This window comes from Pandoraea terrae (genome assembly GCF_902459695.1).
GTDB classification, from domain to species: domain Bacteria; phylum Pseudomonadota; class Gammaproteobacteria; order Burkholderiales; family Burkholderiaceae; genus Pandoraea; species Pandoraea terrae.
In genome coordinates this window covers 1-57671 of sequence record NZ_CABPRZ010000008.1, presented here as the reverse complement: position 1 = coordinate 57671, position 57671 = coordinate 1, and the positions used below count along the sequence as shown (strand labels likewise).

Sequence of the window (57671 nt, the reverse complement as noted above, 5' to 3'; positions counted from 1 at the left end):
CGCAGTGGTAGCACTCACGGTTGTTCTCCATGACGAGCTTCCAGTTGCCGTTCTCGACAATCGTCATCTCGTGCGCGATCTTCGTGCGCTGCATGTCGTGCGCCGCGAAGCGCGGCGTCATGATTGTCTCGAGCTTCGAGAAATCCTCCGGCGCCTCGTCGGCCAGGCAAACGAAGATATGCGCGCCGACCACCTTGACATGCACAGGGATCAGGCTTCGGCATTTCGTATCGAATTCCTTGCCCATGTGCGTCGCATGGCGCAGACTGCCATCCAGATCGTATGTCCACTGGTGATACGGGCAGACCAGCATGCCGACAGTCGACTTGCCGGCCGGCTTCAAGCGCGCGCCGCGATGCCGGCAGACGTTCCGGTAAGCGCGGACATTCTCGTCGTCATCACGCAGAATCATGATGGACGACTTGCCGATATCGACCGTGTAGACGTCGCCAGGCTCAGGAACGTCGGCCGTCACTGCAACAAAAAGCCACAGCTTCTGGAAGAAAACGTCGACATCCGTCTCGAACACATCCTGCCGTCCGAAAAGCTCGGCGGGCATCCCATGCCCGGATTTTCGGCTGTCGAGCAGTTCGCGGTGGGTTTGGGGCAGCGTTGCTACCATTGAGTCTCTCCTTTTCTCATCTTTTGGGGGTGACACTGCCGTGTCACAACCCCAGTATTGGAGAGGCCCAAATACCCGTCAACGCGCTTTATTCTTGAGCTGGCATTACCTCACGTTATGCGACGCAGGTTGCCTTTAGGTGGGTAGCGCCGCATCGCGAAGCCAGTCAATCAGCACCCGCACCTCGCGCGTTATCTCGCGGCCGTTCGGAACAACGGCAAAGTATGCGTCGCGAACCTTGAGGGTTGCCTCAGTCAATCGCACGAGTCGCCCAGAACTCAGATGGTCCTCCAGCAAGCGCCGCCATCCCAATGCAACTCCCTGGCCGTGCATCGTAGCCTGAACCGCGTCCGTGTAGAGACCACAGCGCAACGCATACTTCAACTTCGGCGGGCGTACTCCGAGCGCACTGAACCATTCGTCCCAGGCCAACCATCCTTCAGACGTTGAGTCGTAGTCAATCAGCGCTGCCCGCGTCAAATCGGTAAGGGACTCCACACCAGGATTCGCGTCCCGCCACGCGGGCGAGCAAACAGGAAAAACCTCTTCGTCAAATAGCAATATCGAGGTTCCATCCCGCCATTTCCCGTCCCCATACCGAATGGCCACATCGACCTCGTTGAGCCGCAAATCCGATGTGAACATCTGAGTTGTCAGACGAAGATTAATTTCCGGGTGCTGTTGCCTTAAGGTTGACACCCGAGGAAGGACACGAAAATGCGAGAAGGCGGCGGTAGTTGCCAGAACCAGTTCTCTCTCGGCGATACCTTTTGACAGGTGGTCGAAGGCCCCGGCAATTCGTTGCATCGCTTCTGCAACCGCTTCATGAAGCGCTTCGCCCTCTCTTGTCAGTTTGATGGAGCGATATAGTCGTTGGAACAGCAATACGCCAAGCGATTCTTCCAACATTTTGACCTGCCGACTCACTGCCGCTTGGCTGACCCCTAGCTCGTGAGCAGCCAGAGTAAAGCTGCCTAGCCGTGCAACGGCTTCGAACTCTACAAGCGCTGTCAACGAAGGAATGATACGTCGATAACCCTTCGCCCCGTCGCTCAACGTTTTCATTTTGAGCCTGTGGTAGATGAAGATTGCCCCATCAAACAATAGCAAAAAAGGAAACGGGCAGGTAGCGGTCGGTCAAACCGCTACCTGCTTGCGCGTACAACTCCGCCATCCATCCGAGCAAGGCGACAGTCAAAGTTAACATATCGCCTGCCCGCTCAACACGTCGAGCTCAGAACTTGTGGCGAATCGCGGCGCGCAACACCACCTGATTGCGATTCGAGGACACATCGTTTGCCCCGGGGATGTAAGCAACGTCCAACACGGTACCGGTACTGTCTCCGCCAACACGTTGGTAGGCGCCCTGCACGTAGATGTCCGTCCGCTTCGACAAATTGTAGTCTGCCATCAGCCCAACCGTTTGATAGGTTGGATGCTGAGAGCCACTAGTCACATTAAAGTTGGCCCGCGTGTAGACGTACATGCCCCCCACATAAAACGCAGGAGTCAGTTGGTACTTCGCATTCAACTCGAAGTTGTGGAACCGCAGAGACGAAGCAGTCCCGGTAGACGGTGTGATTGCGCCAACATACTCCGTGCTGAGAGGCTGGGTGATCTCTGTACCGGTATAGGCAAAACCCAACGTGGTGGCACCAAACGTGTAGTTGGTACCCACGCCATAAATCCTCAGACGCGTACCAAGGAAATTGGCATCCCCAGCATTGTTGAGTGCCCCGCCAGCAGTCGAAGACGGGTTGTTAGTTAGCGCATAAGCTGCCGCAATCAGCAACCCACCGTTTGTATACTGACCACCAAAACTATAATGCCGATTGTTTGCAAAGTTGGTGCTGTTGCTAAAGCCATACACGCCACCAAACTGGAAGCCGCCGAAGGTCGGGCTCGTGTACTTCACCGAATTGTTTACCCTATACGAATAGTCAGTGTTGTCGTTATCGTATACATGGGAAAACAGATAGCCTGCCCAGTTCCCGTTCGCCGTGGTCTGAGAAACATAGTCCACGATTGCGTCGTACTGACGGCCGAGCGTGAGCGTACCAAGATCTCCATTCTGCAAGCCTACATATGCCTGCCGACCGAAGAACAATCCACCCTGGGCGAGGCGCCCATTGCTTGCATTGAAGCCGTTCTCGAGCTGGAAGAGCACCTTCGTCCCGCCCCCGAGGTCCTCAGCGCCTTTGAGCCCCCAGCGGCTACCTTGAGCGTAACCGCTTTGGAGTTCAACCATTCTATTGCCACGAACATTGTTCGCGTAATTAATACCCTCATCGATCACGCCGTAAAGCGTAACCGAACTCTGTGCAAGTGCCGGAACGGAAATCACAAAGAATATCGAACCAATCAATTTACTTTTCATTTAGTTCTCCTAAACTACGTTCAACTACTTCCTTTTATAGGCTCGCAACAACACTCCGATTTTTCCATTTGACTCAACCTACTTCAGTAGGCGCGAAGAAGTGCGAGTAACGACAAGTGCGATACACCCTTCTGTCGAATACGAACTATGATCGGAACCTGCGGCGTACACCACGATTTCGCCGGGCCCATAGCTTTCGTTATCACCGTCAGTGAACACGCCTTGGGTAACGAGGAGCAGCTCGGTTGATTCGTGAATGTGTTGAGGAGAGCGCGCACCAGGGTCCATGCGCATCCAGTAGCTCTGCCAAGCCCCGCTTTCATCATTCGCGACGGGAATCCACCAAAAACATGGCAACAACGAATCGCCAATCTTCATTGGATTCCAATCTCGCTCATCGATAGCGTATTGAACGCGACCGCACTGAGCACGTGCTCCATGCAGCAACGTGCCGACGTCAACTTTGTTCATGATGAAAGAGTCAGCTCCTCTTGCGAGGCGGAATATCAGCGGCGGAACAAACGAGTATTTATGCGAAGTCCTCTTCCAGGACCATCAACTGGGTATTTCCGCCCGCAGCGCTTGCGTTCACCGTTGTCACGCGCTCGCGCACAAGCTGGGTCCAGTCGTACATTCCATGGCTGTCCGGTGTACTCAGGGTGCGCCCGGTGGCAGCTACCGTTCTCTTGATCAGTTCCAGACTGGCATGGCCTGTCTCTGCAAGAGCCACATCAGGACTTACGCCAGCGAAATCTCCGCGAATAGCTCGCACTTCGTCCGTCGTATCGACGACGCGGCACATCCCGCCTAGCCGCGAAGCTACATCGCTCGCAAACGGCGATTTCAGCAATATCACCTCATTGCCGAAGGCTGTGGCCGCTATGGCCTGCGCGATAACTGCGTTAAGCGACTCGCCGGCACAAAGAACTTGGCCTCGCGGGACAAGCTCGACCGTATTCTCTTCACCCGTTAGCGCCGGCAAGCCAAGCGGTACGGTCCGCGTAATCAGCTCCGAAAATTTGCGCCGGATAGCCGCAATGGCCTCGACTGACGCTGAGCTCCGATTCGACGCGAGGGAGGCGAGCGCGTCCATCCGGGAGAGGCTCAGTTCTTTCGAGCGCTGCGCACCGTTCCGGCGAGACATGAATTTCCCGTGCTCCCCCTGGACTGGAAACTCATAGAACTTCTCGCTATTCAGTTGAGGCGAGGGAGCAAACGGTCCCTTCGGTGCCGAAAAAGTGTCCGGCGTGTTGCGCGTCAGCGCAAAAAGTGTGAGCGGCCCGCCCATCATCGGTCCCGTCCCAGACGCTCCAGCGCCGCCATAAGGCTGCATACCGATAAGCGCGTTGTGCATCGCTCGATTGATGCATACGCTGTTCGCGTGTGCCTGTGAGAGTAGTTTTCCGGCGGCCTCGTTGATGCGTGTATGCAGCCCGATTGCGCTGCAACCAATTGAGTTAAGTTTCTCCACGAGGGCATCCATCTCGCCAGTTTTCCAGCGAACGACATGCAAGACGGGACCCACGACGGTTGGGTCAAAATTGGAGAGAGCATCAAGCTCGCCGAGATCAACGATAGATGGCGAAACAAAGTTTCCTTTGCCGCAATCGCTGGATAGAGGTGCACGAATGACGTTGAATCCGTAACGTCTCATCTGCGCGAGGTAGGTTTCCACATCATCTCGTACCCGGGAGGTCGATACCGGACCGATGTCCGTCGCGGAGTCGAGCGGATTTCCGATTTTCCGCTCACTCAACATCCCTGCGAGCATGCGGAGTACGGTCTCGGAGGTCGAGTCTTGAAGGCACAGGATTCGCAATGACGAGGCAAGCTGGCCGGCGCTCCTGAAGGCCGAAACCATCGCATCGGAGATGACTTGCTCCGGCAGCGCCGAGCTATCCACTATCATTGCACCAACACTACTCGACATTGCAATGAACTTCGGTCGGTGTCGCGCCTCGGCAAGAGAGATGGCGATTGCCTTCCGAGTCGCCGCGGAACCCGAGAAAAGCACAGCCATGACACGACGGTCGGCGATGAGCGCACGACCGACACCCTCCCCCTGGCCGAGTATGAGTTGCACGACTCCATCAGGTATGCCAGCGCTCTGGAACAGTCGTACGGTTTCGTGCGCAATCAATGAAGCGCTTGACGACGGTTTGGCAATGACCACATTCCCCACAGCGATAGCTGCGGCCACCTGCCCCACGAAGGTCGATAGCGGAGACGTGGCTGGCGTCACGCTAACGACAACCCCCAGTGCTTCAACCGGCTCAAGCCGGCTGTCGCTTCTGAGCTGGTACGCGTAAAGCCGAGCGATGTTAACGGCCTTCCGCACCTCATCAGCAGCCTCGGTCAACGTGGCGCCGCTCTCCAGTACAAGCAGAGCGCCCAGACGAGTTGAGTTCTTCTCCAGTGCGTCGGCGGCTGCATCGAGATACGACGCACGGGCGCTATGGGATTGCAGACGCCATTGCGCAGCTGCCGGCATGGCAACGGACAGCGCCGAAGCGACTGCATCCATGCGGCACGAAGCGACGGTGCCGATGATCTCGGACGAATCGCTCGCGCTGTAGACGAGAGTGGTTGCGTCCGACTGCACGTCTTGAATACCACCAACGACTGGCCGCGCAACAACCTTGTTGGCGCGCAGTTGTGCCAAGCTGACGCCGAATTCGTTCGATTGATCAAAACTCAAGGCCTTGGCATTGGTTCGCCCAGGAAGAACGCCGGTCGGCATCACAATTCCGCCATGCGACCGGCCACCCGTGCGCGCCGCGCGCGCTACGGGGTCTTCCACGATATCGGCAATGCTGACCTCCTCGTCGACAATCTGGTTGACAAATGACGAATTGGCACCGTTCTCCAGCAGCCGGCGAACGAGGTATGCCAGCAAGGTTGCGTGAGGTCCAACTGGGGCATAGATTCGGCAAGCACGCCCGAGCTTCGACTTGCCGACCACCTGGTCGTATACGGTTTCCCCCATGCCGTGAAGACATTGAAACTCGTAGTCTTGGTTGCCGGCCAGGGTGTACGCCGCCGCAATCGAGTATGCGTTATGTGTCGCAAACTGCGGAAAGATCGCATCCGGCGCCGCGAGCAGCGCTTTCGCACAGGCGAGATAGCTCACATCTGAGTGCACCTTGCGCGTGAAGACCGGGTAACCCGTTGTTCCCGCGTCCTGAGCCAGCTTGATTTCCGTATCCCAGTACGCGCCTTTCACGAGGCGAATGTTGATACGGCGCCCCGTTGCACGTGCCAGCGCAATAATCCACTCAGCAACAGCTCGCCCGCGCTTTTGATAGGCTTGGAGCGAGATACCAATCCCGTTCCAGCCACGAAGACTCGGCTCATTGCACAACCGCTCAAGCATCTCGAGCGTCAAATCGAAGCGAGCGGACTCCTCCTGATCGAGGTGGAAACCAATTTGATAGTGTTTGGCCAGCTCCGCAAGTTGCAATAGGCGCGGATAGAGCTCCACGATGACCCGCTCGCGCTGGGCCAGTTCGTACCGAGGATGCAACCCTGAAATCTTGACTGACACGCCGGGACCATCTATCGGCCCCTTGCCCTTCGCATCGCACCCGATGGCCTCAATGGCGTGCTTGTACGAATTGAAATAGGCCTGCGCATCCTCATCGGTAAGGGCCGCCTCACCCAGCATGTCGTACGAATAGCAATAGCCACCCGACTCACGAGCCTTCGCCGCGCCAATCGCCTCTTCGATGGTCTGCCCCGTGACGAACTGTTTACCGAGCATGCGCATCGCGTATGCGACACCAGCGCGCACAACAGCTTCGCCGCCCTTTCTGAGCACGCTGGTGAGCGCTTCCGTCAACGCCGCTTCATCCGACTGCTTCAGGAGCTTGCCGGTAATCAACAATCCCCACGCAGTCGCATTGACGAATAGTGACGGTGACTTGCCGATATGGGCGCGCCAGTCAGCATCAACGATTTTGTCTCGAATCAACTGGTTGCGCGTTTCCGTGTCGGGAATTCGAAGCATCGCCTCGGCGAGGCACATCAGCGCAATGCCTTCTCGACTGTCGAGCGAGAACTCCTGCGTGAGCAAGTCGATCCCACCGGCATCGATGCGCGCGTCACGAACTCCTTGAGCGAGCTTCCCTGCGAGATCCTGCACTTTCGCAAGAGTGGGGCCGTCCATCTTCGCCTCCTGCATCAGCGCCTGGACGACGACCTCCTCGTCCAAACTGGAGGCGTTAACAATCTTCTGACGCAAGATACCCAGATCGGAAGTCAGGAATCGCATTACATTGGATTCGGGAAACATGTCGGTTGAGTCAATCATGGCTTCGGCAAAATAAACGGTTTCTTCCTGTGAATGGGCGTCTTACTTGGTGCCCGCACTTCCACGCAGTCGCTCGGTTCTGCGACGAAGCCACTCAAGCGTGATGAGAAGCAGCGTTGAAGTAATAACGAGTACGGTGGCGACAGCCAAAATGGTGGGGCTCAGTTGCTCGCGAATACCCGACCACATCTGCCGTGGAACCGTTCTTTGGTCCGGCCCGGTCAGGAACAGCGCCACGACGATTTCGTCAAACGACGTTGCAAAGGCGAATAGCGCGCCTGATACCACGCCCGGAGCAATGATGGGCAGCTTGACTTCAAAGAAAACCCGCATTGAGGATGCACCAAGGCTTCTGCCTGCTCGCGTCAACGCTTCGTTAAAGCCCGCCAGTGTTGCCGTCACGGTCACAACCACGAACGGAACACCGAGCGCTGCGTGTGACAACGTCAAACCAAGCAGACTGCTAGTCAATCCGAGCGGGCTGAACGCGAAATACACCCCAACCGCCGTGATGATCAGAGGCACAATCATCGGAGAAACGAGGATGCCGGTGATGAGCGACTTTCCCTTCAGCTTAGGGTTCATCAACCCAAGCGATGCCAGAACGCCCAGAGCAGTCGCCAGCGCAGTCGAAGCAACGCCCACAATCACTGTGTTCTGAAGTGCGAGCATCCAATCCGGGCTGTCGATGAACTCGCTGTACCAACGGAGACTGAGCCCCGGCATCGGATATGTGAAATACGGCTGCGAGTTGAACGACAGCGGCATCACAACCAGCACCGGGAGAATCAAAAACAGAAGCACCAGGAGTGAAATTCCGACATGGGCGTAGCGCCCCAGTCGCCCCCAGACCGTCACGTACGCAGGAAGATTGAACATTTCGCTTATCCCAGCTTCACACCGGCGCCGCCGGTCAGTCGAACGAACATGGCGTACACGAGCAATACGCCGGCCAACAGGATGGAAGCCAATGCACTAGCCAGGCCCCAGTTCAATGTCGAGTTCACATGGTTGGCGATGTAATAGCTGGCAAGCTGATCATCGGGGCCGCCGACAATCGCGGGCGTGATGTAGTAACCAACCGCGAGGATGAAAGTCAGCATGCCTGCTGCGCCCACCCCAGGCAGGGTTTGCGGAAAGTACGCTGAGAAGAAAGACCGAATCGGACCGGCGCCAAGCGAGCGAGATGCCTTCATGTAAATGTTCGGCACACCCTTCATGACGCTGTAAAGCGATAGGATCGCGTACGGCAAAAGAATGTGCGTCATGGCGACCAGCACGCCGAATCGGTTGTATATCAACGCGAGGCCGGCCTCAGTAATCCCCAAGTGAATAAGGAACGCGTTCAGGACCCCGTTGGACTGAAGTACAACCACCCAGGCGGTCGTACGCACCAGCGTCGACGTCCAGAACGGTAGAAGAACCATGATCATGAAAACGTTGCTGTGCCGCGCCGGGATGTTGGCGAGAAAGTAGGCAACCGGATAGCCGAAAAGAAGACACAGCAGGCTGACAGACATGCTGACCCACGCAGTCCGCACAAACACGTCGACGTACAGTCGTTCGCTTTCCGGTTGGCGAACAATGGATCCGTCACTGCTTCGCTTGAAATCAAACGCTTTCAGGTAATAAGCCAGCGTCCACGGTGAGGATGCGTATTTCAGTGTTGACCACGTCGACACGTCATCCCATTGGGGGTCGATAGCCGTCAGGCGTTGGTGCCACGTCCCCGTGTCGCTGTCCCCCAGCCGACGAGCGGTCTTCATGATCAGACCGCGCATGCCAGCTTCGTCATAGTTAAGCCGAGACGCTACCCTGCTCACGCCTTCGTTGCTCTTTGCCACAAGCAGATCCCGTCCGAACGCGTCGTACACATGTTCACCCGGAACTTTGCCTTTGGCTGGGTCCCACTCGCGAAGCAGTACCGCGGTGTGCGGCAACTCCTTCGAGATAGTGGGATCCTGAAGGCTCTTCATGAGCAGGCTTCCAATCGGGACAAGAAACGTGACGAGAAGGAACGCGAGCAGAGGAAAAACCAACAACATCGCCTTGATTCGTTCTGCACGTTCCGCGCTTCTGAGCTTTGCCTTCAAGCTCTTGAACTCGACGGTAGCGACTTGTTCGGTATTGTGCGTCGGCACCGGAAAATCAGTCGGAAGATTCATCATGGTTCCAGCGGAAACTCCGCGCTCTCCTCGTTAATACAAGGTCAGAATCCGTTACTTCTGGCCCAGCCACACAGCGAACTTCTGATTCAGATCGTCCGAATGATCCGCCCAGAACGCAGTATCAACGTCGACTGCGCCTTTCTGATTGGCGGGCGCGGTTGGCAGATAGGGAGCCACCTTGGCGTCAACCAGCGGAATCGACGACTTGCGCGCTGGCCCATAGGCAGTAAGCGGAGCAAGCTTGGCGAGAACGTCAGCTTGAGTTGCGTAGCGAACGAAGTCCCGTGCCGCCTTTAGATTCTTGGAACCTTTTACGACGGCGTAGCCTTCGATGTTCTTGAGCTGGCCGTCCCAGAGGAAACCGAACGGCTTCTTATCAGTGATCATCGCGCTATAGATTCGTCCGTTATAGGCGCTGCTCATCGTCACCTCTCCATCGGCGAGAAGCTGGGCGGGTTGTGCGCCCGTCTCCCACCAGACGATGGACGATTTGATGGTGTCAAGCTTCTTGAACGCGCGATTCAGCCCGGCTGGCGTCGCAAGCGTCTTGTAGACATCCGCCGGTGACACACCATCCGCGAGAAGTGCCCACTCGAGAGCACCCTCTGGTGATTTGCGGAGACCGCGCTTGCCCGGGAAATTCTTCAGGTCAAAGAAGTCGGCAATCTTCGAGGGCTCGTGGCCTTTGAACTTGTCCTTGTTGTAGGTGATGAGTGTCGACCAGGCGATGCTACCGGCCAGACAGTCCGAGAGCGCTCCCGCAACGAAATCGTTCTTGGCTGGCGTCCCGTCTTTTGCCGGCGCGAGGCTGGCGGGATTGATCTTTTCCAGCAAACCTTCGTCACATGCCCGGATGGAATCAGCCAACTGCATGTCGACGACATCCCATGTCACGTTATTCGTCTGCACTTGGCTACGGAGTTGCGCAATCCCGCCGTTGTACGTGTCGGTCTTGAGCTGAACGCCGGATTGTGCGGCGAACGGCTTCGCGGCAGTGGATTCCTGCGCGCTTTGCCATGCCCCTCCCCACGACGTAAATGTCACCTGGTCGGCCGAAGCCGCCGTGCTGATACAGCCGCTTGCAAGCAGGACGCCCCAAAAAACTTTCGGATTCATTTTTTTGACCTCATCAAAATAAACAAGCAGAAAATCAGTGAGCTTCCGCCCAACTGGGTTACAACAAGGCCCGGCACGCGTCGGCCATCCACCCAACGTCAACTGAATCGCCGATACGCAACTGACGTGCAGCTCCATCATTGGGCAGCTTCACAATGAAGTCGTTGCGTCCGCATATCTGCATCACTACGCGAAGGTGATCGCCGTAATAGATCAGGTCTTTCACGCCGCCATGAAATACGTTGTCGCAAGAGCGTGCTTGCTCCCCAACAACGATTCGTTCCGGCCTCAACGAGATGCTCGCGTGACCAGCGGCGTGAATAGCAGCACCAGCGCTCGCGCGAATGCTGTGACCCCCATCGATTCTTACCGTGCAACGCGTGTGGTCGAGCGCCGAGATCACCCCTTTGAGTTCGTTGCTCTCACCGATAAAGCGCGCCACGAACGCGTTTTCGGGCTTCTCGTAGAGTTCCGACGGCGACGCGAGCTGCTGGATGATGCCGTTGTTGAAAACGGCAATGCGGTCGGACATGGTCAGTGCTTCGCCCTGGTCGTGGGTCACGTACACGACCGTTAGCCCGCTCTGCTCGTGAATCTGCTTGATTTCATATTGCATCTGCTCTCGCAGTTGCTTGTCGAGCGCACCGAGCGGTTCGTCCATCAACACGAGAGCAGGTTCGAATACCAGAGCGCGTGCGACGGCAATACGCTGCTGCTGTCCGCCGGACAGTTGCGCCGGCATGCGATTGGCAAACTTCTCCATGTTCACCATGCGCAATGCCTTCGTCACCTTCTGCTCAATCTCGTGTTTGGAGACCTTGCGAACCTTCAACGGAAAGGCCAGATTCTCGGCAACCGATTTATGCGGGAACAGTGCGTAACTCTGAAAGACCATGCCGATATTCCGCCGCTCTGGCGGAATTCGGTTAATCGGCTTCCCTTGCAGGAGAATTTCGCCTTGCGTGGCAGTTTCGAAGCCGGCCAGCATCATCAGACAGGTCGTCTTTCCCGACCCGGACGGCCCGAGCATCGTGAGGAATTCTCCCTGCTCAATCTCAAGGTTGAGGTTCTTCACGACCAGCGTTTCGCCGTCGTAGGTCTTCTGGACGTTTTTGAATGAGACAATAGTCGACATCGTGTTCTCCTTGGGGAAGCCGAACCTGGCTATCAAGCGCCGAAACGCCAGTCGCGCGGCGGCAGGTACGTTTCCTTGACGACGCGCGGCGACGCCCAGCGCAGCAGGTTCAGATACGAACCGGCCTTGTCATTGGTGCCGCTGGCACGGCCACCGCCGAAAGGTTGCTGACCGATCATGGCGCCGGTAGGCTTGTCGTTCAGGTACAGGTTGCCCGCAGCGTTAATGAGTACGCTTTCGGCTTGGTGCAGTGCGAAGCGGTCGGTACTGAAAATCGAACCGGTCAGGGCATACGGGCTGGTCGCGTCAATCAGCGCGAGGGTCTCGTTCCACGCGTTGTCATCGTAGACATGGACAGACAGGACGGGGCCGAACAGCTCGTGCGTCATGAGGTCGTGTTTCGGGTCCGACACTTCCAGCACGGTCGGCTCGACAAAGTAACCAGGCTCCGACCAGGTATTGCCGCCGGACACGAGTTTCACGGCGCCGTCGTCCTTCGCGGCAGCCAGCACGCGGCTGAGCTTTTCATAGGACGCCTTGGAAATCACGGCGCCCATGAAGGTATTGGAGTCGGCGACATCGCCCACCTTGAGCTCATGGAGCCTGGCGCGCAGTTCCTGCGAGACTGCCGGCCACAGGCTGCGCGGGATATAGGCACGCGAGGCAGCGCTGCACTTCTGCCCTTGGTACTCGAAGGCCCCTCGAATCAATGCAATCGCGACTTCAGAGGCGTTAGCCGAAGCGTGTGCGAGCACGAAGTCTTTGCCGCCCGTCTCACCGACAAGGCGCGGAATCGTGCGGAATGCGTCAACCTTCGATGCAACGCCCTTCCATAGGGACTGGAACACCGCGGACGAGCCCGTGAAGTGAATGCCTGCAAGGTCTGCAGACGACAGCGCCACACGCGTTGTCAGCTCGGCCTCGCCAGGAACGAAGTTGATGACTCCCGGGGGCAGGCCAGCCTCTTCAAGCGCCTCATAAAAGATGTAGTTCGCCAGCGCAGACTTTTCGGAAGGCTTCCACAGCACCGTGTTACCCATGATCGCGGGGGCGGTCGTCAGGTTGCCGCCGATGGCAGTGAAGTTGAAGGGCGAAATGGCGTAGACGAACCCTTCGAGCGGTCGCCAATCTGCGCGGTTCACTGCGGTGGGCACCGACAGCGGCTGCTCAGCATAGACACGTTGCGCATTGAAGGCGTTAAAGCGCAGGAAGTCGATAAGTTCGCAGCCGCTGTCGGGCTCTGCCTGGTCGATCGTCTTGCTTTGGCCCAGCATGGTCGCCGCATTGATCTTCACGCGCAGTCGCGTCGCGATGATTTCCGCGGCACGATGCAGGATGGTGGCGCGACTTGCATGCGTCAGGTTCGCCCAGTCGCGCGCCACCGATTTCGAATTCGCGATGGCTTCTTGCACCTGGCTTTCAGTGGGTCGATGAATCCGAGCGAGCAGTCGTTGGTGGTCATGCGGAGCGCGCACTTCGACCGTGTTATCCGAGTAGTACTTCTTGCCGCCGATGACGGTCGGGATCTCGACGACTTCACGTTGTTCGAGGGCCTTCCTCAGGGAATCTGCTGCTTCCGTTCCGGGGCGGAAGCTCACTTCCGGCTCATTCGCAGGCATCGGAAATTGGGGACCAGAAATCACGCTCACTCCTTAACAAAACGTTTAAACAAAACCGTACGGCTTGATGTGCACCCGCATGTTTTTCCGCTTCTGGTGGGCTCCAGCCATTACCGTTCGCGCGGAATCTTCGCTGTCAAGACTAGTGGCAAACGAAAAGAACGCCTTATTGCTTCATCCCGCCTTATGCAAAGAATCAATGCGGTTATCGATGACGGGATCGATGCTTGCGCTTTGCTGACTAAGCTGCGAGCCGAGCTGGAAGCAGACGTACTTCCCGTTCCACCGGCGGCACCTACTGGTCACATGTTCAGCAAACTTGGCGAATATGCCAACGCATGCCAAAGCCACCATATATGCCCGCCCTCTTCCCACCCTACCAACCCAGCCACTCCTGAACATACGTTCAGCAAACAACAACGGAAGCAACTATACATGTAAATCTCACAACCTCAAATATCAGGTATTCCCCTAGCTATGCCGCACAAAATAGGGAAAAACCCGATATTTTCCTGCATCCCGATGGCGTGTGCATCAACCATACAGTGAACATATGTTCAATAAGGATGAGCCTGCGAGCGGTTTGCCACACATATGGATGCTGAACGAGCGTTTAGAACTCTCGAATCGGATGTACCATTAGGTCCGACGCCGCCTGCCTCTGGAGCGGCGAGTTACTTACCGATGAAATGAATAAAGCACCCCTGCAATCCCCCAGCGTTCGCACTACCTCTCACGAAGCCCGGCGAGAAGACGCCGGACAGGTTGAGGGCATGCCGCTAAAGCTCGTGGAAGCAACGCTGGAAGTTGTCGGGCAGGTCGGCCTTGAGAACCTGACAATTCGCAAGGTCAGCGAATATGCCGGCGTTTCGGTGGGCCTCGTGCACCACCACTTCGATAACAAGAACGATCTGGTCTACAGGACGTTCGTGTTTCTCATCCGGCGCGTCCGCGATCAGCTCACCGCAGGCCGGCGCGGCATTGCCGATCCCGTCGAACGCATGAAATTCACGGCGGATATGTGCTTCAGCGATGAAGTGATGAGCCCAGGTGCGGCCAATGTCTGGCCGCACATGTGGAGTTCGTCGGCCCACGACGCAGAGGTTCAGCGATTGTGCGCGGCATTCTCGAGGCGCCTGCGCTCAAACTTCACGCACGACTTGCGGGAAGCCGGCTGCAGCCGGGCGATGGCGCACGTATACGCCATTCAGGCCATGGCCCTGGTCCATGGCCTCTGGATCGAACACCGGGTTGCTGCATCCATCTCCATCGAAGACGTACTTGGCGTATTCCATGGCGTTATCGATGACGCCACGGGAGAAGTCTGGAAACGGAATTTGCGGCCCGGAGGAAAGAACTGACCCGTCACGCCAAGCGATTGCGCCGCTCGGCGCGTGCCGGTGCAGCCCAGCTGCAGGAATGATTCTGGCAGTGCAACTGCCAAGGCATGCCAGCCAAGGGGTGCATGCCATGGAGCTGGGGTTGCTGGGGCGCCCGTGCTGGAGTCAGCTATCACATTGATGCCGATCATGAGAGAGAGAGTAACAGAACGGTACCCGGACTGGGACCTCCTCGCCAGCTGGGTGGCGGTCGTCGAGGCGGGCTCGATATCCGATGCTGCTGAGCGGCTGAGTATCTCCCAGGCAGGCGTTTCGCAGCGCATCAAAGCCCTCGAAACGCTGCTCGATACGATGCTCCTCGATCGGGCAACGCGACCTGCCCGGCCAACGGCGGCAGGCCAGCGGCTATTCGAACACGCCACAGCTCTGCTGCAAGGCGCCGACCAGATGGTCGAGAGCGTAAGGAACGTTACCCGGGCAAAGCGTGTCGTGGTCCGGCTAGGCTGCGTGGACTCGTTTGCGGCAACCATCGGCCCCGTCATCATCAGGGCACTGTCTGGCAGCTCACATCAGATTCGACTCTGGTCCGGCATAACGCCAGCGCTCGATGCACAGCTGGAGGCGCGTCAGCTCGACGTCGCCGTGACAACCAGCGGCGTGGCTCAGGTGCCCGGCGTCCGTAAGCGCAAGTTGTTCACGGAGCCGTACTTCGTCGTAATTCCGAAGGATTTCGAAATCGACCGCTTCACGACCCTGGCGGACTTGAACCAGCACCTCCAGCTCATCCGGTACAGCGCGCGGTCAGTGATCGGCCAGCACGTAGACTCCTATCTGGCGGCGCACGGCGAAAATATCGAGCGCTCATGTGAGTTCGATGCAACCGACCCGATGCTCAGCCTCGTGGCGGCCGGACTCGGATTTGCCATTACCACGCCGTTATGCGTATGGCAGTCGCGCCACTACGTGCCGGAGATCAAAGTCGTACCTCTGTCATCTTTCTCACGGCATGGGCGTCCGCACGCGGGCCTGAGCCGTTCCTTCTACCTGTCATTTCGTGAGAATGAACTCGGCCATCTCCCAGCGGACTTGTATGACATGCTTCGCCGTGTATTCGAGCGGCAGGTCTCGCACGACATCGCTTCAGCGATGCAACTCAAGCCCGAAGACGTGTGCCTGCAGAGCGAAGCTTAGGCCAGGCCGATCCTAAGACCACCCCCGGTGTTGTATAAGCAGCGGTTATGCTGCTTAAAAATAGTGCTTGAACTACGCCGCCGTTTCGTGCCCTGCACCAAGAATTGACGCAGTGCGATAGCGGCTGCTCAGCCATGTCAGACGCTATGCTCCCCGGCGCTATGAGTTTGACGATACCGACGATCAGCCGAACACCGGGGAACAGTCACCGAGGCCGGCGTGTACCAAGAAACATGCCGAAACCGGCACTCATTATTCGCTTTCGTTTCTACTAAGAAACGCCTGCACTTATATTAGCCAGCACCGTCTCCAGCTGCACCAAACTCTCGGAACAACCTCTCAATGGAAGGTGCATCCGTGAATTCATATGACGTCGTGGTGATCGGCGCCGGTGTCATCGGCAGCTCCGTAGCGTTTCATCTGGCCAAGTTCGGCGCGAAGAGCGTCCTCGTGCTCGACCGGGGCAACATCGGTGCGGGGACGACGTCACAATCGTCCGGCATCCTGCGTACCCATTATTCGGTCAGGGAGAACGTGGAACTAGCCCGCCAGTCCTGGGCCGTGTTCAACGACTTCGCCAGATATCTCGGCGACGAAGAAGCATCCTGCGGGCTGGTGAAGTGTGGCTACATGATCGTCTCCCCGGAAGGCGACAAGCTCGAACCGCTGCGCGCCTCGCTGAAGCAGCAGCAGGACCAGGGCATTCCTCTCGAATTGCTGGACCGCAAGCAAGCGAAAGAACTGCTGCCCATCGCGCAGTTCGAAGACGCAGCCCTGATTGGCTATGAGCCCGAAGCCGGCTTTGCAGACGCTTACCTGGTGGCCACCAGCTTTGCTCGGGCCGCGCGCCGCGGCGGTGTCACCATCCGCGAGAATGCCGAAGTCCATAAAGTCTTGATCGAGAACGGCAAGGTTGTCGGCGTCTCGACCTCAATCGGCGACTTCGCCACCCCGATGGTCATCAGCACCCAGAACATCTGGACGCCGGAACTGGCCGGCTGGACCGGCCGCTCGCTACCGGTGGTGCCGGAACGCCATGCAGTACTGGCCCTGGAATGCAACGAAGCGAAGTACACCTACTCGATGCCGGTTTTCAAGGATCTCGGGTCGCCGGGCATGCTCTACTGCCGCAGCTATGGTGGCAGCCAGATGCTTGTCAGCGAAGGCATCGTGGGAGAGAAGCTGCAAACCGCCGAGATCGAGCAAGGCGACATCCCGATGGACTACATCGTCGAAGTCGGCGCGCAGGTGGCTGAGCGCTTCCCGAACTACGAAACGGCCGGCATCGCTTCTTCGTGGACTGGCGTCTACGATGTAACCCCCGACTGGAACCCCGTCCTTGGCAAGCTGTCCGGCATTGAAGGCCTGGTCGTCGGCTACGGCTTCTCCGGCCACGGGTTCAAGCTGTCCCCGACTGTCGGTCGCGTGCTCGCCCAGGAGGCACTCGGATTGCCGACCGACGTCTCCTTGCAGCCCTACGCCATCGAGCGTTTTGAAACGGGCGATCTGCTGACGGGCAAATACGGACTCGGCGCAGTTTCCTGATCAACGCAGCATGAGCCAGCTCGAAGTGAAACGGCTGAGCCTGGTGCCCGCGCAGCCATGGAAGAACGGCGGCGGTGTCACGCGGTTGCTGGCTGAGCGCGACTGTGACTGGCGCGTCAGCCTGGCAAACGTCGAAGCGAACGGGCCGTACTCCCGCTTTGACGGTATGACCCGGTTATCGCTCATCGTTGATGGAAAGGGTGTGGTCCTGCGTGGGGCAGAGCGGGTGCTCCCGCTCGAGTACCTGGTACCGACCATTTATGACGGTTCGATTGACTGGACTGCGTCGCTAATCGACGCCCCGGTGGTTGCGCTTAACATTATGGCGCGGACCGACAGGTATGTTCCGAGCGCCCAAATCCTCCACACCGAAGCGACACTGCCGCCGGGGTCAGCCGCTGTGATTCTCGCCGGCCACTCCAGATGCGTCGTATACGGGGACGACGGCACTGCCATCGCCATTCCGCCGGGCCAGTTCCTCGCCATTGCATCGGTAGTGAAACCGATGCGAGTCGTACGCGACGCCGGAAGCCCGATTGGGAACCACCCGCCCGTTGTGGCGTTGATTGAGTCAATCGAGAACAGAGCATCACGAAGCAACTTTGCTTGAGTACGTTGCAAATGAAAGTTATCGCAGCAGTCAAACGAGTCGTGGACTACAACGTCAAGGTTCGCGCCAAGTCCGACCGGACCGGTGTCGACATCGGTAATGCCAAGATGTCCATCAATCCGTTTGACGAAATTGCCGTTGAGGCCGCCGTGCCCATGAAGGAAGCCGGCGCCGGATCATAAGCTGCAATGAAGCTCAACATCACGATTTCTAATCCTGATAGCGCAAACCACAGTCAGGCGAAGAGAATATGTTGAGGGTATTGCGCCATGTTGCTAAGTAAGCATTTCGAGCCCGGTCGCCCCAAGTAGTCCGTAATTCCAATCGGCAAACACGTCCAGAAACCGCGAAAGCTGGCCAATACAGATGATGCCCCGAGACTTGCCTAATCACGCCGCAGCGGAAAATATCGAGGTTGACCGCCCGGGTCCGTTGTCAGAAGCTTCCCTACTGGGAGCTGCCCATTCGAGTCCGGCTGCGCCAGACGCAATCGTCAGCGCATCCGCCAGCGTCTATCCCGGCCTCATTGGACTCCTCGCGGCCTACGGGGTGCTCATTGTCGGTAACGGCCTCTTTACCACCGCTGTCCCCTTCCAGATTATGCGTTTCGATGCGTCGACAATGCTGGTCGGGGCGGTTCAGTCCAGCTATTACGGCGGATTTATCCTGGGGGCGTTCTTCACCAGAACACTCATCGAACGCATCGGACAGCATCGTGCATTTGTGGCGTTCGCTGCCATGGCAACTCTTCTGGTCATGGGCTTCTCGATGTCTGAATCCCCGTTCACCCTTTGTCTGTTCCGTCTTGGAACTGGATTCGCCTTAATGGGCATATACACCACGGTGGAAAGTTGGCTGAACGGCTCAGTACCTAACTCGATCCGGGGAAGCGTCTTCGGCTCCTACCAGGCCATCAATTTTTTGGCCGTTGGGGCTGGCCAGTTTCTGTTGAATATCGGCGCACCAGGTAGTCAAACACAAATTCTTCTCGTCGTCGCACTCTTTACGGCGGCGGTGTTGCCGATAACGATGATGCAGGGATGGCCATCAAGGGTTCCGGACAACCGCCTCGCCCCAACTGACGCTCACACCTGGATGGATAGCGTGCGCGACATGATGGATAAGGCGCCTATCGCCGTACCAGGCTGCATTCTCTCCGGACTTCTCTATAGCACGTTCTACTCCCTGATGCCGGTATATCTGGCTCGAATTGGCTTCTCTATTGCCCAACTTTCGCTGATAACGGGCGGCTCTCTCCTATGCGCGCTGCTCACCCAATGGCCTGTCGGGCGCCTATCGGACCGCATGCACCGTTGCCGACTCTCTGCGCGCCTCGCGGCATGCTCAGCTTGCGTGACTCTCCCGCTAGTCGTCATAGATGCGCCTTGGCTAGCTTCCGCGCTGACGTTCGTGTTTGTTGCCATGACCTTCACGCAGTACGGTCTGATTGCTTCTCATGTGAACGACCGCACCTCCGCGGAACATCGTGTCGCCATCAGCGCCACTTTAATCATCTTGTTCTCCATCGGCGGCCTCATTGGCCCAGCGCTCGTATCCGGGCTCATTGCAGCTTTCGGCCTGAAGGCATTGCATGCCTTTAATGTCGTCGCCTCGATGTTGCTAGCCTGTTTCGCCTGGCGTGAGAGCCGGCGTTTCGCGTAAAGCCAAGTTAGCCACGTTGCGTCGGCAAGATTCTGGCTCGGGTTCCGTGCCAGGTACGGGCCAGATGCCAGAAAAGCGAAGCACTGCTCAAGCGAATACCGAGCATACCTGAAGCGCAGCGCGAGGCACCGGCTGCGCCCCAATTCAGGGACAAAAGAAGGCGTTCTGAATTCGGTTATTAGCCTTCTTAATACTAATGCGACAAGTTGGCGCGATGAACTAGCATCTCCTCATACAAATGAGGAGACATCGTGAACGAGTTGCGGCTTGACGTTCGCTCTCTGCGCGTATTCGAGGCTGTCGCGAAGAGCGGCAGCGTATCCACGGCGGCAAGCAAGCTTGGCGTCACGCAGTCAGCCGTGTCGCAAGCCGTCATGCAGATCGAGGAGCTGCTCGGCACGAAGGTTCTCGACCGTGCACGCCGGCCAATGAAGCTGACGCCCGCCGGCATCGCACTGCGGCGGCACGCGCATAACGTCGTCGACGACATGGACCGCCTGCTTGCATTGGTTCGGGCGTCTGACCTTGTCAACCGGCATCTCAACTAGCCATTCCGAACTGAACGTATATGTCATTCCGTGATTCGTCCGTCGGCATGTATCCGACATACCAGCACCGCTCTGGATGGAACGCCATGTTGCCGGCGCGGCAACCGCGAACTTCGCCGAACGAGCGCCGTTTCGGCACCATCGTGATTGGCGGCGGCTACACTGGCCTTGCCGCGGCCCGTCGTATTGCCGAATTGCGACCAAATGAGCAAGTGCTTGTACTGGAAGCCGCTTCGGTCGGAGAAGGATCCTCCGGGCGCAATTCCGGCTTTATCATCAATGTGCCCCACAACACGAAGATGGGCGGCCATACCAGTCCAGCGGAGGTTGCTCGCAAGCAACTCCGCATGTACGACGCGGGCCTGCGCTGGCTCGAACAGGTGGTCCGGGAGCACGGTATCGAATGTGGCTGGAATCCAATCGGCAAATACCATGCAGCAGCCAGCGAGGCGGGTGTGGAGAACCTCCAGGCCACGCTAAACCAATATCGAGAATGGGGGGTGGCATACACAGAGTTCGACCGGTCTGCTCTTGAGCAAAAGCTTGGCACCAGCTATTACCGGTACGGCTATCACGCCCCGAACAATGTGTTCGTCCAGCCTGCCGCACTGATTCGTGGTCTCGCCGATTCCCTGCCCGCCAATGTCGTCCTGGCCGAGAACGAGCCGGTGATTTCGTTGAGCCATACCGCGCCCTTCAATGTCAAAACGGTCCACGCCGAGTACACCGCCGACCGCGTCGTACTCGCCAACAACGGCTTTGCGAAAGCGCTTGGCATACTGCGCGACCGGCTCATCACGATTTTCACCTACGCCGCTGTGACGCCGCGGCTGGCTGATACCGAACTCGCGAAGCTTGGCGATACTGACGAATGGGGCGTAATTCCCGCCAACCGGCTTGGAACAACATTGCGCCGCATCCAGGACGGTCGGTTCATGGTGCGCAGTGCGTATTCCTATGAACGCGAACAGTCGTCGAGCGACACACTGACTTTACTGACACAGAGCTATCAGCGCCGGTATCCCAATATGCGCTCCCATCAGTTCGAATACGTCTGGGGCGGAACCACCGCCCTGACACGCAATGGCGCCACGTTCTTTGGGCAGCTGAAGCCGGGACTGTTTGCTTCGTTGGGCTGCAATGGGGCCGGCGTCCTCAAGGGCAGTACCTACGGGAGGCTACTTGGAGAGATGGCCTTGAACGAACACTCCTCGTACCTCGCGGATGCGCTCAGCCTGGAAGGCCCAAGTTGGTTGCCCCCGGAGCCGTTCCGGCGCATCGGGGTCGTATCCGCCATCAAATACCAGGCTTCGCAAGCAGGCCCGGAGCGCTAAGTCTTCAACCACCACACCAAGAAATTGATATGTCTGAAATTCAACGTAGCCACGTAGGAAAGCGATTGTCCGAGGTCGCTGTGCACCAGGGCGTCCTGTACCTCGCCGGGCAAGTGCCAAGTGACGTTACCCAGGACATGACCGGCCAGACCCGTCAGGTGCTTGCATCGGTGGACGCGCTGCTCGCCGAGCATGGCTCCGAAAAATCGCGCATCTTGTCTTGCCAGATTTTCCTCACCGACATGTCCCAAGTTGCAGCGATGAACGAAGTCTGGGATGCATGGGTAACTCCGGGCCATACGCCGCCGCGAGCGACGGTAGGCGCTACGCTCGCGTCGCCCGAGAAGCTGATCGAGGTTGTCATCGTGGCAGCTGCCGGTTAAGCGAACCGAGCACATCCCGGCTTTGAGACACGAGACGCCGCCCATGCTTTCCGGCGGCATGAATCGAGACCATGCGAGAGACCAATACTGAAGCGGCGCGCAGGACAACATGGTGCGGGTTGCGCCACCGGGCTCTACGTCCCCTCTGGGGCCCCGACAGTTTTCTCGCCGATCTTGGACGATAGATATTTCAAACGAGATCTTTTACTGGATCAGTTATGACCTTCACCGTGCATTCCAGACGCTCAACTCCTCCTACTCAACCGGGACGCCGTCGAACCAGCCCTTCAGGGCGAGCAAGTTCTGGCCGCAGTTCGCGAAGCCTTCGTTCTGCACAGTCAGCGCGCTGGCCGAGTCTTCCCTGTTGTCCGTGAGAAGCTGCATACGGGGGGTGTATTTGGCATCAAGTCTGGTGACGTAGCCAGTCAAGACCTGCTTGGCTTCAAAGCGGCGGGATTTTGGCCGAGCAACCGGGCTCTAGGCGGGGAGCCTCATCAGGCGACCGTTGCGCTTTTTGACCCGCACACGGGGCGGCCGCTTTGCATCATGGACGGTAACGCGATTACCACCGCTAGAACCGGCGCCGCCGGCGGGCTTGGGCTGCAATTGCTCGCTCGTCCCAAGAGCTCCAGGATTTGCATTTTCGGTACTGGGGTGCAGGCAAGGGTCCAATTGCATTACGCACTTCGGATGCTCTCCGAGCCGTGCAAGGTGCAGTATGTGAGTATTGCCGGAAAGCCTGAGCCGGCATTCGAGGCCGCTTTCCAAGACAGGTGCTCCATCAATGTGGCACGTGACCGCAATGAGGCAGTCGCGGATAGCGATGTGGTCATCACTGCAACTCCCGGTGCTGGGCCGCTATTTGATGCTGAAGCCGTTCGCCCTGGGACTCACCTTACGTGCGTTGGGGCCGATACCGCTGGGAAGCGGGAGTTGCCGGAAGGCATTCTTGAGCGCGCTCGCATCTTTGTCGACGACCAAGAGCAGGCCCGGACGATTGGCGAGTGCCAATGGGCTCCGGACTTGCCGTGCACCGAAATCGGGGACCTGTTGGCCGGTACGGTCAGCATTAACCGGCCCCTAACCGACGTCACCGTGTTCGACATGACTGGGCTCGCTCTCCAAGACCTGACGGTTGCGCGATTCCTCTATAAGCAGGCTATCGAGAGTGGCGCAGGAACGCGCATCGCGTGGCCTTGGTAACCGATATATCCAACTGCTGAGTCTGAAATGACAACTTTCGAACTACCCACCTACGTCGACGTAGAGGCAGCTGCAAAGCGTATCGCCGGCGTTGCCCACCGTACCCCGGTGCAAACCTCTCGTACTCTTAACGAGATGATTGGGACGGAGGTGTTCCTCAAGTGTGAGAATTTTCAACGCATGGGGGCCTTCAAGTTTCGTGGCGCGTTTAATGCGCTTTCGAAGTTTTCGCCCGAGCAGCGCAAGGCCGGCGTAGTGGCGTTCTCCTCGGGCAACCATGCTCAGGGGATTGCGCTCTCCGCTAAGATTTTGGGCATTCCAGCAACGATTGTGATGCCGCATGATGCTCCCGCAGCGAAAGTGGCTGCGACGAAAGGGTATGGCGCCAACGTCGTCATCTATGACCGCTACACGGAAGACCGCGAGGCAATCGGGCGTCGACTTGCCGAAGAGCAAGGTCTCACGCTGATTCCGCCCTACGACCATCCTGATATCCTTGCCGGCCAAGGTACGGCAGCAAAAGAATTGTTCGAGGACGTTGGTCCGCTCGATTACCTCTTTGTGCCGTTGGGCGGTGGCGGCCTTCTGTCGGGCACGGCGCTGTCCACTCGTGCACTCGCGCCGCAGTGTGTGCTGTATGGTGTTGAGCCGGAGGCCGGCAACGACGGCCAACAGTCGTTCCGTAAGGGGGAAATAGTGCACATCGACACGCCCAAGACGATTGCCGACGGCGCTCAAACCCAGCATCTAGGCAATTACACGTTTGGCATCATCAAGCGCGATGTCAACGATATCCTCACGGCCCCCGACGCGGAACTGGTCAGCACGATGAAGTTTTACGCCACGCGTATGAAGATGATTGTTGAGCCGACGGGCTGCCTCGGCTTGGCCGCCGCGCTGAGCATGAAGGACGCTCTCAAGGGTAAGCGCGTTGGCATTATCATCAGCGGTGGGAACATCGACCTGGAACGATTCTGCGCCCTTGCCGCAGCGTAACCGCTCCCGCGCAGTCTTGGCAGGGTTCAGGACTGCGTGCAGGTCCAAGACATGGGCGCGCGCATTTGTGGGGGCAACCGAACAACGTGTCAAACGTATATGAGAAGCTTGTCGCCTTGCTTGATTGCGAGGGTGCAAAGTATCGTGTTATTGAGCATCCGGCCGAGGGGCGTTCTGACCTCGTAGCGGCCATCAGGGGAACTGCCCCAGGTCAGGGCGCCAAAGCCATGCTCTGCAGGGCTAAGGACGACGGTAGGTCGCTGGTGTTGGCCATCCTTCCCGGTGACAAAAAGCTGGACTTCAAAATGGTTGCCGAAGCCGGCGGACTAAAGAAAGCCACCCTTGCTTCCGCTGAGGAGGCTGAGCGAGAAACCGGATGCGTCATCGGTGCAATTCCTCCGTTTTCGTTCTCTCCAGACATTCGTCTGGTGGTTGACCCCGGGCTCGTCGAGAACTTTGATGAAATCGCCTTCAACGCGGGGCGTCTGGACCGGTCGATGGTGCTCAACTCGGCAGATTACGTACGCATTGCGCAACCGCTCGTCAAGCCGCTATGCGTTTAGACAAGGTCTCCGCGCTCTCTTTCGACCTGGATGACACGCTTTGGCCTTTTGGACCGTCGGTCGAGAGGGCGGAACTGGCGCTTCACGCCTGGCTGATAGCCAATGCACCCGGCACCGCCGGCGTCTTACCTACATGCCAAACACTTGGACGACTCCGGGACGACTACGAGCGTTCCCGTCCCGACTTGGTTAATAACTTTCGTGAGCTACGGCTAGGGTCCATCCGGCGAGCGCTCGAGATGGGCAATGAAGACGTCTCGCTCACCCAATCCGCCTACGAAGTTTTCTACTCTGCGCGCCAAAAAGTAGAGTTCTTCGAGGACGTGAGGCCAGCGTTGGAATGGCTCAGTGTCAGGTTCCCCCTTGTCGCTGTGACCAATGGCAATGCAGACCTGCAGCAAACGGGGGGGGGCAGAGTATTTCCGTGGGACGCTGAGAGCTAGTACGCTCGGCGTGGCTAAGCCAGAAGCGGAAATTTTCCATGCGGCTGCACGTGAAATCGGTGTTACTCCGGGCGAGATGCTCCATGTGGGGGACGATTTTCGCGTCGATGTTCTTGGTGCGTTGGGCGCGGGTATGCAAGCCGCCTGGCTGGTACGTGAGCCGCATCCTACGGAGATTCCGCTCGAGCATGCTGTTCATACGCCACACATTACAGTTCAGGACTTATCCGCTCTTTGTCTGGCTTTGGGCGGTCCAAAGACTCTAGCGTATCGAACCCTGCCAACCTAGGTGCTGTCTCCGCTCCTTCGGAGCGCTCGCTCCGTAAAGTTCGAGACAATCGGCACCAACACCGAGCCATCAATTCGAGACAATTGTTGCTCCACAAGGGTTTGCGAAAACGCCTAAGCCTTGACGCATGGCACCAAAGCTCAGGATTGTCTCAAACTATTAGACAGCACCAGTTGCCACTCGCATTGACCTGATCTCACTCCACCGTAACAGACTTCGCCAGATTACGCGGCTTGTCGACGTCGGTGCCACGCGCACAGGCGGTGTGATACGCGAGCAATTGCAGCGGCACCGTATGCAGGATCGGCGAGAGCTGGCCGTAATGTTCCGGCATCCGGATCACGTGCACGCCTTCGTCGTTCTGGATGTTCGAATCCGCATCTGCGAACACGTACAGCTGACCGCCACGCGCGCGCACTTCCTGCATATTCGACTTGAGCTTTTCGACGAGTGCGTCGTTCGGTGCGATCGTCACGACCGGCATCTCATCGGTCACCAGCGCGAGCGGGCCGTGCTTCAACTCGCCTGCCGGATACGCCTCGGCATGGATATACGAGATTTCCTTGAGCTTCAACGCCCCTTCCAGTGCGATCGGGTAATGCAGGCCACGCCCCAGGAACAGCGCATTCTCGCGGCGAGCAAAATCGTCGGCCCAGGCAATGATCTGCGGCTCCAGCGCCAGCACACTGTTGAGCGCCGCCGGCAAATGGCGCAACTGCTTCAGATGCTCCGCTTCCTGCGCCGCCGTCAAGCGCCCGCGCAGTTTCGCCAGCGTCAGCGTCAGCAGGAACAGCGCCGTCAGCTGCGTGGTGAACGCCTTCGTCGACGCCACGCCAATCTCCGTGCCCGCGCGCGTCAGGTAATGCAGCGCTGTCTCGCGCACCATCGCGCTCGTGCCGACGTTACAGATCGCCAGCGTGTGCGCCTGCCCCAGCGATTGGGCGTGCTGCAGCGCCGCCATCGTGTCGGCCGTTTCGCCCGACTGCGAGATGGTCACCACCAATGTCTTCGGATTCGGCACGCTGTCGCGATAACGGTACTCGCTCGCCACTTCGACCGACGTCGGAACCTGCGCCAGCGACTCCAGCCAATACTTCGCCGTCAGGCCCGAGTAATAGCTCGTGCCGCACGCGAGGATCAACACCGAATCGATCTGCTTGAAAACACCTTCGGCATTCTCCCCGAACAGCTCCGGCGTTATGCCCTCCACACCTTCCATCGTGTCGCCGATGGCGCGCGGCTGCTCGAAGATTTCCTTCTGCATGTAATGGCGATACGGACCCAGCTCCACCGCGCCGCTGTATGCGTGCACGGTACGCACTTCACGCGTCGCCGGCGCATCGTGACGATCGACGATCTGCACGCCGTTCAAGCGCAGCTCGACCACGTCGCCTTCTTCCAGGTAGATGAACTGGTCGGTGGTGCCCGCCAGCGCCAGTGCGTCCGACGCGAGAAAATTCTCGCCATTGCCCAGACCGACCACCAGCGGCGATCCTGCGCGCGCGCCGACCACCACATGCGGCTCCTGCTTGCGGAACACGGCAATCGCATACGCGCCGTGCAGGCGCTTCGTCGCCAGACGCACGGCCTTGAACAGATCGCCGGCCGCGGCGCCTTGCAGCAGCACGTGGATCAAGTGCGCAATGACTTCCGTATCCGTTTGCGAGACGAATTCGTACCCCTGGCCGCGCAGCTCTTCGCGCAGCGATTCGTGATTCTCGATGATGCCGTTATGCACCAGCGCGATTTCGTCGCGCGAGAAAATCGGGTGGGCATTGTGCGTGACCGGCGCGCCATGCGTCGCCCAGCGCGTATGCGCAACGGCGGTTTCGCCGGTCAGGCCGGATTCCGCGACTTGTGCCGCCAGATCGGCGACACGCGCCACGCTGCGAGCCCGTTGCGGCTTGCCGTCCTGAAGCACGGCCACGCCACACGAGTCATAGCCGCGATATTCGAGGCGACGCAAACCTTCCACCAAGACCGGTACCACGTCGCGTTTTGCTACTGCGCCGACAATGCCGCACATAATCGTTTCCCTTCCGCCAGCCGCGCCGGCATTGATATCTCGTGAACATACGACGCTCGCGATCCCGCGCGCGCCGCCAATGTCTGCTTACTTCTGCTTGCGCGGACGCACGTAGCCCGCCTTCGCCACCTGCGTCTTGTCATTGAGCACCAGCGCATCTTCCGGCGTGTCCTTCCAGACGGTGGTGCCTGCGGCGATCGTCGTGCCGCGGCGCACCCGGACCGGTGCCACCAACTGCGTATCGGAACCGATGAACACGTCGTCTTCGATCACGGTTCGATGCTTGTTGGCGCCGTCGTAATTGCACGTAATCGTACCCGCGCCGATATTGACGCGCGCGCCGACCGTGGAATCGCCGACATACGCCAGGTGATTCGCCTTCGATCCGCGCGCCAGCGTGGCGTTCTTCACTTCGACGAAATTGCCGATGTGCACGTCATCCGCCAGATCCGCACCCGGACGCAGCCGTGCATACGGCCCGACATGCGCCTGCGCCCCGACGACGGCGCCGTCAAGATGACTGAACGCTTCGATACGCGTTCCGTCGGCAATCGTGGTGTCGCGGATCACACAGTTCGGACCGATCGACACGCCGTTGCCCAACGTCACCTTGCCCTCGAACACGCAGTTCACGTCGATGCTCACGTCGGTGCCGGCGACGATCTCGCCGCGCACGTCGAACCGGTTCGCATCCGCCAGCGTCACACCCGCGTCCAGCAGCGCATACGCCGCATTGCGCTGATAAACGCGCTCGAGCTCGGACAACTGCGCCTTGCTGTTCACGCCGGTCGGCTCCCATTCGTGCGCCGGCTGGGCGGTCACGACCGGCACGCCATCGGCGACGGCGCATTCTACAACGTCCGTCAGATAATACTCGCCCTGTGCATTCTGGTTCTTGAGGCCGGACAACCAGCCTTTGAGCCTGCGCGTCGGCGCGACGATAATGCCCGTGTTGATCTCGCGAATGCCGCGCTGCGCTTCGTTCGCGTCTTTCTGCTCGACAATCCGCACGACATTGCCCGCAACGTCACGTTCAATGCGCCCGTACCCGGTGGGGTCCACCATCTCGACGGTCAGCACGCCGAGTTTGTCGCTGCCGGCCTGCGCGAGCAGGTCACGCAACGTGTCTGCGCGGGTCAAGGGCACGTCGCCGTAGAGCACCAACGTAGGCACATCGTCGTCGAGCTGGGCGGCGGCCTGCTGCACCGCGTGGCCGGTGCCCAGTTGCTGCGTCTGGTCGGCGAATACGATACCGTCACCCGCGACGGCAGTACGCACCTGATCGGCGCCATGCCCCACAACAACGATCAATTTGCCCGGCGCGAGCGAACGCGCCGTGGCAATCACGTGCGACAGCAGCGGCTTGCCGGCGAGCGGATGCAGCACTTTCGGGAGCGCCGAGCGCATCCGCTTGCCCATGCCGGCGGCGAGAATGACGATGTTCATCGTGAAATCGGTTCGATAGGGTCGTTAGGATTCAATTGCGCCGGCCGCCCGGCAACCGCTGCGGCATTCGCGCGACGCGGCGCGGCCGACATTTTACTCGTCGAACTGCGCGATCCGGATGATGGACGCGTCTTCGCCGGTTCCGCAGGGGTCTTCATCGAACGCGATGTCGCCTTGCGGATCGGGCGCGCCGGTCGCACGCAGGTTCTTGAAGTCGTGGATGTTCGCGTCCATCAGATGCGACGGGATCACATTGCCGAGCGCACTGAAGATCGACTTGATGCGGCCCGGGTGCTGTTTCTCCCACTGACGAATCAGGGCCTTCATCTCGGCGCGCTTCAAGTTCGGCTGGCTGCCGCACAGCGTGCACGGAATGATCGGGAACTGCTTGTACTGCGCATAACGCTCGAGATCGTGTTCCTTCACATACGCCAGCGGACGGATCACGACGTTCTTGCCGTCGTCGGACTGCAGCTTCGGGGGCATGCCCTTGAGCTTGCCGCCATAGAACAGATTCAGGAAAACTGTCTCGATGATGTCGTCGCGGTGATGGCCGAGCGCGATCTTCGTGGCGCCAAGCTCCCCTGCCACGCGGTACAGAATGCCGCGACGCAGGCGCGAGCACAGCGAGCAGGTTGTCTTGCCTTCCGGCACCAGCCGCTTGACGATCGAATACGTATCCTGGTTCTCGATATGAAACGGCACGCCGAGACTGCGCAGATAATCGGGAAGCACGTGCTCGGGGAAGCCCGGCTGCTTCTGATCGAGGTTGACCGCAATAATGTCGAAATCAATCGGCGCGCGCGCGCGTAGCTTGAGCAGGATGTCGAGCATGGCGTAGCTGTCCTTGCCGCCGGACATGCAGACCATGACGCGGTCGCCCGCCTCGATCATGTTGTAGTCGCCGATCGCCTGGCCCGTCAGGCGGAACAGGCGCTTCTCGAGTTTGTTGTTCTCGAAGGCCAGCTTCTGCGCCTTCTTCACGCTGTCGGCGGTGGTTGCGGGGGTGTCCGGCAACGTATCTAGCATGACGGCACTCATGTCAGGCATCCTTCATCATGAATACTTCAATGCCGACCGAATGGCAGTCCGGATAGACGTCCGGCTTCTCGGTCGACACGCCCACGGCACGCACGCGCGGATGCTCGAGCATCGCGCGCGCGACATCGTCGCAGAGCGTTTCCTGCAGGTGAATGTGCCCCTTGGCCACGCGCCTGGCGATCGTTTCGCGCATGAAGTCATAGTCGACGACTTCTTCGAGCTTGTCGGCAACCGGCGTGCTCAGATCGAGCGGCACGAATAGCTGGACGTTGATCAGCACACGCTGCTCGCCCTTCTTCTCGTGCTCGTGCACGCCAATGTTGATGAACACTTCGTAGTCGCGCAGGAACATGCGACGGCAGTCCATCAGGCGGGGGTGGGAAAGAGCGCTATGCATAATCTCAACTCTGGGTTGCTGTCAGTTTGCCGGCGGTCACCGGCGACCGGACGGTTCATTTCGATCCGGCCGAGGGTTCGGTCAGGAATTTTACGTCGCGCGGCGAGCCGACCAGGTGCTGGCCGCCGTCGACATACAGCACCGTGCCGGTCACGGCGGGTGCGTCGGTCAGGTACGCCACCGCCTGCGCGATGTCTTCAGGCGTCGACGAGGCGCCCAGCGGGGTGCCCGCATGCGCCGCCGAAAACCCTTCCGGCGTCTGGTCGACGGAGGCGAGCGTCACGCCCGGCGCCACGCCGACCACGCGAAGTTTCGGCGCGAACGCCTGCGCCAGCACCAGCGTGGCGGTGTCGAGCGCCGCCTTCGACAGCGTGTACGACAGATAGTCCGGATTCAGATTCGCGAGCTTCTGATCGAGAATATTCACCACGACACCGCGGCCCCCGGCCGGCAGCGACTGGAACAGCGCCTTCGCCATCACCAGTGGCGCGCCGAGGTTGACGCGCATATGGCGATCGAGCGCCGAATAGCTGCAATTCCCGGCATTATCGTACTCGAAGCGTGAGGCATTGTTGACGAGACACGCCGGCAGGCCGAGCACGGCGCCGCAACGGGCGATCAAGCCGGCTGCGGCGCCCTCGTCGGACAAATCCGCCTGCAGCACGACCGCCCGGCGCCCCAGCGCTTCGATAGCGGCAACGGTCTCGTTCGCTTGCGCCAGCGACGTCTCGCAATGCACGGCGACATCCCAGCCCCGCGCGGCAAGCTCGAGCGCGATGGCGCGGCCGATGCGGCGGGCGGCGCCGGTCACCAGGGCTACCCGGGGCGGCGCCGATGACGCGCCCGGCAACTTGGCCGGGCCGGAAGACGAAGCGAGACTCATACCGTATCCAATAAAGCACAAAGCGGTGGACCGAACGAACGCCCCGACTCCGTTACAATGCCGGGATGAATCTGGCCTCACCCAAACCCCATAGTTTACCTGTTCCCGAGCCGGTCGCGCTCGAACACTCGCGCCGACTGGCCGAACACATTGCCGCCGCAGTCGCGGACAGCGGCGGCTGGCTGCCGTTTGACCGCTATATGGAGCTGGCGCTGTATGCGCCGAAACTCGGCTATTACGCTGCCGGGGCGGCCAAATTTGGCCGCCTGGCGGCAGATGGCAGCGATTTCGTGACCGCGCCCGAGTTAAGCCCGTTGTTCGCCCGCACGCTCGCACGCCAGCTCGGCGACGTGTTCGAACTCGCCCAAAGCGCGCAAGTGCTCGAATTCGGCGCAGGATCGGGCCGTCTGGCGGCCGATCTGCTGCTGGCGCTCGAGGCGCACGGTACGCCATGCGAGCAGTATTGCATCATGGAACTGTCGGGAGAGCTGCGCGCGCGCCAGCGAGAAACGATCGCAACGGCCGCGCCGCATCTGGTCGGCCGGGTGACATGGCTCGACACGCTGCCGGATGCCTTCGCGGGCGCCATGATCGGCAACGAAGTGCTCGACGCGATGCCGGTGCGCCTTTTCGCGCGGCGCCAGGGCGTGTGGTGCGAGCGCGGCGTCACGATTGCCGACGGCCGCTTTGCCTGGGAGGAGCGCGCCCTCCACGGCCCCCTGCCGGAAGCCCTTGCGCCGCTGGACGCGCTACCCGCCGGTCAGGATTACGTTACCGAAACGCACGAAGCGGCGTCCGCATTCGTGCGCAGCGTTGCGCCGCTGCTCGCGCGCGGCGTGCTGCTGCTTGTCGATTACGGCTTTCCTGCGGGCGAGTATTACCATGCGCAACGCGGCCAGGGCACGCTGATGTGTCATTACCGTCATCAGGCGCACGACGACCCGTTCTATTACCCCGGCCTGCAGGATATCACCGCGCACGTGGAGTTTACGGGCATCGCGGCGGCGGGCGTGGACGCCGGGCTGGAACTGCTCGGATTCACCTCGCAAGCCCGTTTCCTGCTCAATAGCGGCGTGACATCCCTGCTGGGCGAGCTCGATCCGTCGGACCTGGCCACTTTCCTGCCAGCCACGGCGGCCGCGCAAAAGCTGCTTTCCGAGGCGGAAATGGGTGAATTGTTCAAGGTGATCGCGTTTGGCCGCGGCATTCCCGCGGAAGCCATGCTGACCGGATTCGCCGCCGGCGACCGCAGTCACACACTGTAGCCCGCCGACATGTTCCGCTGGGTCTTCACGGTCTTCATCGCGCTGATGGTGCTCTCCGCAGCCTCGCCGTGGCTGGCCAAGCTCGGCATCGGGCGCCTGCCCGGCGATCTGCGGCTACGGTTTCGCGGCAAGGAATACGTGTTTCCGTTCGCGTCGACGATCGTGCTGTCGCTCGCGCTCAATCTCCTGATACGTTTGTTGTAACGGCATCCTGGCCGTCGACACCCATGCGAGCTACGCTTCCGCACGCTCGGGGTTAACCTCGATTGGCGCATTTGTTTCAAAAAAATTACCATGAAACAAATGATTCAACACCAGACCCCATCAGGAACCGCCATGAAGACACCGCTGACCACTCGACTGCCCCGCGCGAAAGCGCTGCGCTGGACGCTTGCCGCCGCCCTGGCCGTTTGCGGTGCAGCCCAAGCCCAACCCGCCTCGGAGACGTTGCAGAAAATCGACAGCACCGGCGTGATCGCCATCGGCCACCGCGAGTCGTCGATCCCGTTTTCCTATTACGACAACCAGCAACACGTCATCGGTTATTCGCAGGACCTGTGCAACAAGGTCATCGACGCGGTCAAGGCGCACCTGAAAAAGCCGAACCTGGAAGTCCGCATGATTCCGGTCACGTCACAAAATCGTATTGCCCTTGTGCAAAACGGTACCGTCGATCTGGAATGCGGCGTCACGACCAACCTGAAAGCGCGTCAGCAACAGGTCGCGTTTTCGGATACCTTCTTCATCGCTGGCACGCGCTTGCTGACCGGCAAAGCGTCTGGCGTGAAAGACTTCGGCGATCTCGCCGGAAAATCGGTCGTGACCAACGCCGGCACGACTTCCGAGCGCATTCTGCGCAAGCTCAACGAAGACAAGAAGATGGGGATGAACGTCATCAGCGGGAAGGACTACGGCGAATCCTTCCTGATGCTCCAGGGCGGCCGTGTCCAGGCCTTCATGATGGATGACATCCTGCTTGCCGGTGCGCGCACGATGGCGAAGACGCCGAAAGACTGGGTCGTGACGGGCACGCCGCAGTCGTTCGAAGCCTACGGATTCATGATGCGCAAAGGGGACACCGAGTTCAAGAAGATTGTCGACGATACGCTCAGCGGTCTCATGAAGCGCGGCGAGATCAATGCGATCTACGCGAAGTGGTTCGAGACGCCGGTGCCCCCGAAGCACATCAACTTCGAGTTCCCGATGACCGAACAGTTGAAGAAGCTCTACGCGAATCCGAACGACACGGCGTTCGAGTAAAACGCAACTCGCGCACCTAGGGTTCGATGCCGAATTGGGCCGCGACCGCATCGATGCGCGCAGCTTGCACGGCTTCCTTGATCCGTGCCGGCTGCCCTGCGAACGCTTGGGCCACCGCCCCCGCATCGATCGATTGTGCCGCACGCAACGCCGCGGTCAATCGTTCGCGCTGCGGATACGGCGCATCGCCCAACCCGCCCCGGCCTCGCGCATCCGACTCGCACGCGTGCAGGATCTCGTCGAAACGCGACGGTTTGCGCAATGCGTCGCAGCGCTCGAGCAGCCGCACCAGCGCCGCCGCGCCAAAAGCGCCGCTGCCGTGAATGTTGCCATGCTCGCGCGCCACCACCTGCGCCAATTCGCGGCAGTCCACGGGCACGCGCAAACGATCACATAAGGGCTTGAGCAAATCGACGCTACGGCCTTCGTGCCCGATATGTCGCGGCAGAATCTCCTCGGGCGTCGTGCCCTTGCCGAGGTCATGGGTCAGCACCGCGAACCGCACCGGCAACGAGAATTCCTGCGCAGCCGCGTAATCGAGCGCCATCATCACGTGCACGCCCGTGTCGATTTCGGGATGGTAGTCGGCCCGCTGCGGCACGCCCCACAGACGCGCCACCTCAGGCAGCACCCGCTCCGCCGCGCCGGTCTCCATAAGAATGTCGAGCATGCGCGACGGCTTCGCCTCCATCAGCCCGCGCGACAACTCCTGCCACACACGCTCCGGCACCAGCGCATCCACCTCGCCATTGCCTGTCATCTTGCGCATCAGCGCCAGGGTGTCCGGCGCCACTGAGAAATCGCCGAAGCGCGCTGCGAATCGCGCGCAACGCAGGATGCGCACCGGGTCCTCGGCAAACGCTTCACCGACATGACGAAAAATCCGCGCCGCGACATCGTTCGCGCCGCCGTACGGGTCCACCAGGATGTCGGACAACTCGCCATCCGGCAAGACCTCGCGCGCCATCGCGTTCATGGTGAAGTCACGTCTGGCCAAGTCCTCTTCGAGCGTTACGTTGGGCGCGAAGTAGAAGTCGAAGCCGTGATAGCCGAGCGCGGTCTTGCGCTCGGTGCGTGCAAGCGCGTATTCCTCATGTGTCGTGGGATGCAGGAAAACGGGAAAATCACGGCCGACCGGCTTGAACCCCTGCGCGGTCATTTGCTCCGGCGTCGCGCCGACCACCACATAATCGCGATCCTTGACCGGCAAGCCGAGCAAACCGTCACGAACCGCACCGCCTACGACGTAGATCTTCATGAATGCACGTCGTAGGCCGCGATCGTTTGCGCTTCGGCACGGCCGGCCTCGACCCACTTCTGCACGGCGGGCACCGCACGAATGCGGTCGGCATAGGCTTGTGCAAGCGATGAAAGCGCCGGCTGATACGTCGCGAAACGCATGACGACCGGCGCATAGAACGCGTCGGCAATCGAGAACTCACCGAACAGAAAGGGCCCTTCGTAGCGGGCGAGACAGTCTTCCCAGATGGACTCGATACGGCGTACGTCGGCCAGCACTTCCGGTGTCGCCCCTGCGCCCGGCCACGACGCGCGCAGATTCATCCACATCTCATTACGCAAGCTGGAAAATCCGCTGTGCATTTCGGCACAAATGCTGCGCGCATGCGCGCGCGCCTTGAAATCGGCCGGCCACAGGGCGCGATCCGGAAATTTGTCAGCCAGGTACTCAACGATCGCGAGCGAGTCCCACACCGAGAGACCTTCGTCGATCAGGCACGGCACGCGCCCCGTCGGCGAGTAGCGCAGGATCTGCTGACGCGTGTCCGGCTGGCCCAGCCAGACCGGCTGTTCCGTGAACGGCAAACCGAAATGTTCGAGGACGAGCCACGGCCGCATTGACCAGGATGAGTAATTCTTGTTGGCAACGATCAACTGCATACCATTTCCTTCGGTTAAGGGGCTCAGGGCCCGTTGCATTGTCTATTGAAGGCGGATCAACGCCCGGCGTAAGTCCGGTAGCCGGCAAGGCGCCGCAGCCAGCCGGCGCCGGAAAGATAGTCGGCCGCAATCTCGAGCCCCTGCGGCTCGAGGTGCAGTTCCGGGGCGACCGGGCCATCGAGCACGCTGTCGACGGACATCGAATCGAGATTGTCACGCGTGATGACCGGTTCACCGGGCAGCCGCTCGAACAAGGCCGCCTGCATCCTCGCGGCGGCGTCGGACAACGGAATAATCGGCCGTTCACAACCGCACGCCGCCCCTGCGAAACGAACGAGCTCGGCCAGCGTGTAGACACGCGGACCGCCCAGGGCATACGCCCGGCCCACCGTCCGATCGTCGCCCAGCGCATTGACGAAGACCTGCGCCACGTCGCCCACATAGATCGGCTGAAAACGCGCGTCGGCCTTCGCAAGCGGCACGAACGGCAGGCGCCGCTGCAGCCGCGCGAACGTATTCAGGAAGTGATCGTCGGGGCCGAACACGACCGACGGCCGGAAGATGGTCACCGGGACGTTGGTGCTGCGCGCGGCGTTTTCGCCGTCGCCCTTCGAACGCAGATACATGCTGGGGCCCTGCGGATCGGCACCGAGCGCGCTCATATGCAGGAATCGGGCCACACCGGCCGCCGCGGCGGCTTCGGCGATGCGGCGCGGCAGCTCGACGTGCGCCCGCTTGAACGCATCGCCGTAGGGCGTGCCGGGATCACCATGCAGAATGCCGACGAGGTTGACGACGACATCGCACCCCGCCACCACGCCCGCAAGCGCCGACGGGTCATGCACGTTGCATTCGATCAGATCGACGCCGGGCAACACGCCCAATGCCTTCGCGGCTTCCGCGCGGCGCGTCGGCACGCGCACGACGTGACCGGCGGCCGCCAATTTGCTGACCAGATGCGCACCGATGAAACCTGAGCCGCCGATGACGCAAAGGATATAGGGCATGAGACGCCTCCTTGCGGAACGATCAAAGAGTACGTTGTGCGGCGGCGCGGATACTACGCCGCAGCGCTTACTGCGGCAGAATGACGCCGAGCCGTTCTTTCAGCGACTGCGGCCGGCCTGTGATCAGCGCAGCGTAGTACACGGTGTTCGACAGCACGTTCTCGACATAAGCGCGCGTCTCGTTGAACGGGATCGTTTCCGCAAAAATCGCGCCTTCGACCGGACGATCGAGCGTCGTGCGCCAATTGCGCGGCCGCCCCGGCCCCGCGTTGTAACCCGCCGAAGCCAGCACGGCAGAACCGTCGAATTGATTGTAGATCATCGACAGGTAGCTGGTGCCCAACCGGATGTTGGTATTGATGTCGTGCATCATCGAGGGGTCATAATCCATGCCGATCGTCTTCGCCACATGGCGCGCCGTGGCCGGCATGACCTGCATCAGGCCGCCCGCCCCTGCCGACGACCGGGCATCGATGATGAAACGCGACTCCTGGCGAATCAAGCCGTAGGCCCACGCTTCGTCGAGATCGACAGCCTTGGCATTGCGCTCGAGAATATCGCGGAACGGCATCAGGTAGCGCAGAGTGTAATCGTGCTCGGTCTTGGTTCGGTCGGCCGAGTTCACGGCACGGTCGAACAGCTCGATACGGTTCGCGTACTGCGCCGCCGCCAGCAACTGGCGATCCGTCATGCCGCGCAGTTCCCAATTCCACTCGCGGTTGCCTTCAAAGCGCAACCCCATCAGATAGAACTTCTGCGCGCGCAGGAAACCGGCATTGCTGCGCATGGCGTCGACTTCCGCCGGTGTCACGACCGTGCGCGGCGGCAGTGTGGTCTTGTTGCCAAGCTCCTCGTTCGCCAACTGGCCGTAGAAATTGCTCTGCGACGCAATCTTCCGGAACTGCGCACGTGCCGCATCCTGCTGTCCGGCTTCGCGCAGTGCGCGGCCGTACCAGTACACCCACACACCATCGTCGCGCAATGCCGGCGGCATCGCTTCGATGCCCTGACGCACCAGCGTCCAGTCTCCGCCACGCAATGCGGCACGGATCTTCCATTCCTGCGCAGTGTTCGACAGCGGCGCATTGCCCGCCTGACGATACCACTGCAGCGCGGCCGGATTCTGCGCCACCGCCCCGCGCATGCCGATCGCACCCCACCCGATGGCGCGCTCGTCCGCCGTAAGGCTGCCCGCCACGCTCGAGAACGTGGTGGACGCCAGCAGCGCATCGCTGCGCGCCATACGCACGATCGCGAGCAGCGCAAGTTGATGCGATGTGTCACTGCTATCAATACCGCGGCCAAGCAATTGCGCCGGGCGCGACGCCGCCATGTCGAGCAGTACGTCGTCCGGGCGCTGCTCGCCCAGTGCATCGGCAATCTGCTTGCCCAGCGACGTGTAATTCTCCTCGTAGGCCAGACGAATCTGCTGCCAGACGTCGTTGCGGCTCAACTGGCCGTTTTGCGCCAGTGCGCCGATCAGGTCAACGCAAGCCTCACCGTAATTCTTCGGCGCGTTCAGCAAGTCGCGTGCGGCATTGCCCACGTTCTCGCCACGCATCGCACGCGACATCAGGGCATAGCACTTGACCTGCGTGTCGTCGTCCAGCGCGAACTTGGGGTATTCGACATCGAACGTGCGCCAGTCGTGACGCTTGCCCAGCACCAGCAACCAGTCGTTGCGCAGGCGGTCGGCAATGGCCTGTCCATCATAAGCGGCGAGGAAGGCGCGGATTTCGTCGTCAGGCGTATCGATCAGCGCCTTGCCCGAACGATCGAACATGCGCGCCTTCAGCGGAAAGTAACGGACGTACGACGGGATCTCGTAGTCGCCCAGTTGCGCGGCCAGCGCGGCGGCGCGCGGGGCGTCGTTCACGCGGGCGGCTTCGCGCAATTGCATGAAGAGATCGTCGGACGCGCGGGGGACGGGCGCGGCCGCCGGTGCGCCGGCCGGTGCGGCAGCCGCCGGCGGTTGCGCAACGGCGGATGCCTGACCGGCCGTGCTCTTCGGACGGCCGGTGGCTTCGGTCGTGCTGCAGGCGACGAGGCCGGCTGCCGTCAGCAACACGGCAACGGCACGATATACTCGGGTCAGGCGTTCGGACATTATTCTTGCGCGTCAGGGAAAAAATTGGAATCAAGCATAGCACGGGACCCCGGCACCGAAATGTCCGATCCCACCCACAAAAGCCGTTTGCGCAAAGCATTACTCACGGCACGCAAGACATTGCCCGATCGTGACCGCCGCGATGCCCTGATCGGCCAACGACTGGCCGCGCTGCTGCGTGCGTGGCAGCCCGCGTGCGTCGGTCTGTACTGGCCCATCCAGGACGAATTCGACGCCCGTCCGGCCATCGCTGCATGGCTGGCCGGAGGTTGCAGCGACGCAGAGGCCCCCGCCGCCGCCCGGCGCGCCGCGCTGCCGGTCGTCGATCAGCCCGCGTCGCCGTTGGTGTTTCATCTTTGGCAGCCCGATACACCGATGGTCGAAGGCCATTACCGCATTCCGGTTCCCGACGGCACGCCTGTCGTCACGCCGGACCTGCTGCTGGTGCCATGCGTGGGTTTTACGCGCGCCGGATTTCGCCTCGGTTACGGCGGCGGCTTCTATGACCGCACGCTGGGGGCGCTCGCGCCGCGTCCGCGCACCGTCGGCCTTGCCTTCGACGTTCTGGAATCCCCTGCCCTCGCCGTGGAGCCGCACGACCTGCCGCTGGACCTTATCCTGACGGAAAGTGCGGTTCACGGACCCGCTGCGGCTTGCCTGCCGCCGTCGTTTTCCGTACCCTCGTAACAAGGGCGCGCGGCCAGCCGCCCGCTCAGGGATGCATTCGATGTCAACGCTCAAGATCCTGCCGCTCGGCGAAGGCGCACTGCTGTGCGAAGCCGGCGCGACCGCCACGCTGCTGACGCAACGGCGCGTCTGGCATGTGGCGTCGGTGGCGCGCGGGTGGCCGCACGTGCGCGACACGATTCCGGGGATGAATAACCTGACGGTGATCTACGATCCGCTGGCCGCCGACGCCGACACGCTCGCGGCCAAACTGCGCGAAGCCTGGCAAGCGCCGCCGCCTGCCGGCGAGACCGGACGCGACATCGAGATCCCGGTGGCCTACGGCGGCAAACACGGCCCCGATCTGGCAGAAGTGGCGCGGCACACACGCCTTGCACCGAAAACCGTCGTGCAGCGTCATGCGAAGGCCGAGTACATCGTCTATTTTCTTGGCTTTCAGCCCGGGTTCGCCTACCTGGGCGGGCTCGACCCGTCGCTGGCCACACCGCGCCGCGCCGAACCGCGCTTGTCGGTGCCCGCCGGCACGGTCGGTATCGGCGGCAGCCAGACCGGCATTTATCCGATGTCCTCGCCCGGCGGCTGGCAATTGATCGGCCACACGGCGATGACGCTGTTCGATCCCACGCAAGACCCACCCACCCTGCTCGCACCGGGTGACCGCATCCGCTTTTCCATCGCGAGCCTCGACCTGTGATCGATATCCTGCGCGCCGGCCTGCTCACTTCGGTTCAAGACCTGGGGCGTCCCGGCTATCGGACACTCGGTGTGTCCAGTGGCGGCGCCCTCGACCCGCTGGCGCTGATGGTCGCGAACCGGCTCGTGGGCAACGACGCCGGCGCGGCCGGCCTTGAAATCACCATGGCGCCGTGCGCCTTTCGTTTCGGCATGGACACCGTGATGGCGCTGACCGGCGCGGACTGCTACGCCGATCTCGACGGCAAGCCGGTGTGGTCCTGGTGGCGATTTCCGGTCTCGCGCGGGCAGACGCTGACACTGCGTCCGGCGCGCTTCGGGATGCGCACGTATCTGGCCGTCGCCGGCGGCATCGACGTGACGCCGCGGCTCGGCTCCCGCAGCACTGATCTGACGGCGCGCTTCGGGGGCCATCAGGGCCGCCCGCTGCACGACGGCGACCAGCTCCAGACCGGTGCGCCTGCCGTGCCATGGCAAGCCGATCTGCCGCCCTTGGGCGTTCGCCCCCCCGTGTGGGCGAGCGATCCCGGCGGTCATCGGATACGCGTGCTTCCCGGCCCCGACCACGATGACTTCACGGCGGCCGCGCACAAGACATTTTGGGAAACGCCCTGGAAAATCACGCCCAACAGCAACCGCATGGGCTACCGGCTGGCGGGCGCGGTGCTGGAGCGCAAAAAGAATCGCCATCACGACCTGCTGTCGCATGGCGTCCTGCCGGGCGTGATTCAGGTCCCGCCGTCGGGCCAGCCGATCATCCTGCTCGCCGATGCGCAGACGACCGGGGGCTACCCCAAGTTCGGCGTCGTGATCGCGGCCGACCTGTGGCGGCTAGGACAGGCAAGGCTCGGCGCCAACCTGCACTTTTCCGTATGCACGCTCGCGCAAGCGCGCGAAGCGCTACGCGAGCAGATGCGCTATCTTGAACAAATTGAACGGGCGCTTGCCTGGCACGACCGAGGCATTCTCGATGCCGTGCCACGCGCCGCAAAGTGAATATGCAAGTCGATCTCAACGTCGATCTCGGCGAAGGCTGCGCTTTCGATGAACCGCTGCTCGCCCAGGTCAGTTCCGCCAACATCGCCTGCGGCTGGCACGCCGGTGACGCACTCACCATGCACCGCGTGGTCGGCTGGGCGCTTGCCAACGGCGTCGCCATCGGCGCGCACCCGAGTTTTCCCGACCGCAACAACTTCGGCCGCAGCAAGATGACGCTGCCGCCGGAAGAAGTCTTCGCCGGCATGCTGTATCAAATCGGCGCGCTGGCCGCGATGGTGCGCGCGCAAGGCGGTTGGCTCACGCACGTGAAACCGCACGGGGCGCTCTATAATCAGGCGGCACGCGATGCACAGCTTGCCGAGACGATCGTGGCCGCGATCCGGGCATTCGATTCCGATCTGGCCGTCTATGGTCTGGCCGGCGGCGAACTGATCGCCGCGGCAAAGGCGGTAGGCATGCGCGCGGTGGAAGAGGTGTTCGCGGACCGTGGATATAACGCCGACGGATCGCTCGTCAAACGCGGCACCCCGGGCGCGCTGATCGAAAACGAGGAAACGGTGCTCGCCCAAACCCTCACGATGGTGCGCGAAGGGCGCGTGCGCGCGATCGACGGCACCTGGGTGCGAATCCACGCGCAAACCGTCTGCCTGCATGGCGACGGCCCGCACGCCCTCGAGTTCGCGCAACGCATTCGCGGCTATCTCACAGCCGAGGGCATTCGCATCTCGGCGCCGGTGTAACCGGCAGCCGTCGAGACGGCTGCCGATGCCGCTTACTGACCCAGCGTCGGCATCACCAGCGAAGGCGCGCCGGCAGCGCGGCCTTCCGACCAGCGGCGGGTCACCACCTTGGAGCGCGTATAGAAGCGCACCGACTCCGGTCCGTAAATATGCTGGTCGCCAAACAGCGAATTGCGCCAGCCGCCGAACGAGAAGTACGACACCGGCACCGGGATCGGCACGTTGATGCCCACCATGCCCACTTCGATTTCGTCCTCGAAGCGGCGCGCCGAAGCCCCCGACGTCGTAAAGACCGCCGTGCCATTTGCATACGGATTACGGTTGATGAGCGCGATCGCCGCTTCCAGCGTCGGCACACGCACGACCGCCAGCACCGGTCCGAAGATTTCGTTCCGGTAGATGGTCATTTCGGGTGTGACGTTGTCGAACAGGCACGGACCGATGAAGAAGCCGTTCTCGCGGCCCGCGACTTGCAGGCCGCGTCCGTCCACCACCAGCTTCGCGCCTTCGCCCTCGCCCGCATCCACGAACCCGCGCACCTTGTCGCAGTGCACACGTGAAATCAGCGGCCCCATCTGTGCGGCCGGATCTGTGCCATCGCCGACAGGCAGGCCGCGCGCCGCCTTGGCCAGACGCTCGACGAGTGTGTCGGCCACATCGCCCACGGCCACCGCCACCGAAATCGCCATGCAACGCTCCCCGGCGGAGCCGTACGCAGCGCCGATCAGTGCGTCGACGGTGAAGTCGAGATCCGCGTCCGGCATCACGACGCCGTGATTCTTCGCGCCGCCCAGTGCCTGCACGCGCTTGCCGTGCGCTGCGGCCGTCGTGTAGATGTACTGCGCGATCGGCGTCGAGCCGACGAACGACACCGCGCCGACATCAGGGTGCGTGAGGAGCGCGTCGACGGCGGTCTTGTCACCGTTGACCACGTTGAGCACGCCATCGGGCAGGCCCGCTTCCTTGGCCAGGCGCGCCAGCAGAAGCGCCGCCGAAGGCACCTTCTCCGACGGCTTGAGGACGAACGTATTACCGCAAGCGATGGCCATCGGGAACATCCACAACGGCACCATCGACGGGAAATTGAACGGCGTGATCCCGGCGCATACGCCTACGGGCTGGTGAATCGAATAGCTGTCGACGCCCGTGCCGACCTGCGGCGCGATTTCGCCCTTGAGCAATTGCGGAATGCCAATCGCGAACTCGACGACTTCGATGCCGCGCGTGACTTCGCCGCGCGCGTCGTCGAGCGTCTTGCCGTGTTCCTGGCTGATCAGTTTCACGATCGCTTCGCGCTGCGCTTCGAGCAGTTCGCGGTAACGCATCATGACGCGGGCGCGCTTGAGCGGCGGCGTCCCGCGCCATGCAGGAAATGCCGCCTTCGCCGCTGCGACGGCGCACGCGACGTCGTCGGTCGATGCGAGCGCCACGTGGCGAATGACTTCGCCGGTGGCGGGGTTGGTGACTTCGCCGAAGCGGTCGCTCGTGGCAGGGGCAGTCGCACCGCCAATCCAGTGTTCGATGCGTTCGATGTTGATGCGTTGGTTCATGTTGGTATCCGGGGTATCAGATTCAGGCAACTTCACGGATGGCTTCGGCAACGATGCCGAACAGTTCGTCGATTTGCGTCTCGTTTACGATCAGCGGCGGCGAGAACGCCAGGATGTCGCCCGTGTAACGCACCAGCGCACCCTTTTCGAAGCATTTGACGAAGATTTCGTGCGCACGCGCGCCCGGCTTGCCGTCGCGCGGTTTGAGCTCGATGCCGCCGACCAGTCCCAGATTGCGGATGTCGATCACGTTCGGCAGTTCGCGCAGACTGTGAATCGCCTTTTCGAAATGCGGCGCCAGTTTGGCGGCGCGCTCAAACAAGCCGTCATTCTTGTAAAGGTCGAGTGCAGCGCACGCCGCTGCGGCGGCCAGCGGGTGGCCAGAGTAGGTGTAGCCGTGGAAGAACTCGATCGCACCCGCATTGCCGGCGTCGACGATGGCATCGTGGATGCCGTTCTTCACGGCGACGGCGCCCATCGGCACGGCCGCGTTGTTCACGCCCTTGGCCATCGTCATCAAGTCGGGCGTGACGCCGAAGTACTGTGCTGCGAATGGCGCGCCGAGGCGGCCGAGTCCGGTGATCACTTCGTCGAAAATCAGCAGGATGCCGTGCTTGTCGCAAATCTGGCGCAGCTTCTGCAGGTAGCCCTGCGGCGGCACCAGTACGCCCGTCGAACCGGCAAGCGGCTCGACGATGACTGCGGCGATCGTCGACGCATCGTGCAACGTGACGAGACGCTCAAGCTCATCGGCCAGATGCGCGCCCCAGCTCGGCTGCCCGCGCGTGAACGCGGCTTCGGCGATGTTCAGCGTATGCGGCAAGTGGTCGACGGCCGGCAGCAGCGCGCCGGAATAGGCCTTGCGGTTCGGCGAAATGCCGCCCACCGAAATGCCGCCGAAACCCACGCCGTGATAGCCGCGCTCGCGCCCGATGAAACGCGTGCGCTGCCCCTCGCCGCGCGCGCGGTGATACGCCAGCGCGATCTTCAGTGCGGTATCGACCGATTCCGAGCCGGAGTTGGTGAAAAAGACGCGGTCGAGGCCTTCCGGCGTGATCTCGGCAATCTTCGCGGCGGCTTCGAAGGCTTTCGGATGACCCATCTGGAAAGTCGGCGCGAAGTCGAGTTCGCCGGCTTGCTGGCGAATCGCTTCGACGATCTCGGTGCGGCAGTGACCGGCGTTGACGCACCACAGTCCTGCCGTGCCGTCGAGAACGCGGCGCCCGTCGTGCGACGTGTAGTACATGCCCTCGGCCTTCACCAGGATACGCGGCGCGCTCTTGAACTGGCGGTTGGCGGTAAATGGCATCCAGAACGCCGTCATGTCGAGATTCAGCTCATGCATGTTCATCGGGGGTCTCCATCCGGTGGGTCAGGGGCCTGTTCACGCGAATGAGCACGTGGCGCAAGCAGGGATGTGACGATCCTACGGCGCCGAAACCGATACAGACATGTACACTCCAAGTAAAAATGTATATTCTGTATTGGTCGAACCTCCAAAGTGTATTGGCGACAGCCGTGTCGCCGGCAGCTGTCCGGTCACGCGGTTTCGCCGCCGCCCTGCCCTTCTTCTCCCCCCGTACGCGCCATGTCACACCCGTTGGAATTCACCCTGAACCGCGCCCAGCCCGAAGCGCTTGTCGACCAGATCGTGCGTGAGGTCGGCCGGGCGATGCAGCGGCAAACCCTGCACGCCGGCATGCGCATGCCGTCGATCCGTTCCCTGGCAAAAGCGCATCAGATCAGCACCTTCACGGTGGTCGAGGCGTATGACCGGCTGGTCGCGCAAGGTGTGCTGGTCGCGCGGCGCGGCGCGGGCTTTTTCGTCGCAGGCGCGCCGGACGGACACGCGGCGGCGGGTATGCCGGGATCTCCGGGGGGGCCCGCCGTGCCAAGCGCTGCCGCGAGCGAAGTCACTAACGCGTGGCTGCTGTCGGAAATCTTCGCCGACGACTCGATCGCCGTGAAAAGCGGCTGCGGCTGGCTGCCCGACAGCTGGCTCGACGAAGACGGCCTGCACGGAGCACTGCGGCAACTGGCCAAGGGCACCAGCGCCCGATTTGCGCATTACGGGCATCCGAACGGTTACGGACCGCTGCGGCAGTGGATCGCACGCCGGCTAGCCGAACTGGCCATCGATGCGCCGCCCGAGCGGATCGTGCTGACGCAAGGCGCGACGCAGGCGCTCGATCTCGTGGTGCGCACGCTCCTGCAGCCTGGCGACACGGTGCTCGTGGAAGCGCCGGCCTACTGCAATCTGCTGGCGATCCTTCGGCTGGCCGGCCTCAATGTGGTGGGCGTGCCGCGCACGGAAGCGGGTCTCGACCTGGCAGCGCTGGACCAAGCGGCTGCGGCGCATCGTCCGCGCGCCTTGTTTCTCAACCCGGCGCTGCACAATCCACTGGGCACATCGCTGTCGCCGGCGGGCGCCCACCGGATTCTGCAAGCCGCCGAGCAGCACGGCTTCTGGGTCGTGGAAGACGACATCTACCGGGAGCTGGCGCCTGCCGGCACGCCTTCACTCGCGGCCATGGACGGTCTGTCGCGCGTAATTTACATCTCGAGTTTCTCGAAGACGATCTCGCCGTCGGTGCGCGTGGGCTATCTGGCGTGCGGGCAGGAGTTGGTGCGCGAGATCGCCCGCAGCAAGATGGTCGCCGGGCTGACCTCGTCGGAGATCAATGAGCGAATCGTGCACGCCGTCCTGACGGAAGGCCGGCACCGCAAGCACATCGAGCGCCTGACGGACCGCCTCACGCGCGCGCGCGGGCGGTTGACGTCGCAATTGCAGTCGCACGGGCTGACGCTGCTGGCGCAACCGGAGGGCGGGATGTTCGTATGCGCGAGTTTGCCGGAGGGCGCAACGCCGGCGCGCGAGTTGGCCGAGCAGGCGCTCGCGCAGAGCATCATGCTCGCGCCGGGAGAGTTTTTTCTCGCCAACGCACAACCGTGCCGATGGTTCCGCTTCAACGTCGCCTACTCCGACGATCCGCGGTTGTTCCGTTTTCTTGAGGCGGCGGCGCGCGTCTGAGTTTGCGTGCGATGGCGACGGCGCGTTTGCCCTGGGGCCTATTGTCGCGTTGACTTCCGCAGGAGAGAGTTAAGCGGCGCGCTCGGCGGCGGGCGACGCCCGTTGAGCGATTTTCGGAATTTTCTGTGTTCCCCTACGGGCTAACATTGCGTAGCATTGGTGCCCGTGTGTTGACGACCGTTCATGTGACGGGCCCGTCCCGTCGCGTCTTCCCAGCGCCGTCCCAATCCCCCGATTAGAGCCACTTCGCCGCCGGTAGCCTATTGTCGCCCCGCTTCGTCAGGTTTTGACCTGACGTTGAGGGCACGTCATCGCGCCTGTGCGTTGGCGCTCGCGCTCGAAGATGCCCGTTCATGATGTCGTTTGCCTTCAACGCCGTATGCCGTAGCTTCTGCGCGTTCTTTACGTTGTGCTTGGCGCTTGCCGTACCGAGGTACTCCCGATGAACGCCAAACGCTTTCGTATCGTCTTCAATCGCCGGCGCGGGCAGTTAATGGCCGTCGCCGAAAACGTCAGATGTGCTGCGCGAACCGGTGCTGTATCAGGCACGGCAAGCACGCCGCCGTCGGGCATGGCATGGCGGCCCCGGGCGCGGCGCATCGGATGGGCGGCAATCGCCGCCATCGGCTGGGGCGCGTTGTGGGGCGTGCCCGTGCATGCGCAGATCGTGGCGGATCCCAACGCGGCGGGCAGTCAACATCCGATCGTGACGCACAGCGCCAATGGCGTCACCCAGGTCGATATCCAGACCCCGAACGGCGCGGGCGTGTCGCATAACCGCTATGTGCAGTTCGACGTGGACGGGCGCGGCGCGATCCTCAACAACGCCCGCGAGGCGGCGCAAACGGCGCTGGGCGGCTGGGTCGACGGCAATCCCGCGTTGGCGGGCGGCTCGGCTCGCGTGGTGCTGAACGAAGTGGTGGCGGGCGGGCCCAGCCAGCTGGGCGGATTCCTGGAAATCGCGGGTGACCGGGCGGAGCTGATCGTGGCCAACCCGGCAGGCATTGTCTGCGACGGTTGCGGCGTGATCAATGCGCACCGTGCCACGTTTGCCGCCGGCGTGCCGCAGATGTCCGGCGGCGAGGTCGCCGGCTTTCATGTCGGCGACGGTGCCGTGGCGATCGGGGCGCGCGGCATGAACACGCGCGACGTCGACTACACCGGGATCCTGGCGCGTGCGGCACGCGTGGCGGGCAAGGTGTGGGCCAAGGATATGCGCGTCGTCACCGGTGCGGGCGACTTCGATCGAACACTTGCCGCGCGCGCCAATGACGTTCTGCCGGCGGGGCAGGCGCCGGCGTTTGCCATCGACGTGGCGCAACTGGGCGGCATGTACGCGGGCAAGATCTATCTGCTCGCGACCGAGGCGGGCGTCGGCGTGCGCAACCATGGCGAAATCGGCGCCGGTGAGCACGGCCTCACGCTTTCCGCCGACGGCTGGGTGAGCAATCAGGGCAAACTGGTCTCGGATGCCGACGTGCAGTTGCAGGCCGCCTCGCTCGCCAATGCCGGAACGCTCTACGCCAGACGCAACCTGACGGCGGCCATCGCCGGGCAATGGGTCAACCACGGCACCGCCGCTGCCGGCGGCAATGCGTCCTGGCAAGCGGGCGCGGTGCGTCAATCGGCCAGCGGCACCCTGGCGGCCGGTGTTGACGCCGAGGGCATGACAGGACATGTGGGGCGCCTCTCCGTCGTGTCAGACGGCGCCTTGCAGGTCAGCGGCAAGTCGCTGGCAGGGCAGTCCATCGTGATGTCCGGCGCGCGCGTCGACCTGGACGGCGCGCAGATGCAGGCGCACGAGATCGACGTGCGTGCCCGCGCGGGCGACCTCTTGGCCAAGCAAGCTTCGCTGCACGCACAGGCGACCTTGCACCTGGGCACGCCAGCCCATCTGCTGACCGACAGCGCCACGATTTCCGCGTCACGCGTTCTGGTCGATGCGCATGACTGGTCCAACGTCGGCGGCGACGTCCGCCAGACGGGCGAGGACGATTCCCGCTTCGTCATCGACGGCACATTCGATAACCGCCGCGGCACGCTCGCGAGCAACGCCCGCGCACTGCGGCTTGCGGCCGGGCGGCTGCGCAACGACGACGGCCAGATCCAGCACGCCGGGCGCGGCACCTTCGTGCTCGAGACGCCCCAGCTCGACGGCATGCGCGGGGGCATCGCCAGCAACGGCTTCCTGCGGTTCTCGGTTGGCCGCGCGGTGATCGACGGTGGCCGCATCGTGGCGCGGGGGCTCGGCATCGATGCGGATGATTGGTCGCAGCGCGGCGCAAATGTCCGGCAAACGGGCCAAGCCGCGATGCGCGTGCGCGTGCGCGGCACGCTGGACAATCGGGGCGGCCACCTCGGCACGGGCGGTGCACTCGACGTACATGCAGACGACACGCTGGACAATCGCGACGGGGAAATGGTCGGCCACGATGGCGTGACGCTCGCCGCCGGTGCGTTGGACAATCGCGGCGGCAAACTGGGCTCGGCGGCGGGCGGTCTGGCTGTCGATGTCGTGGGCGCGGTGCTCAACGATGCCGGTGTGCTCGCATCCAGCGGGGCCTTGTCACTGTCGTCGGCGCACGTATCGAATACGTCAGGCGGGCGCATCGCGGGCGAGGGCGCGATGACGCTGACCGCACGCGAGTGGCGCAACGCGGGCGGCGAGGTGCAGGCGCTGGGTTCCATCGACATGCGTCTCGGCGGCCAACTCGACAATCGCCGTGGCTTGCTGCGCAGTGGCGGCACCTTGTCGATCGCGGCCGACACCATCGACAATCGCGACACCCGGCAGGCGGGCGGTATCGAAGCGAATTCGCTGTCGCTCACCGCTGCGCACATCCACAATCGCGACGGTGTGATGGTCGCCAACGATGTCCTGTCGTTGACCGCCGCGGCGCAACTCGACAACACCGGCGGGACCATCACGTCGGGACGCGCGCTGGTGATCCGGGGCCTGCCGGAAGTCTCGGCAAGCCGGATGGCGACTTCCGCCTGGCAGCAGGGCGCAGCGGGCACACTGAATCTCGTCAACGCGGGCGGCACGTTGCTGGCGGGCGAGCGGCTGGGCCTGTACGCCGCGGCCCTGATCGGGGGCGGGGATGTGCTGTCGCGCGGCGATCTGACGCTCCCGCTCGTCGGCGATTTCGCGCCCGGCGGCCGATTGCGCGCGGATGGCAACCTGAGCCTAGAGACGCTGGGGACCTTCACGAATTCCCAACGCGTGGCCGCCGGCAAGGCTCTGCGCGTGCAAGCCGCGCGGATCGACAATCGGGCCGAGGGTGTCCTGCACGGGGACGAGACGCATCTCGAGGCGGCGTCTGACATCGTCAACCGGGGTTTGATCGACGCACGGCTCACTTACCTTGCCGCACCGACCCTGCGCAACCTCGGCAGCGGAAGGATCTACGGCGACCGGCTCGGCATCGCGGCGGCGGTGTTGCATAACGACGCCGAGGGCGGGCGCGCGGCCGTGATCGCCGCGCGTGAGCGTCTCGACGTGGGTGTCGGCCATCTGCTGAACCGCGAACATGCGGCGCTGTTCAGCCTCGGCGATATCGTCATCGGCGGGCAACTGGATGCCGAGCGTCGCGCGGTGGGACGCGCGCGTCATATCGAGAATCGCAGCGCGTCGATCGAGGCGACGCGCGCACTGCGCGTATCGGCCAACCGCGTCGAGAACATCGACGACCACTTTCGCACCGAGATGCAGGCCGGTGCGCCCAAGCGCATCGTCGAGTACGAGTACACCAACCGGGGCACGCGGCGGTATCGCGAGGATGAAGTGCGCTTCGAGACGCATGAAGTGCCCGTCATGCTCACCGAAGACCGCCCGACCCCCGTGCCCGACGACCCCGGCCGCTTGAACAACGACGCGTACGTGCGCTACGAGTACACGCGCGTGGTCACCACGCCGGTCGTGGTCAGCAGTGATCCCGGCAAGATGAGCTCGGGCGGCGCCATGACGATCGAGGCCGACGTTGTCACCAACGACAAGAGCCGCATCGTGGCCGGCGGGCCGCTGTCGATCGCGGCGCGCGAAGTGCAAAACATCGAAGTGGCGGGCGAGCAGGTCGAGACCGATTCCGGCGTGGCGACCCGCTATTGGCGCAATCGCCGGCGAGGCTCCGACGAGCAGCACGCGGCGCAGGCCGCCTATGAACCGGCGCCGCTCAGCGCATCGTGTGGGACGCGCAGAACTGGCGCGAGACCGCCTCGCGTGACGAGGTCGGGACCTCGATTGAAACGGCGGGCGACCTGAGCGTGCGCGCGGGCGGCGACGTGACGATGCGCGGCGGGGCCGCCACCAGCGAGGCGGGCGGGATTCGCATGAGCGCCGGTGGCGACGTGCGGCTGGAGGCCAGCGCGCACGAGCGTCACGCCGACCAGGCGGAGCGGATCGAGGCGACCAGCGGCTGGCTGTCGAAGAGCACGATTGCCCGACGCAGCATCGCCACCGAGCAAACCACGCAGGGCGCGCTGGTGTCGGGGCAGCGCGTGTTGCTCGAGGCCGGCCGGGATGTGGCCATCGTCGGCAGCCAGGCCGTATCGACCGATGGCACCGCGATCCAGGCCGGGCGCGACCTTGCCATCGAGGCCGCGCGCCAGACCAGCGCGTATCGGGATGCGCGCGAGGAACGCACGCGCGGGGTGATGGGCGGCGGCGGGCTCGGCGTGACCGTGGGCAGCCGCAACGTGCGCGACCAGGCCGCCGAGCAGCTCGAAGCGTCGGCGCGCTCGACCGTGGGGGCGGTCAAGGGCGACGTCACGCTCGAAGCCGGGGGGCGCTATCGTCAGGCGGGCAGCGACGTGATCGCGCGCGAGGGCAACGTCGCCATCGCCGGCCAGCAGGTCGAGATCGTGGAGGCACGCGACACCGCGTCGATGCAGCGCGAGCATGAGTTCCGCCAGTCGGGTGTGACGGTGACGGTGACGAACCCGCTGGTCGCGGCGGCGCAGACCACCACCCAAATGGCCCGTGCCACGAGCCAGGCGGGCGACGCCCGCATGAAGGCGCTGGCGGGGGCCACGGTGGGCTTGGCCGGCAAGAACGCCTACGACGCGCTCCAGAAGGATCCGGATGCGCTCGGCGGCGTGAGTGTGTCGGTCACGGTGGGCGCTTCGAAACAGACGAGCCGCGAGACGCACAGCGCGTCAAATGCGAGCGGCTCGACGGTGGCGGCCGGCGGCGACATTTCGATCCGGGCGACCGGCGGTGGTGACCGTGAGGGTGACCACGATGGTGTCCCATCCGGCGACCAATCGACGCTGACGGTGCGCGGCGGCGACGTGACGCTTGCGGCTGACGGCGACATCGATCTGGTCGCGGCCGAGAACACCTCAAGCACGCGCCGCAACAGCAGCGGCGCAAGCGGCGGCATCGGGGTGGGCGCGAGCTTCGGCAAGAAAACGTCGGTGGGCATCACCGCCAGCGCGAGCGGCTCGCGCGGCAAGGCCGAGGGCGACGCGCAGACGTGGACCACCACGCATGTGACGGCGGGCGGCGCCGTGTCGACGGCGTCCGGCGGCGACACCACGCTGCGCGGCGCGCAGGTGCGTGGCGAGTCGGTTGCGGCGAAGGTCGGCGGCGACCTGAAGCTCGAGAGCCTGCAGGACCAGGACAGCTACCACAGCCGCGACCAGTCGCTTGGCGGCAGCGCGACCGTCGGGTTAGGCACGGTATCCGGTGCGATCAACGCGAGCCACCAGCAGATCAGGAGCGACTACGCGAGCGTGCAGCAGCAGTCGGGCATCCAGGCGGGCGACGGCGGCTTCGATGTGCAGGTGGCCGGCAACACCGATCTGGTGGGCGCGGTGATTGCCTCGACCGATGCGGCAGCCGAGGCGGGCGCAAATCGTCTGAAAACGGGCACCCTGACGCAGCGCGACCTCGAGAACCGGGCCGAGTATGACGCGTTCGGCGTGAGCGCAAGCGGCGGCTTCAGTTCGGGCGGCAGCGACGCCAAGGTCGGCACGGATCAAGGGGGCCAGGCAACCACGGGCGCCGCTGTGGTGCCCGGACACGAGGCGCCGGCCTCGGGCAGCGCGTCAGGCGGCGCGTCAGGCGGCGCGTCGGGGGGCGCATCGGCTGGCGTATCGGTGACCCCGCCGATGATCGTGGCGGCCGGAGGGAGCGCCACCAGCACGACCCGCAGCGGCATCAGCGCCGGGGTGATCGAGATCACCGATGCCGAGAAGCAGCAGGCCGCGACCGGCAAGACAGCGCAAGAGACCATCGCCGAAACGAACCGCGAGGTGTCGTCGGAGCGCGACGGCAGCAACGCGCTGGGCAAGATCTTTGACGAGCAGGAGATCCGCGCCGGCTTCGAGATCGTGGAGGCGCTGCAGCGCGAAGTGGGCGTGTTCGTGACCAACCGGGCGGAGGAGGCCGACGCGCTCGAGAAAGCGCGCGACGCGGAAGCCGATCCGGCCAGGCGGGCGCAGCTCGATGCGCGATTGAGCGAAGCGCAGAAGTGGGGCCCGGGCGGGGACTATCGTCAAATACTGACTGCAATTTCAGTGGCTGCGGGAGGCAACGTGACCGGAGGTGCGGGCGAAATGCTGCAGTCGGCGGTAGTGCACTACATACAGGGCTTGGGCGCCAAGAAGGTAAAGGAAATTGCAAAGTCACTTGACAGTGAAACTGCGAGGGCCGCGTTGCACGGAATGTTGGGGTGCGCCGGTGCTGCGGTAGCGGGCGGGAACTGCGGGACGGGGGCGCTTGGTGCAGCCGGAAGTGTTGTGTTGAATAACTTGATTGAGACCGTTACCAAAGATAAAGGAACCGTCCAGACGATTGAGGAACGCGAGGCTCGAATGAATTTGGTTCAGAGCATTGTCGCGGGCGTAACGCAGAGCATTGGTGGGGAAACTGCGGTTGCATCCATTGCGTCGCGTATCGAAATGGAGAACAACGAGTTTTCGTTGTCACAGGGTACTGTGACTGCCGGGGCGGGATCCGCATCATTGGCAGAATTCATGTTCCAGAACGGCGCCACGGCAGAAGAGGTCGCTCAAGCACAGACCGAGTTGCTGGAAGGCTTGGGTACCGATGCAGCCCAACCGGCCTCCGAATTCCTCAAGTCCTGGGCTCTTCTCATGGGGGGCGCAGCTACAGCGGGTTCGGGGCAGGCTGTGGGTACAGGATCGGTCGTGATTGGCGGGGCAATTGGTGGCGTGGTAAATGCAGTCGCACAATTGGCGGGCGATGAACCGTATAGCTTCATTGACACGCTCACCGCAATTGCGACTTCCGCAGCCTCTCAGGGAAAGAGCCTTGTCAAATCAACGGCGATCAGTATCTGGGGCGCAGTGACGGGCAGTCACGCAAAAGGCGAGGATGCGACAAACGCGGCAATCGGTGCTGGCGCCGGTGCAATTGTCGGCGGCAGGGTGGGAAATAAAATTACTGACAAGTTGACACCGGTCGTTACGAGTCCCGTGGCATCAGAAATCGGTGGTGCTCTTGGAGGTTCGTTCACATCCGAGATCGTCGGAAATCGGGTACAAAAACAACTCGACGGACATGAGGAGCGGCAATGAACTCTTTACGCGCGTTCCTGAAGGTATTGATATTGAGCGTATTTTTGTGGTCTATGTTGTTCATTTCATTGGCCTGTGCAGCGAGTTTTGTTGTCGCTTTTTTGTTCTATTGGAAACGAGGTTATTTCTTATTCGGAATGGACGACATCATATATTCCCTGAAAGCTGGTGTAGCAGCTGGGGTAGCCGCGGGTTTAGGGATATGGGGGGCGTCAAAGATGCGAGAAATTGATAACAGAGAATAGGGGGCATCCAATGAGTCACCCGGAAACGGACTCTATTAGATTCCCGCCGGCCGGGTTCATTGGATGCGGCTCGTCAGGTCTTTCAAAATCGCGTTGCTTCTCGACCAGTTGCCACGGGACGTGATTTGGCGTGCGTGCCTGCTAGGGACAATGTTCAAAACAAGGCGAGCAACGCCGAACTGACAACGCAATTGGCGCCAGATGAAATCGATGAGTCATTCCGCCCCAATTCAATGCCTTATTCGGCATGAGCGCGAGCGCTTTCACCCGCGTTTGGCGGCATCTGCCGGAGTCCGGGCGCACTCATCCCTTGGCTCCCTGCAAAATCCGTCGGCGCATCATCCACAGATTGCTCAAGGCAAACAGCGTGTGCAGTTGCTGCGTGTTCTTCACCAACCCACGGTAGCGCACCTTAAGGTGGCCGAACTGACGCTTGATGACGCGAAACGGGTGCTCCACCTTGGCACGGATGCGAGCTTTGACCCGTTCGAGTTCATCGCGCAGCTCGCCCATCGGGGTGCCCTTATCCAAGGCGCGGCGCTTGCCCGGGCGCATCGCGACGTGCCAGTTCGCGTCGATGTCTTGCGTCTCGTCGCGCTTTTCCACGCCTTGGTAACCCGCGTCTCCGAATACGTCGGTTTCCTCTCCATGCACCAGGGCGTGCGCTTGCGTGACATCGTTGACGTTGGCCGCTGTGCCCACCACGGTGTGCACCAGACCCGAATCGGCATCCACGCCAATGTCGGGTAGCGGTAGCGCATTACTGCGCCACCGCCCCCTAAGAACCGGACGTGCGAGTCGCCCCGCATCCGGCTCAAGCCATTCACCAGCACCAGCGTTGGTACCGGGCCATCAATCGTCAGTCGTAGTTCGACGGCGGGCAAAGTAAGACGACCACGCAGGCTCAAACGGATTGGCCTGGCCACGTATCTTCACGTGACGGACAATCGGAACCGCCGCAGCCCGAAACAGCCGGGTTACCCCGTGGGCTTGTGACCGGGCAGTAAACGCCCAAGTACGGTTCCCCTCTACGCGGAAGTATTTGTTTTTCACCCAGCCCGTGCCTTTCGTGGGATGCCGACGCATCGCCTACTTCCACAAGAGGCGCCAGATGTGAGCATCTACCGACGTAAAATGAGCTTTTGAGACCACATGACGGTGATACATGGCCCAACCCCGAATCACTGGATTGAGCTGCACGATCAGATTCCTCTGTGTGGCGCTCCTGTGCTGCCTCACGATTTCCCTAACCTTATCCAGAAGTGCCTTCACACTTTTGTTGGCCGGTTTGATGAGCAGCTTACCCGCGTACTTGCGGACATTCTGCCCAAGGGAATCGAACCCATCGGCAATGTGGGTGACTCTGGTTTTCTCTTCCGAGAGTTCCAGACCCCGAACAGCCAGGAACTGCTTGACCGCAGGGAGTACGTTCTGCTCCAGAATGTCTTTAGACACCCCGGTCACAACGAAGTCGTCCGCATACCGGTTGACGTTGATCTTGAACTTTCGGCGTGCGCGTTCCGTCGGTCCCACGCTTGCATCTACTGCCGCCTCCAGTCCGTCCAGCGTCATATTCGCGATGTCGGGTGAGATAATGCCCCCTTGCGGTGTCCCCGCCTCGGTCGCGAACAGGGTTCCTTCGTCGATGAATCCGGCTTTCAGCCATCGTCGCAGGACAACCTTATCCATCGGAATGTGTTGAAGAATCCAGTCGTGGCTAAAATTATCGAAGCAACCACGAATGTCTCCTTCCAGAATCCACTCCGGCGACTTACGCTTGGCTAGAGTGGTAAAGCAGCATTCGATAGCATCGGCAGTCGAACGTTCGGGCCGAAACCCGTACGAGTTTGGATCCGCCAAGGTCTCCGCAATGGGCTCCAACGCGAGCTTCCATAGTGCCTGCATTGCTCTGCATAGCATGCGGGGAATTCCGAGCGGACGCTTCTTGCCATTGCTCTTGGGGATGTAGATGCGCCGAAGCGGCGACGCACGGTAACCGTGATGTTGCATTGCTTCCATCCCGTTCCATCTGGCCGCCGGATTCGACCAGAGCTTGCCATCGATACCCGGCGTTCTCTTGCCACGATTCTCAGTCACTCGTTTCACGGCTAGCATTTTGCCGCTGTACGAGCGGGTCAGCAGACGCTGCAAGGCACTGACCTTGCCCCATCTGCCTTCCTTGGTTGCCTTGGCGATACGCGCCTGGAGTCGCTTCACCTCATCCTTGATGCGAGGCCAATCGGCCTGAAGCCACATGCGGGTGGGGCGCGAGGGCGCACCAGCCCCGATGGCCTCTGCTTGCGCAATGCCTCCGGTTGCCGTCATCTGCTTTCCCTCGTGTAACGATTAATCAAGTTCTCTCGCCATGAATGACCACGCGGAAGTCTGCCCGCTTTCGCGTCGGACGATGTTTCAGCCCGTATCTCGACCATTACAGCCGGGCGTTCGCTTTTTCCGCAATCCTCTCTCCGCAGCACTAACAGCGTTCCTTGCGGTTCGCCTGCCGTTGCCGGCAGCGCTACGGACTTACCCTGTTCCGCATGAATTTCAGAGTGGGGCGGACCCCTCCTATCCGCCGGCGGCGTTCTGTCCACGATGGCCCAGCACACAGAGGCCATACCTTGCCGCGCGCCATTTTGGCTCAAGCCTGTCAGCACATTTGGCTTGTACAATGATGACGACGTTTACTAGGGGTTCACATATGTTGGTCGTTGCCACTCGTCCCTAGTCCCTCACCACCTTTGTGCTGGCAGATTCCGCTTCTCCTCGCAGGTCGGCGTACCGAAAACTATCGGCGGTTACATTGTCCCCAGAGCTTCACACCGCGCCGTTACCGGAGCCGCGTGTCTGGGTAGGGAACGGTTGATGGAACAACCGGTTTAATCACGACGAACTGCTCGTTGAGTTAAACCGAAATTCAAGCGACTTTCAGGTCGCACGTGCGCCTTCATGCCGAAGTGCCACTGGTTTCCCTTCTTGGCCTGGTGCATCTCAGGGTCACGTTCGCCGTCCTTGTTCTTGGTCGAACTCGGTGCGGCAATCAGCGTGGCATCGACCACCGTACCCTCCCTGAGCATGAAGCCCTTGGCGCTGAGCCGCTCGTTGACGGTCTTGAGAAACTGTTCGGCCAGTTCATGCCGCTCCAGCAGATGCCGAAAGCCCAAGATGCTGACGCGGTCAGGCAGGCGGCTTATGCCGCCCAAGCCAGAAAATTCGCGGTACAGCGGTGTGTCGTACAGCGCTTCCTCCATCGCTACGTCGCTCAGGCCAAACCATTGCTGCATGAAGTGGATGCGCAGCATTGCTTCGATGGGAAACGGCCGGCGGCTCTGTGTAGTGGTCAACTCATCCCGGACACTGCGTTAAGTTTTTCTTCCGCAACAGCCGGTGCCAGTCCGTC

General features: G+C 61.7%; 43 protein-coding genes and 5 pseudogenes (1 of these 48 running past the window's edge). 24 read left to right on the top strand and 24 right to left on the bottom strand.

Annotation, left to right across the window (positions count from 1 at the left end; genetic code table 11):
• From PTE30175_RS11265 to pruA, 10 genes are all read right to left on the bottom strand, one after another.
• Positions 1–622, bottom strand: the beginning of a protein-coding gene (locus tag PTE30175_RS11265; protein ID WP_150697150.1) for an aromatic ring-hydroxylating oxygenase subunit alpha. Its footprint begins 635 nt before the window's first position; only the first 622 of its 1257 coding nucleotides appear in the window; it begins with the start codon at positions 620–622; its stop codon lies off the left edge, out of view.
• 135 nt (positions 623–757) lie between these two features.
• The gene (locus PTE30175_RS11260; RefSeq protein ID WP_191628994.1) at positions 758–1687 is read right to left on the bottom strand and encodes a LysR substrate-binding domain-containing protein; all 930 of its coding nucleotides are present in this window, start codon (positions 1685–1687) and stop codon (positions 758–760) included.
• A gap of 169 nt (positions 1688–1856) precedes the next feature.
• On the bottom strand, positions 1857–2999 hold the full coding sequence (locus tag PTE30175_RS11255; protein ID WP_150697149.1) for a porin: 1143 nt from the start codon (positions 2997–2999) through the stop codon (positions 1857–1859).
• Between the two features lie 78 nt (positions 3000–3077).
• Positions 3078–3470 (bottom strand): cupin domain-containing protein, encoded by a 393-nt coding sequence (locus tag PTE30175_RS11250; protein ID WP_150697148.1) that lies wholly within the window; start codon positions 3468–3470, stop codon positions 3078–3080.
• 58 nt (positions 3471–3528) lie between these two features.
• Positions 3529–7308: a bifunctional proline dehydrogenase/L-glutamate gamma-semialdehyde dehydrogenase PutA gene (gene putA / locus PTE30175_RS11245; RefSeq protein WP_224788710.1), complete on the bottom strand. Its 3780-nt coding sequence runs from the start codon at positions 7306–7308 to the stop codon at positions 3529–3531.
• Between the two features lie 42 nt (positions 7309–7350).
• Entirely contained in the window at positions 7351–8187 is an 837-nt protein-coding gene (locus tag PTE30175_RS11240) for an ABC transporter permease (RefSeq protein WP_150697147.1), read from the bottom strand.
• Positions 8188–8192: 5 nt separating this feature from the next.
• Positions 8193–9476, bottom strand: coding sequence for an ABC transporter permease (locus PTE30175_RS11235; RefSeq protein ID WP_224788709.1), 1284 nt, complete (start codon positions 9474–9476; stop codon positions 8193–8195).
• 51 nt (positions 9477–9527) lie between these two features.
• A complete protein-coding gene (locus tag PTE30175_RS11230) occupies positions 9528–10733 on the bottom strand; it encodes an ABC transporter substrate-binding protein (protein WP_224788708.1) in 1206 nt (401 codons plus the stop codon).
• On the bottom strand, positions 10651–11727 hold the full coding sequence (locus PTE30175_RS11225; protein WP_150697146.1) for an ABC transporter ATP-binding protein: 1077 nt from the start codon (positions 11725–11727) through the stop codon (positions 10651–10653). Before PTE30175_RS11225 ends, PTE30175_RS11230 begins: the two co-directional genes overlap by 83 nt.
• A 32-nt stretch (positions 11728–11759) precedes the next feature.
• Positions 11760–13370 (bottom strand): L-glutamate gamma-semialdehyde dehydrogenase, encoded by a 1611-nt coding sequence (gene pruA / locus PTE30175_RS11220; RefSeq protein ID WP_150697145.1) that lies wholly within the window; start codon positions 13368–13370, stop codon positions 11760–11762.
• 749 nt (positions 13371–14119) lie between these two features.
• Here pruA and betI point away from each other — a divergent pair.
• The 13 genes and pseudogenes from betI (at position 14120) to PTE30175_RS11155 (ending at position 25453) form a co-directional block, all read left to right on the top strand.
• Complete coding sequence (gene betI / locus PTE30175_RS11215) at positions 14120–14707, top strand: transcriptional regulator BetI (protein ID WP_224788707.1); 588 nt, start codon at positions 14120–14122, stop codon at positions 14705–14707.
• A 159-nt stretch (positions 14708–14866) separates the two neighbouring features.
• A complete protein-coding gene (locus PTE30175_RS11210) occupies positions 14867–15877 on the top strand; it encodes a LysR family transcriptional regulator (protein WP_150697292.1) in 1011 nt (336 codons plus the stop codon).
• Positions 15878–16234: 357 nt separating this feature from the next.
• The gene (locus PTE30175_RS11205) at positions 16235–17422 is read left to right on the top strand and encodes an NAD(P)/FAD-dependent oxidoreductase (RefSeq protein ID WP_150697143.1); all 1188 of its coding nucleotides are present in this window, start codon (positions 16235–16237) and stop codon (positions 17420–17422) included.
• A gap of 10 nt (positions 17423–17432) precedes the next feature.
• Positions 17433–18032: a HutD/Ves family protein gene (locus tag PTE30175_RS11200; protein ID WP_150697142.1), complete on the top strand. Its 600-nt coding sequence runs from the start codon at positions 17433–17435 to the stop codon at positions 18030–18032.
• Between the two features lie 11 nt (positions 18033–18043).
• A pseudogene (locus PTE30175_RS11195) lies at positions 18044–18211 on the top strand (electron transfer flavoprotein subunit beta/FixA family protein); the annotation flags it as partial.
• Between the two features lie 187 nt (positions 18212–18398).
• Positions 18399–19694: an MFS transporter gene (locus tag PTE30175_RS11190; protein ID WP_150697141.1), complete on the top strand. Its 1296-nt coding sequence runs from the start codon at positions 18399–18401 to the stop codon at positions 19692–19694.
• 251 nt (positions 19695–19945) lie between these two features.
• A complete protein-coding gene (locus PTE30175_RS11185; protein WP_224788706.1) occupies positions 19946–20242 on the top strand; it encodes a LysR family transcriptional regulator in 297 nt (98 codons plus the stop codon).
• A gap of 20 nt (positions 20243–20262) precedes the next feature.
• A complete protein-coding gene (locus tag PTE30175_RS11180) occupies positions 20263–21576 on the top strand; it encodes an NAD(P)/FAD-dependent oxidoreductase (protein WP_150697139.1) in 1314 nt (437 codons plus the stop codon).
• Between the two features lie 29 nt (positions 21577–21605).
• Positions 21606–21959: a RidA family protein gene (locus tag PTE30175_RS11175; protein ID WP_150697138.1), complete on the top strand. Its 354-nt coding sequence runs from the start codon at positions 21606–21608 to the stop codon at positions 21957–21959.
• Positions 21960–22193: 234 nt separating this feature from the next.
• Positions 22194–23162, top strand: a complete 969-nt coding sequence (locus tag PTE30175_RS11170) for an ornithine cyclodeaminase family protein (protein WP_150697291.1) — start codon at positions 22194–22196, stop codon at positions 23160–23162.
• A gap of 27 nt (positions 23163–23189) precedes the next feature.
• The gene (locus PTE30175_RS11165) at positions 23190–24158 is read left to right on the top strand and encodes a threo-3-hydroxy-L-aspartate ammonia-lyase (RefSeq protein WP_150697137.1); all 969 of its coding nucleotides are present in this window, start codon (positions 23190–23192) and stop codon (positions 24156–24158) included.
• Between the two features lie 86 nt (positions 24159–24244).
• Positions 24245–24721, top strand: coding sequence for a YbaK/prolyl-tRNA synthetase associated domain-containing protein (locus PTE30175_RS11160; protein ID WP_150697136.1), 477 nt, complete (start codon positions 24245–24247; stop codon positions 24719–24721).
• Positions 24712–25453: pseudogene (locus tag PTE30175_RS11155) on the top strand (HAD-IA family hydrolase). Before PTE30175_RS11160 ends, PTE30175_RS11155 begins: the two are co-directional and overlap by 10 nt.
• A 196-nt stretch (positions 25454–25649) precedes the next feature.
• Here the strand turns inward: PTE30175_RS11155 and glmS are convergent.
• From glmS to PTE30175_RS11130, 5 genes are all read right to left on the bottom strand, one after another.
• Entirely contained in the window at positions 25650–27479 is a 1830-nt protein-coding gene (gene glmS / locus PTE30175_RS11150; protein WP_150697135.1) for a glutamine--fructose-6-phosphate transaminase (isomerizing), read from the bottom strand.
• 87 nt (positions 27480–27566) lie between these two features.
• On the bottom strand, positions 27567–28925 hold the full coding sequence (gene glmU / locus PTE30175_RS11145) for a bifunctional UDP-N-acetylglucosamine diphosphorylase/glucosamine-1-phosphate N-acetyltransferase GlmU (RefSeq protein ID WP_150697134.1): 1359 nt from the start codon (positions 28923–28925) through the stop codon (positions 27567–27569).
• Between the two features lie 93 nt (positions 28926–29018).
• On the bottom strand, positions 29019–29954 hold the full coding sequence (gene ttcA / locus PTE30175_RS11140; RefSeq protein ID WP_150697133.1) for a tRNA 2-thiocytidine(32) synthetase TtcA: 936 nt from the start codon (positions 29952–29954) through the stop codon (positions 29019–29021).
• Between the two features lie 13 nt (positions 29955–29967).
• A complete protein-coding gene (locus tag PTE30175_RS11135; RefSeq protein ID WP_150697132.1) occupies positions 29968–30363 on the bottom strand; it encodes a dihydroneopterin aldolase in 396 nt (131 codons plus the stop codon).
• A gap of 55 nt (positions 30364–30418) precedes the next feature.
• On the bottom strand, positions 30419–31246 hold the full coding sequence (locus tag PTE30175_RS11130; RefSeq protein WP_150697131.1) for an SDR family oxidoreductase: 828 nt from the start codon (positions 31244–31246) through the stop codon (positions 30419–30421).
• A gap of 65 nt (positions 31247–31311) precedes the next feature.
• On the opposite strand from PTE30175_RS11130, the gene PTE30175_RS11125 reads away from it, so the two are divergent.
• The 3 genes from PTE30175_RS11125 (at position 31312) to PTE30175_RS11115 (ending at position 33771) form a co-directional block, all read left to right on the top strand.
• Positions 31312–32511, top strand: a complete 1200-nt coding sequence (locus PTE30175_RS11125; RefSeq protein ID WP_150697130.1) for a class I SAM-dependent methyltransferase — start codon at positions 31312–31314, stop codon at positions 32509–32511.
• A gap of 9 nt (positions 32512–32520) precedes the next feature.
• A complete protein-coding gene (locus PTE30175_RS11120; protein WP_150697129.1) occupies positions 32521–32715 on the top strand; it encodes a DUF2905 domain-containing protein in 195 nt (64 codons plus the stop codon).
• Between the two features lie 132 nt (positions 32716–32847).
• Complete coding sequence (locus tag PTE30175_RS11115) at positions 32848–33771, top strand: glutamate/aspartate ABC transporter substrate-binding protein (protein ID WP_150697128.1); 924 nt, start codon at positions 32848–32850, stop codon at positions 33769–33771.
• A 16-nt stretch (positions 33772–33787) separates the two neighbouring features.
• Here PTE30175_RS11115 and PTE30175_RS11110 read toward each other — a convergent pair whose 3' ends face one another.
• The 4 genes from PTE30175_RS11110 to PTE30175_RS11095 form a co-directional block, all read right to left on the bottom strand.
• Positions 33788–35029, bottom strand: a complete 1242-nt coding sequence (locus PTE30175_RS11110; protein ID WP_150697127.1) for a multifunctional CCA addition/repair protein — start codon at positions 35027–35029, stop codon at positions 33788–33790.
• Positions 35026–35670 (bottom strand): glutathione S-transferase family protein, encoded by a 645-nt coding sequence (locus tag PTE30175_RS11105; RefSeq protein WP_150697126.1) that lies wholly within the window; start codon positions 35668–35670, stop codon positions 35026–35028. The genes PTE30175_RS11110 and PTE30175_RS11105 overlap by 4 nt, the downstream gene beginning before the upstream one ends.
• Positions 35671–35726: 56 nt before the next feature.
• Positions 35727–36677 carry a complex I NDUFA9 subunit family protein gene (locus PTE30175_RS11100; protein ID WP_150697125.1) on the bottom strand — a complete coding sequence of 317 codons (951 nt, stop codon included), beginning with the start codon at positions 36675–36677 and terminating at the stop codon, positions 35727–35729.
• A 67-nt stretch (positions 36678–36744) separates the two neighbouring features.
• Positions 36745–38784, bottom strand: a complete 2040-nt coding sequence (locus tag PTE30175_RS11095) for a lytic transglycosylase domain-containing protein (protein ID WP_150697124.1) — start codon at positions 38782–38784, stop codon at positions 36745–36747.
• Positions 38785–38844: 60 nt separating this feature from the next.
• Here PTE30175_RS11095 and PTE30175_RS11090 point away from each other — a divergent pair, with 60 nt between their 5' ends.
• From PTE30175_RS11090 to pxpA, 4 genes are read left to right on the top strand one after another with little or no spacing between them, the layout of a single operon-like run.
• Positions 38845–39471, top strand: a complete 627-nt coding sequence (locus PTE30175_RS11090; protein ID WP_150697123.1) for a 5-formyltetrahydrofolate cyclo-ligase — start codon at positions 38845–38847, stop codon at positions 39469–39471.
• 40 nt (positions 39472–39511) lie between these two features.
• On the top strand, positions 39512–40165 hold the full coding sequence (gene pxpB / locus PTE30175_RS11085) for a 5-oxoprolinase subunit PxpB (protein ID WP_150697122.1): 654 nt from the start codon (positions 39512–39514) through the stop codon (positions 40163–40165).
• Complete coding sequence (locus tag PTE30175_RS11080) at positions 40162–41160, top strand: 5-oxoprolinase subunit C family protein (RefSeq protein WP_150697121.1); 999 nt, start codon at positions 40162–40164, stop codon at positions 41158–41160. The genes pxpB and PTE30175_RS11080 overlap by 4 nt, the downstream gene beginning before the upstream one ends.
• Before the next feature lie 2 nt (positions 41161–41162).
• Entirely contained in the window at positions 41163–41903 is a 741-nt protein-coding gene (pxpA, locus tag PTE30175_RS11075; RefSeq protein ID WP_150697120.1) for a 5-oxoprolinase subunit PxpA, read from the top strand.
• A gap of 32 nt (positions 41904–41935) precedes the next feature.
• Here the strand turns inward: pxpA and PTE30175_RS11070 are convergent, their stop codons facing one another.
• Together PTE30175_RS11070 and aptA are read right to left on the bottom strand one after the other, a co-directional pair.
• A complete protein-coding gene (locus PTE30175_RS11070; protein WP_150697119.1) occupies positions 41936–43453 on the bottom strand; it encodes a CoA-acylating methylmalonate-semialdehyde dehydrogenase in 1518 nt (505 codons plus the stop codon).
• A gap of 22 nt (positions 43454–43475) precedes the next feature.
• Entirely contained in the window at positions 43476–44804 is a 1329-nt protein-coding gene (gene aptA / locus PTE30175_RS11065) for an omega-aminotransferase AptA (RefSeq protein ID WP_150697118.1), read from the bottom strand.
• 237 nt (positions 44805–45041) lie between these two features.
• Between aptA and PTE30175_RS11060 the strand changes: the two genes are divergently transcribed.
• The 4 genes and pseudogenes from PTE30175_RS11060 to PTE30175_RS11050 all read left to right on the top strand — a co-directional run bounded on the left by PTE30175_RS11060 (position 45042) and on the right by PTE30175_RS11050 (position 54026).
• Complete coding sequence (locus PTE30175_RS11060) at positions 45042–46484, top strand: aminotransferase-like domain-containing protein (protein ID WP_150697117.1); 1443 nt, start codon at positions 45042–45044, stop codon at positions 46482–46484.
• A gap of 442 nt (positions 46485–46926) precedes the next feature.
• Positions 46927–47043, top strand: a pseudogene (locus PTE30175_RS29210) (ESPR-type extended signal peptide-containing protein); the annotation flags it as partial.
• Positions 47044–47055: 12 nt separating this feature from the next.
• Positions 47056–50745, top strand: coding sequence for a filamentous hemagglutinin N-terminal domain-containing protein (locus tag PTE30175_RS11055; RefSeq protein WP_224788728.1), 3690 nt, complete (start codon positions 47056–47058; stop codon positions 50743–50745).
• On the top strand, positions 50667–54026 hold the full coding sequence (locus PTE30175_RS11050; RefSeq protein ID WP_150697115.1) for a hemagglutinin repeat-containing protein: 3360 nt from the start codon (positions 50667–50669) through the stop codon (positions 54024–54026). The genes PTE30175_RS11055 and PTE30175_RS11050 overlap by 79 nt, the downstream gene beginning before the upstream one ends.
• A gap of 548 nt (positions 54027–54574) precedes the next feature.
• Here the strand turns inward: PTE30175_RS11050 and PTE30175_RS11045 are convergent.
• From PTE30175_RS11045 to PTE30175_RS11030, 3 genes and pseudogenes are all read right to left on the bottom strand, one after another.
• A pseudogene (locus tag PTE30175_RS11045) lies at positions 54575–55012 on the bottom strand (IS5 family transposase); the annotation flags it as partial.
• A gap of 348 nt (positions 55013–55360) precedes the next feature.
• Positions 55361–56596, bottom strand: coding sequence for a group II intron reverse transcriptase/maturase (gene ltrA / locus PTE30175_RS11040; protein WP_224788705.1), 1236 nt, complete (start codon positions 56594–56596; stop codon positions 55361–55363).
• 611 nt (positions 56597–57207) lie between these two features.
• Positions 57208–57603, bottom strand: a pseudogene (locus PTE30175_RS11030) (IS5 family transposase); the annotation flags it as partial.
• Between the last annotated feature and the right edge of the window lie 68 nt (positions 57604–57671).

Excerpts from the sequence above, each read along its gene's own strand:
- PTE30175_RS11260 (WP_191628994.1), bottom strand. The coding sequence starts at position 1,687 with ATGAAAACGTTGAGCGACGGGGCGAAGGGTTATCGACGTATCATTCCT.
- PTE30175_RS11255 (WP_150697149.1), bottom strand. The coding sequence starts at position 2,999 with ATGAAAAGTAAATTGATTGGTTCGATATTCTTTGTGATTTCCGTTCCG.
- PTE30175_RS11250 (WP_150697148.1), bottom strand. The coding sequence starts at position 3,470 with ATGAACAAAGTTGACGTCGGCACGTTGCTGCATGGAGCACGTGCTCAG.
- putA (WP_224788710.1), bottom strand. The coding sequence starts at position 7,308 with ATGATTGACTCAACCGACATGTTTCCCGAATCCAATGTAATGCGATTC.
- PTE30175_RS11240 (WP_150697147.1), bottom strand. The coding sequence starts at position 8,187 with ATGTTCAATCTTCCTGCGTACGTGACGGTCTGGGGGCGACTGGGGCGC.
- PTE30175_RS11235 (WP_224788709.1), bottom strand. The coding sequence starts at position 9,476 with ATGATGAATCTTCCGACTGATTTTCCGGTGCCGACGCACAATACCGAA.
- PTE30175_RS11230 (WP_224788708.1), bottom strand. The coding sequence starts at position 10,733 with ATGATGGAGCTGCACGTCAGTTGCGTATCGGCGATTCAGTTGACGTTG.
- PTE30175_RS11225 (WP_150697146.1), bottom strand. The coding sequence starts at position 11,727 with ATGTCGACTATTGTCTCATTCAAAAACGTCCAGAAGACCTACGACGGC.
- betI (WP_224788707.1), top strand. The coding sequence starts at position 14,120 with ATGCCGCTAAAGCTCGTGGAAGCAACGCTGGAAGTTGTCGGGCAGGTC.
- PTE30175_RS11210 (WP_150697292.1), top strand. The coding sequence starts at position 14,867 with ATGCCGATCATGAGAGAGAGAGTAACAGAACGGTACCCGGACTGGGAC.
- PTE30175_RS11200 (WP_150697142.1), top strand. The coding sequence starts at position 17,433 with ATGAGCCAGCTCGAAGTGAAACGGCTGAGCCTGGTGCCCGCGCAGCCA.
- PTE30175_RS11190 (WP_150697141.1), top strand. The coding sequence starts at position 18,399 with ATGATGCCCCGAGACTTGCCTAATCACGCCGCAGCGGAAAATATCGAG.
- PTE30175_RS11180 (WP_150697139.1), top strand. The coding sequence starts at position 20,263 with ATGTCATTCCGTGATTCGTCCGTCGGCATGTATCCGACATACCAGCAC.
- PTE30175_RS11175 (WP_150697138.1), top strand. The coding sequence starts at position 21,606 with ATGTCTGAAATTCAACGTAGCCACGTAGGAAAGCGATTGTCCGAGGTC.
- PTE30175_RS11165 (WP_150697137.1), top strand. The coding sequence starts at position 23,190 with ATGACAACTTTCGAACTACCCACCTACGTCGACGTAGAGGCAGCTGCA.
- glmS (WP_150697135.1), bottom strand. The coding sequence starts at position 27,479 with ATGTGCGGCATTGTCGGCGCAGTAGCAAAACGCGACGTGGTACCGGTC.
- glmU (WP_150697134.1), bottom strand. The coding sequence starts at position 28,925 with ATGAACATCGTCATTCTCGCCGCCGGCATGGGCAAGCGGATGCGCTCG.
- ttcA (WP_150697133.1), bottom strand. The coding sequence starts at position 29,954 with ATGCTAGATACGTTGCCGGACACCCCCGCAACCACCGCCGACAGCGTG.
- PTE30175_RS11135 (WP_150697132.1), bottom strand. The coding sequence starts at position 30,363 with ATGCATAGCGCTCTTTCCCACCCCCGCCTGATGGACTGCCGTCGCATG.
- PTE30175_RS11130 (WP_150697131.1), bottom strand. The coding sequence starts at position 31,246 with ATGAGTCTCGCTTCGTCTTCCGGCCCGGCCAAGTTGCCGGGCGCGTCA.
- PTE30175_RS11125 (WP_150697130.1), top strand. The coding sequence starts at position 31,312 with ATGAATCTGGCCTCACCCAAACCCCATAGTTTACCTGTTCCCGAGCCG.
- PTE30175_RS11120 (WP_150697129.1), top strand. The coding sequence starts at position 32,521 with ATGTTCCGCTGGGTCTTCACGGTCTTCATCGCGCTGATGGTGCTCTCC.
- PTE30175_RS11115 (WP_150697128.1), top strand. The coding sequence starts at position 32,848 with ATGAAGACACCGCTGACCACTCGACTGCCCCGCGCGAAAGCGCTGCGC.
- PTE30175_RS11110 (WP_150697127.1), bottom strand. The coding sequence starts at position 35,029 with ATGAAGATCTACGTCGTAGGCGGTGCGGTTCGTGACGGTTTGCTCGGC.
- PTE30175_RS11105 (WP_150697126.1), bottom strand. The coding sequence starts at position 35,670 with ATGCAGTTGATCGTTGCCAACAAGAATTACTCATCCTGGTCAATGCGG.
- PTE30175_RS11100 (WP_150697125.1), bottom strand. The coding sequence starts at position 36,677 with ATGCCCTATATCCTTTGCGTCATCGGCGGCTCAGGTTTCATCGGTGCG.
- PTE30175_RS11095 (WP_150697124.1), bottom strand. The coding sequence starts at position 38,784 with ATGTCCGAACGCCTGACCCGAGTATATCGTGCCGTTGCCGTGTTGCTG.
- PTE30175_RS11090 (WP_150697123.1), top strand. The coding sequence starts at position 38,845 with ATGTCCGATCCCACCCACAAAAGCCGTTTGCGCAAAGCATTACTCACG.
- pxpB (WP_150697122.1), top strand. The coding sequence starts at position 39,512 with ATGTCAACGCTCAAGATCCTGCCGCTCGGCGAAGGCGCACTGCTGTGC.
- pxpA (WP_150697120.1), top strand. The coding sequence starts at position 41,163 with ATGCAAGTCGATCTCAACGTCGATCTCGGCGAAGGCTGCGCTTTCGAT.
- PTE30175_RS11070 (WP_150697119.1), bottom strand. The coding sequence starts at position 43,453 with ATGAACCAACGCATCAACATCGAACGCATCGAACACTGGATTGGCGGT.
- aptA (WP_150697118.1), bottom strand. The coding sequence starts at position 44,804 with ATGAACATGCATGAGCTGAATCTCGACATGACGGCGTTCTGGATGCCA.
- PTE30175_RS11060 (WP_150697117.1), top strand. The coding sequence starts at position 45,042 with ATGTCACACCCGTTGGAATTCACCCTGAACCGCGCCCAGCCCGAAGCG.
- PTE30175_RS11055 (WP_224788728.1), top strand. The coding sequence starts at position 47,056 with ATGGCATGGCGGCCCCGGGCGCGGCGCATCGGATGGGCGGCAATCGCC.
- ltrA (WP_224788705.1), bottom strand. The coding sequence starts at position 56,596 with ATGACGGCAACCGGAGGCATTGCGCAAGCAGAGGCCATCGGGGCTGGT.